This window comes from Streptomyces sp. NPDC050528 (assembly GCF_044457795.1).
Taxonomy (GTDB): domain Bacteria; phylum Actinomycetota; class Actinomycetes; order Streptomycetales; family Streptomycetaceae; genus Streptomyces.
Genome location: NZ_JBITHH010000013.1, coordinates 168,144 through 224,142 on the forward strand (window position 1 = coordinate 168,144; position 55,999 = coordinate 224,142).

General features: G+C 71.3%; 55 protein-coding genes (2 of these 55 only partly in view). 26 read left to right on the forward strand and 29 right to left on the reverse strand.

Features of this window, described 5'->3' with window-relative positions:
- The 4 genes from crcB (ACIBK4_RS38080) to ACIBK4_RS38095 all read right to left on the reverse strand — a co-directional run.
- Positions 1-306: the 5' portion of a fluoride efflux transporter CrcB gene (gene crcB, locus ACIBK4_RS38080; RefSeq protein WP_399002511.1), read on the reverse strand. 69 nt of this gene lie to the left of the window's left edge; only the first 306 of its 375 coding nucleotides appear in the window; it begins with the start codon at positions 304-306; its stop codon lies off the left edge, out of view.
- Positions 303-683, reverse strand: a complete 381-nt coding sequence (locus ACIBK4_RS38085) for a DUF190 domain-containing protein (protein WP_399002513.1) — start codon at positions 681-683, stop codon at positions 303-305. The genes crcB (ACIBK4_RS38080) and ACIBK4_RS38085 overlap by 4 nt, the downstream gene beginning before the upstream one ends.
- The gene (crcB, locus tag ACIBK4_RS38090; RefSeq protein WP_399002515.1) at positions 680-1,141 is read right to left on the reverse strand and encodes a fluoride efflux transporter CrcB; all 462 of its coding nucleotides are present in this window, start codon (positions 1,139-1,141) and stop codon (positions 680-682) included. The genes ACIBK4_RS38085 and crcB (ACIBK4_RS38090) overlap by 4 nt, the downstream gene beginning before the upstream one ends.
- A gap of 165 nt (positions 1,142-1,306) precedes the next feature.
- Entirely contained in the window at positions 1,307-2,281 is a 975-nt protein-coding gene (locus ACIBK4_RS38095) for an SMP-30/gluconolactonase/LRE family protein (RefSeq protein WP_399002517.1), read from the reverse strand.
- A 191-nt stretch (positions 2,282-2,472) separates the two neighbouring features.
- On the opposite strand from ACIBK4_RS38095, the gene ACIBK4_RS38100 reads away from it, so the two are divergent.
- Positions 2,473-3,336, forward strand: a complete 864-nt coding sequence (locus ACIBK4_RS38100) for a ribonuclease BN (RefSeq protein WP_399002519.1) — start codon at positions 2,473-2,475, stop codon at positions 3,334-3,336.
- A 35-nt stretch (positions 3,337-3,371) separates the two neighbouring features.
- Here ACIBK4_RS38100 and ACIBK4_RS38105 read toward each other — a convergent pair whose 3' ends face one another.
- Together ACIBK4_RS38105 and ACIBK4_RS38110 are read right to left on the reverse strand one after the other, a co-directional pair.
- Positions 3,372-3,653, reverse strand: coding sequence for an ArsR family transcriptional regulator (locus tag ACIBK4_RS38105; protein ID WP_399002521.1), 282 nt, complete (start codon positions 3,651-3,653; stop codon positions 3,372-3,374).
- 308 nt (positions 3,654-3,961) lie between these two features.
- Positions 3,962-5,983, reverse strand: coding sequence for a beta-galactosidase (locus ACIBK4_RS38110; protein WP_399002523.1), 2,022 nt, complete (start codon positions 5,981-5,983; stop codon positions 3,962-3,964).
- Positions 5,984-6,150: 167 nt separating this feature from the next.
- Between ACIBK4_RS38110 and ACIBK4_RS38115 the strand changes: the two genes are divergently transcribed.
- Entirely contained in the window at positions 6,151-7,182 is a 1,032-nt protein-coding gene (locus ACIBK4_RS38115) for a LacI family DNA-binding transcriptional regulator (RefSeq protein WP_399002937.1), read from the forward strand.
- Positions 7,183-7,272: 90 nt separating this feature from the next.
- Here ACIBK4_RS38115 and ACIBK4_RS38120 read toward each other — a convergent pair whose 3' ends face one another.
- A complete protein-coding gene (locus ACIBK4_RS38120) occupies positions 7,273-8,616 on the reverse strand; it encodes a hypothetical protein (protein ID WP_399002525.1) in 1,344 nt (447 codons plus the stop codon).
- A gap of 150 nt (positions 8,617-8,766) precedes the next feature.
- Positions 8,767-9,396, reverse strand: coding sequence for a CGNR zinc finger domain-containing protein (locus ACIBK4_RS38125; RefSeq protein ID WP_399002527.1), 630 nt, complete (start codon positions 9,394-9,396; stop codon positions 8,767-8,769).
- Between the two features lie 121 nt (positions 9,397-9,517).
- Between ACIBK4_RS38125 and ACIBK4_RS38130 the strand changes: the two genes are divergently transcribed.
- The 4 genes from ACIBK4_RS38130 to ACIBK4_RS38145 all read left to right on the forward strand — a co-directional run bounded on the left by ACIBK4_RS38130 (position 9,518) and on the right by ACIBK4_RS38145 (position 11,891).
- On the forward strand, positions 9,518-10,258 hold the full coding sequence (locus ACIBK4_RS38130) for a metallophosphoesterase (RefSeq protein ID WP_399002529.1): 741 nt from the start codon (positions 9,518-9,520) through the stop codon (positions 10,256-10,258).
- Positions 10,259-10,286: 28 nt separating this feature from the next.
- Complete coding sequence (locus ACIBK4_RS38135; protein WP_399002531.1) at positions 10,287-10,910, forward strand: LysE family translocator; 624 nt, start codon at positions 10,287-10,289, stop codon at positions 10,908-10,910.
- Between the two features lie 109 nt (positions 10,911-11,019).
- Positions 11,020-11,370, forward strand: coding sequence for a VOC family protein (locus ACIBK4_RS38140; RefSeq protein WP_327406061.1), 351 nt, complete (start codon positions 11,020-11,022; stop codon positions 11,368-11,370).
- A 119-nt stretch (positions 11,371-11,489) separates the two neighbouring features.
- On the forward strand, positions 11,490-11,891 hold the full coding sequence (locus tag ACIBK4_RS38145; protein ID WP_399002534.1) for a MarR family winged helix-turn-helix transcriptional regulator: 402 nt from the start codon (positions 11,490-11,492) through the stop codon (positions 11,889-11,891).
- 9 nt (positions 11,892-11,900) lie between these two features.
- Here the strand turns inward: ACIBK4_RS38145 and pqqB are convergent, their stop codons facing one another.
- Positions 11,901-12,782, reverse strand: coding sequence for a pyrroloquinoline quinone biosynthesis protein PqqB (pqqB, locus tag ACIBK4_RS38150; protein ID WP_399002536.1), 882 nt, complete (start codon positions 12,780-12,782; stop codon positions 11,901-11,903).
- A 169-nt stretch (positions 12,783-12,951) separates the two neighbouring features.
- Positions 12,952-13,800, reverse strand: coding sequence for a LysR family transcriptional regulator (locus ACIBK4_RS38155; RefSeq protein ID WP_399002538.1), 849 nt, complete (start codon positions 13,798-13,800; stop codon positions 12,952-12,954).
- Between the two features lie 336 nt (positions 13,801-14,136).
- Between ACIBK4_RS38155 and ACIBK4_RS38160 the strand changes: the two genes are divergently transcribed.
- From ACIBK4_RS38160 to ACIBK4_RS38205, 10 genes are all read left to right on the forward strand, one after another.
- Entirely contained in the window at positions 14,137-14,874 is a 738-nt protein-coding gene (locus ACIBK4_RS38160) for an alpha/beta hydrolase (protein ID WP_399002540.1), read from the forward strand.
- Complete coding sequence (locus ACIBK4_RS38165) at positions 14,871-15,716, forward strand: sulfurtransferase (protein ID WP_399002542.1); 846 nt, start codon at positions 14,871-14,873, stop codon at positions 15,714-15,716. Before ACIBK4_RS38160 ends, ACIBK4_RS38165 begins: the two co-directional genes overlap by 4 nt.
- Positions 15,713-16,594: an ABC transporter permease gene (locus ACIBK4_RS38170; protein WP_399002544.1), complete on the forward strand. Its 882-nt coding sequence runs from the start codon at positions 15,713-15,715 to the stop codon at positions 16,592-16,594. The genes ACIBK4_RS38165 and ACIBK4_RS38170 overlap by 4 nt, the downstream gene beginning before the upstream one ends.
- A gap of 2 nt (positions 16,595-16,596) precedes the next feature.
- Positions 16,597-17,313, forward strand: coding sequence for an ABC transporter ATP-binding protein (locus ACIBK4_RS38175; RefSeq protein WP_033278595.1), 717 nt, complete (start codon positions 16,597-16,599; stop codon positions 17,311-17,313).
- Positions 17,310-18,278, forward strand: coding sequence for an ABC transporter substrate-binding protein (locus tag ACIBK4_RS38180; protein ID WP_399002547.1), 969 nt, complete (start codon positions 17,310-17,312; stop codon positions 18,276-18,278). Before ACIBK4_RS38175 ends, ACIBK4_RS38180 begins: the two co-directional genes overlap by 4 nt.
- Positions 18,279-18,302: 24 nt before the next feature.
- A complete protein-coding gene (locus ACIBK4_RS38185; RefSeq protein WP_399002549.1) occupies positions 18,303-19,403 on the forward strand; it encodes an LLM class flavin-dependent oxidoreductase in 1,101 nt (366 codons plus the stop codon).
- Between the two features lie 44 nt (positions 19,404-19,447).
- Positions 19,448-20,455 carry an ABC transporter substrate-binding protein gene (locus tag ACIBK4_RS38190; RefSeq protein WP_399002551.1) on the forward strand — a complete coding sequence of 336 codons (1,008 nt, stop codon included), beginning with the start codon at positions 19,448-19,450 and terminating at the stop codon, positions 20,453-20,455.
- A complete protein-coding gene (locus ACIBK4_RS38195; RefSeq protein ID WP_399002553.1) occupies positions 20,452-21,558 on the forward strand; it encodes an acyl-CoA dehydrogenase family protein in 1,107 nt (368 codons plus the stop codon). Before ACIBK4_RS38190 ends, ACIBK4_RS38195 begins: the two co-directional genes overlap by 4 nt.
- 28 nt (positions 21,559-21,586) lie before the next feature.
- The gene (locus tag ACIBK4_RS38200; RefSeq protein ID WP_399002555.1) at positions 21,587-22,969 is read left to right on the forward strand and encodes an FAD-binding oxidoreductase; all 1,383 of its coding nucleotides are present in this window, start codon (positions 21,587-21,589) and stop codon (positions 22,967-22,969) included.
- A gap of 215 nt (positions 22,970-23,184) precedes the next feature.
- On the forward strand, positions 23,185-24,606 hold the full coding sequence (locus ACIBK4_RS38205) for a family 2B encapsulin nanocompartment shell protein (protein WP_399002557.1): 1,422 nt from the start codon (positions 23,185-23,187) through the stop codon (positions 24,604-24,606).
- A gap of 13 nt (positions 24,607-24,619) precedes the next feature.
- Here the strand turns inward: ACIBK4_RS38205 and ACIBK4_RS38210 are convergent, their stop codons facing one another.
- The 6 genes from ACIBK4_RS38210 to ACIBK4_RS38235 all read right to left on the reverse strand — a co-directional run bounded on the left by ACIBK4_RS38210 (position 24,620) and on the right by ACIBK4_RS38235 (position 30,176).
- Positions 24,620-25,537 (reverse strand): PfkB family carbohydrate kinase, encoded by a 918-nt coding sequence (locus tag ACIBK4_RS38210; protein ID WP_399002559.1) that lies wholly within the window; start codon positions 25,535-25,537, stop codon positions 24,620-24,622.
- Entirely contained in the window at positions 25,534-26,538 is a 1,005-nt protein-coding gene (locus ACIBK4_RS38215; RefSeq protein WP_399002561.1) for an ADP-ribosylglycohydrolase family protein, read from the reverse strand. The genes ACIBK4_RS38210 and ACIBK4_RS38215 overlap by 4 nt, the downstream gene beginning before the upstream one ends.
- Before the next feature lie 40 nt (positions 26,539-26,578).
- Positions 26,579-27,286 carry a GntR family transcriptional regulator gene (locus ACIBK4_RS38220; RefSeq protein WP_399002562.1) on the reverse strand — a complete coding sequence of 236 codons (708 nt, stop codon included), beginning with the start codon at positions 27,284-27,286 and terminating at the stop codon, positions 26,579-26,581.
- Positions 27,283-27,837: a cysteine hydrolase family protein gene (locus ACIBK4_RS38225; RefSeq protein ID WP_399002564.1), complete on the reverse strand. Its 555-nt coding sequence runs from the start codon at positions 27,835-27,837 to the stop codon at positions 27,283-27,285. The genes ACIBK4_RS38220 and ACIBK4_RS38225 overlap by 4 nt, the downstream gene beginning before the upstream one ends.
- The gene (locus tag ACIBK4_RS38230; RefSeq protein ID WP_399002566.1) at positions 27,834-29,315 is read right to left on the reverse strand and encodes a purine-cytosine permease family protein; all 1,482 of its coding nucleotides are present in this window, start codon (positions 29,313-29,315) and stop codon (positions 27,834-27,836) included. Before ACIBK4_RS38230 ends, ACIBK4_RS38225 begins: the two co-directional genes overlap by 4 nt.
- 78 nt (positions 29,316-29,393) lie before the next feature.
- Positions 29,394-30,176, reverse strand: a complete 783-nt coding sequence (locus ACIBK4_RS38235; RefSeq protein ID WP_399002568.1) for a DUF899 family protein — start codon at positions 30,174-30,176, stop codon at positions 29,394-29,396.
- Between the two features lie 237 nt (positions 30,177-30,413).
- Between ACIBK4_RS38235 and ACIBK4_RS38240 the strand changes: the two genes are divergently transcribed.
- The 4 genes from ACIBK4_RS38240 to ACIBK4_RS38255 all read left to right on the forward strand — a co-directional run bounded on the left by ACIBK4_RS38240 (position 30,414) and on the right by ACIBK4_RS38255 (position 34,763).
- Positions 30,414-31,610, forward strand: coding sequence for a cytochrome P450 (locus tag ACIBK4_RS38240; RefSeq protein ID WP_399002570.1), 1,197 nt, complete (start codon positions 30,414-30,416; stop codon positions 31,608-31,610).
- Positions 31,611-31,766: 156 nt separating this feature from the next.
- A complete protein-coding gene (locus tag ACIBK4_RS38245) occupies positions 31,767-32,990 on the forward strand; it encodes a cytochrome P450 (protein ID WP_399002572.1) in 1,224 nt (407 codons plus the stop codon).
- A gap of 149 nt (positions 32,991-33,139) precedes the next feature.
- A complete protein-coding gene (locus ACIBK4_RS38250) occupies positions 33,140-33,916 on the forward strand; it encodes a polysaccharide deacetylase family protein (RefSeq protein WP_399002574.1) in 777 nt (258 codons plus the stop codon).
- Positions 33,917-34,100: 184 nt separating this feature from the next.
- Complete coding sequence (locus ACIBK4_RS38255) at positions 34,101-34,763, forward strand: YceI family protein (RefSeq protein ID WP_366430288.1); 663 nt, start codon at positions 34,101-34,103, stop codon at positions 34,761-34,763.
- A gap of 103 nt (positions 34,764-34,866) precedes the next feature.
- On the opposite strand, the gene ACIBK4_RS38260 is transcribed toward ACIBK4_RS38255, so the two are convergent.
- The gene (locus ACIBK4_RS38260; RefSeq protein ID WP_399002577.1) at positions 34,867-36,474 is read right to left on the reverse strand and encodes an amidohydrolase; all 1,608 of its coding nucleotides are present in this window, start codon (positions 36,472-36,474) and stop codon (positions 34,867-34,869) included.
- Between the two features lie 369 nt (positions 36,475-36,843).
- Here ACIBK4_RS38260 and ACIBK4_RS38265 point away from each other — a divergent pair, with 369 nt between their 5' ends.
- Together ACIBK4_RS38265 and ACIBK4_RS38270 are read left to right on the forward strand one after the other, a co-directional pair.
- Positions 36,844-39,720 carry an AAA family ATPase gene (locus tag ACIBK4_RS38265; protein WP_399002579.1) on the forward strand — a complete coding sequence of 959 codons (2,877 nt, stop codon included), beginning with the start codon at positions 36,844-36,846 and terminating at the stop codon, positions 39,718-39,720.
- A 141-nt stretch (positions 39,721-39,861) separates the two neighbouring features.
- Positions 39,862-41,484 (forward strand): protease pro-enzyme activation domain-containing protein, encoded by a 1,623-nt coding sequence (locus ACIBK4_RS38270; protein WP_399002581.1) that lies wholly within the window; start codon positions 39,862-39,864, stop codon positions 41,482-41,484.
- 64 nt (positions 41,485-41,548) lie between these two features.
- Here ACIBK4_RS38270 and ACIBK4_RS38275 read toward each other — a convergent pair whose 3' ends face one another.
- From ACIBK4_RS38275 to paaN, 11 genes are all read right to left on the reverse strand, one after another.
- On the reverse strand, positions 41,549-42,316 hold the full coding sequence (locus ACIBK4_RS38275; RefSeq protein WP_399002583.1) for an enoyl-CoA hydratase/isomerase family protein: 768 nt from the start codon (positions 42,314-42,316) through the stop codon (positions 41,549-41,551).
- 8 nt (positions 42,317-42,324) lie between these two features.
- Positions 42,325-43,428 (reverse strand): 1,2-phenylacetyl-CoA epoxidase subunit PaaE, encoded by a 1,104-nt coding sequence (gene paaE / locus ACIBK4_RS38280; RefSeq protein WP_399002585.1) that lies wholly within the window; start codon positions 43,426-43,428, stop codon positions 42,325-42,327.
- Positions 43,429-43,501: 73 nt separating this feature from the next.
- Positions 43,502-44,008, reverse strand: coding sequence for a 1,2-phenylacetyl-CoA epoxidase subunit PaaD (gene paaD / locus ACIBK4_RS38285; protein ID WP_399002587.1), 507 nt, complete (start codon positions 44,006-44,008; stop codon positions 43,502-43,504).
- Entirely contained in the window at positions 44,002-44,838 is an 837-nt protein-coding gene (gene paaC, locus ACIBK4_RS38290; RefSeq protein ID WP_399002589.1) for a 1,2-phenylacetyl-CoA epoxidase subunit PaaC, read from the reverse strand. Before paaC ends, paaD begins: the two co-directional genes overlap by 7 nt.
- A gap of 9 nt (positions 44,839-44,847) precedes the next feature.
- Positions 44,848-45,132 carry a 1,2-phenylacetyl-CoA epoxidase subunit PaaB gene (gene paaB, locus ACIBK4_RS38295; protein WP_033278572.1) on the reverse strand — a complete coding sequence of 95 codons (285 nt, stop codon included), beginning with the start codon at positions 45,130-45,132 and terminating at the stop codon, positions 44,848-44,850.
- Positions 45,129-46,139, reverse strand: a complete 1,011-nt coding sequence (gene paaA, locus ACIBK4_RS38300; protein ID WP_399002591.1) for a 1,2-phenylacetyl-CoA epoxidase subunit PaaA — start codon at positions 46,137-46,139, stop codon at positions 45,129-45,131. Before paaA ends, paaB begins: the two co-directional genes overlap by 4 nt.
- Before the next feature lie 103 nt (positions 46,140-46,242).
- Entirely contained in the window at positions 46,243-47,031 is a 789-nt protein-coding gene (locus tag ACIBK4_RS38305; RefSeq protein ID WP_399002593.1) for an enoyl-CoA hydratase/isomerase family protein, read from the reverse strand.
- Positions 47,028-47,894 carry a 3-hydroxyacyl-CoA dehydrogenase family protein gene (locus ACIBK4_RS38310; protein WP_399002595.1) on the reverse strand — a complete coding sequence of 289 codons (867 nt, stop codon included), beginning with the start codon at positions 47,892-47,894 and terminating at the stop codon, positions 47,028-47,030. The genes ACIBK4_RS38305 and ACIBK4_RS38310 overlap by 4 nt, the downstream gene beginning before the upstream one ends.
- The gene (locus ACIBK4_RS38315) at positions 47,891-48,655 is read right to left on the reverse strand and encodes an enoyl-CoA hydratase/isomerase family protein (protein ID WP_399002597.1); all 765 of its coding nucleotides are present in this window, start codon (positions 48,653-48,655) and stop codon (positions 47,891-47,893) included. The genes ACIBK4_RS38310 and ACIBK4_RS38315 overlap by 4 nt, the downstream gene beginning before the upstream one ends.
- A complete protein-coding gene (locus ACIBK4_RS38320; protein WP_399002599.1) occupies positions 48,652-49,845 on the reverse strand; it encodes a thiolase family protein in 1,194 nt (397 codons plus the stop codon). The genes ACIBK4_RS38315 and ACIBK4_RS38320 overlap by 4 nt, the downstream gene beginning before the upstream one ends.
- Positions 49,838-51,550, reverse strand: coding sequence for a phenylacetic acid degradation protein PaaN (gene paaN, locus ACIBK4_RS38325; protein ID WP_399002601.1), 1,713 nt, complete (start codon positions 51,548-51,550; stop codon positions 49,838-49,840). The genes ACIBK4_RS38320 and paaN overlap by 8 nt, the downstream gene beginning before the upstream one ends.
- A 95-nt stretch (positions 51,551-51,645) precedes the next feature.
- On the opposite strand from paaN, the gene paaI reads away from it, so the two are divergent.
- The 4 genes from paaI (at position 51,646) to ACIBK4_RS38345 (ending at position 55,042) form a co-directional block, all read left to right on the forward strand.
- Entirely contained in the window at positions 51,646-52,077 is a 432-nt protein-coding gene (gene paaI / locus ACIBK4_RS38330; protein ID WP_399002939.1) for a hydroxyphenylacetyl-CoA thioesterase PaaI, read from the forward strand.
- The gene (gene paaK, locus ACIBK4_RS38335) at positions 52,074-53,438 is read left to right on the forward strand and encodes a phenylacetate--CoA ligase PaaK (RefSeq protein ID WP_399002603.1); all 1,365 of its coding nucleotides are present in this window, start codon (positions 52,074-52,076) and stop codon (positions 53,436-53,438) included. The genes paaI and paaK overlap by 4 nt, the downstream gene beginning before the upstream one ends.
- Positions 53,439-53,490: 52 nt before the next feature.
- Positions 53,491-54,132, forward strand: a complete 642-nt coding sequence (locus ACIBK4_RS38340) for a TetR/AcrR family transcriptional regulator (RefSeq protein ID WP_399002605.1) — start codon at positions 53,491-53,493, stop codon at positions 54,130-54,132.
- Between the two features lie 121 nt (positions 54,133-54,253).
- Positions 54,254-55,042, forward strand: a complete 789-nt coding sequence (locus tag ACIBK4_RS38345) for an SAM-dependent methyltransferase (protein WP_399002607.1) — start codon at positions 54,254-54,256, stop codon at positions 55,040-55,042.
- A 76-nt stretch (positions 55,043-55,118) separates the two neighbouring features.
- On the opposite strand, the gene ACIBK4_RS38350 is transcribed toward ACIBK4_RS38345, so the two are convergent.
- Positions 55,119-55,999 carry the 3' portion of a protein kinase gene (locus ACIBK4_RS38350; RefSeq protein ID WP_399002609.1) on the reverse strand. It continues 796 nt past the right edge of the window, so 881 of the gene's 1,677 nt are visible here — the last part of the coding sequence; the start codon falls outside the window, past its right edge; its stop codon occupies positions 55,119-55,121.

Below are 55,999 nucleotides of genomic sequence, written 5' to 3' on the forward strand. Positions count from 1 at the left end.
GACGACATTGGCGGCAGCGTAGAGCCCCGCGCCCGTCTCGGTCAGCCGCAGTGTCTCGTACGAGAAGGTCGAGTACGTCGTCAGGGCCCCGCACAGGCCTGTCCCGACGAGGAGTTGGAGCTGCGAACCCGCCGCGCCGGCGGACACCGCACCGGTCAGCACACCGAGAATCAGACAGCCGGTGACGTTCACCGCGAAGGTGCCCCAGGGAAAAACGGAGTCGTGTCTCATCTGCACAACACGGTCGGTGAGATAGCGGAGCGGGGCACCGACCATGGCGCCCGCGACGACCAACACCCAGTTCACAACGACCTCTTACCCTTCGCGCCCGTTTCGCCGGGCCCGTCCGCGCGGCCCACGTACCGGATGACCTCGCAGTCGTCCAGGATCACGAGTCCCTCGGTGACCAGTTCGTCGAGCTGCGGCAGAAAGGCCCGTACGAGTTCCTCGGTGTCCACGATCACGATCGCCACCGGCAGGTCCTCGCTCAGCGACAGCAGCCGTGTGGTGTGGATCAGGGAGGAGGCGCCGAAGCCCTCGATGCCCCGGAAAACGCTGGCACCGGCAAGACCGGCGGCGTGCGCCCGGTGGACGATCTCCGTGTAGAGGGGCTTGTGGTGCCAGGTGTCGTTCTCGCCGATGAAGATCGTCACCCGCAGGGCACTGCCGGTCAGCCTGGTCATCGCTGCCTCCGCTTCAGGACACGCCGGGCCGCCGTCACTCCGAGCCAGACCGCCGCGAGGGCCGCGAGCAGGGTCGCGGCGAGATAGGCCAGCGCGGTGCGGGCATGGCCCGCGTCGACCAGTTTCTGGATGTCGACGGCGTACGTGGAGAAGGTCGTGAACCCGCCGAGCACCCCGGTACCGAAGAACGGCCGCACCAGCCGGTGCGCGGCCCACACCTCGGTGATGACGACCATGAACACGCCTATCACGGCGCACCCGACGACATTGATCCCGAAGGTGGCCCACGGGAAGCCACCGCTCTGCGCGGGCCACCACAGCGAGGCCGCGTACCGCGCTACGGCCCCGATCGCGCCGCCGACCGCGACCACCGCGACGACGGGTCCCTGACCGCGCCAGACGGACGGGCGCGGGACCTCGGTCCGGGCACGCAGGCTCTCGGCTTCGGGAGCTGTCATGGGCCGTACGTCTCCTACTCGTCGGGGGCCCTGGGGGCGCACGCCACTACAAGTAGGGACCGTTGGCGGCACCTCTGCCGCGGTTCGGGTACGGCGGGCCCCACCGCCGCGCCGCGAGAGCTGATCACGGCCGGGCATCAGGGTAACGCCGGGGACTCGCCGGGGTCACTTCGGGACGGGCGGCTCGCACAACGCGATCCCGCGCTCCCACACACTGCCCAGCACCAGGTGCCCGGCGGCCTCGCACACGCTGGTGGCCATCCGGTACGACGAGCCGCGCGCGGCGAGGTGATGGACGACGGTTCCGTCGTCGTCGAACGCCATGGCTCCGATCGTGCCGGTGGGGCGGAAGGGCATGTGCACGGCGACACGGGCCGCGGCCTGCCGTACGGCGGGTGGGGCCTGGTGGAGGAGTTCGAGCGGCGCGACGCGCGGGCCCGCCAGCGCCACCCAGATCGGCCCGTCCGGGCCGGCGCGCCAGAGGTTGTCGGGCATTCCGGGGAGGTCCTCGACGAAGGGCTCACTCCGGCCCGCCTTCGGTCCGGTGAGCCAGTAGCGGGTCAGACGGCGGACGCCGGTTTCCACGACGACCAGAAAGGACTCGTCGGCGCTCGGGGCGAGCCCGTTGGCGAACTGGAGTCCGTCCAGGAGGACTTCGGGGCTGTCGGCGCCGGGTGCGAGGCGCAACAGCCGTCCCGTGCCGGTGTGTTCGACGATGTCGCCGATCCACCGCTCGATCGGGTAACGGAGGCTGAAGACGGTGAAGTACACACTGCCGTCCGACAGCGCGACCACGTTGCTGCCGCCCCGCAGCGGCTCACCCGCCACCGAGTCGGCGAGGACGCGTACGGTTCCGTCCGTCAAGTCGACGCGCAGCAGCCCCCGTTCCGCGTCGCACACCAACAGGCCGTCGTCCGGGAGGAGTTCGAGGCCGAGCGGCCTGCCGCCGGTGTCGGCGAGGGTCTCCACCCGGACCGCCTCGGGGTCGAGCAGTCCGTCGAGGCGGAGGATGCGGCCGTCCTCGACGCCGGTCAGCACCCGGCCGCGGGCGTCGGCGACCACGTCCTCCGGGCCGCTGCCGCCGATCGCGATGTAACGACGGGCGAGCAGGGCGTCGGGACGGTCATCGGGTCGGTCCATGAAAGCCTCCACGGTTCGAGCAGGCGCGCGTACGCTTGCTCTTCTTCCCGGTCATCTGCTGCGCATCCCGGTCGTCGCGGCACCCGGCCACGTTTGCCGAGCGTATTGCTGGTGACCCGATTCCCGCTGCCGGTCGGCGAGAAGGGGGCCCTCATGTCACGGTCGGCCACCCACCGTGCGGGACGTCCGCGGTGAGACGCGTGCGCGCGGTGTGGCAAGGGCTGGGGCTCGCCGAACTCAACCGGCGCGGGCGGGAGTTGGAGCTGCTGCACCGGGCCATGGGGTTCGCGACACTCGCCCTGGTCACCCTCGCGCCCCTGCTGATCGTGGTCGCCGCGGCCGATCCGCTCGGGCACGGCGGGTTCGCGCTGTGGCTCGTGGACGGCATGGATCTGTCCGGCCGGTCCGCCCGCGCGCTCACGGATGTCTTCACCCCGCCCCGCAAGGTCATCGGCACCACGAGTGCGTGGAGCGTGGCGCTGCTCGCACTGTTCGGCCTGTCCTTCGCGTCGAGTGTGCAGAGCGGTTACGAGCACGTGTGGCTTCCGACCGGCGCCCCCTGGCACCGCATCTGGCGTCAACTCGTCTGGCTGGTCATGCTGATGGGCTACCTGTACGCGCAGGTGCAGACCCGCAACGTCCTGGAGGGCACACCGCGCATCCTGCTCAGCATGGCGGCCGGCCTGTTGTTCTTCTGGTGGGGCCCGCACTTCCTGCTCAATCACCGCGTGCCCTGGCGCTATCTCCTCCCGGGCGCCCTCGCCACGATGGCGGGCCTGGTCGGCCTGCGCTGGTTCTCGTACCTGGTGTTCACCCCGCTCCTGGTCACCAACGCGGTCAGCTACGGCCCGGTCGGCACAGTCCTGGTCGTGGAGTCCTGGCTGGTCGGCGTGGGCTTCGTGCTCTACGGCGGCGCGCTGGTGGGCAGGCTGCTGTGCGAGCGGTTCGGAGACCCGGACGCGGCGGCGTTCCGCACGGAACCGGAAGCGCCACAGGACCCGGTGACCACCGAACCGGAGGAACCGCCGACGCGCTCCGAGCAGGACAAGGTGTGAGACCCCGCTCGCCGGAGACCACCGGAAAGGCAGGGCTACCAGCCCTTCTCGAACATCCGGGCCACCTCGGCGATACGGACCTCGTCGCGCCGGTAGTAGGTGCGCAGCCGGACCCGCCGAGCACGCAACAGCCCCAGGGACACAAGGAGTTCGAGGTGCGTGTCGGCGACCTGGCGGGACACGCCCAGCTTGGCCGCCACCGCCTCCGAGGTGATTCCGGCCTCGGGGACGTACCGATGGCCCGGGAAGTGGGTGGCCGGATCTCTCAGCCACTCCAGGATGTCCAACCGTCGCTGGCCTGTCGGAGTCCTCAGCATGGCGTGACCCTCCGTTCTGCGCGCCGCTTGCCGCGTCCTCCCACTCTCCCGCAGCACGGTCCGCCACGTCCCGGACTCGGTGGCCCTTGTCCGGGACCGAACGGTCCTGTTCGAGGGGGCCGAACGGCCCTGGGGCGTGGGGCGACGGGCGAGGCACGATCGCACCGCTGGGACGGAACACCGGCTCCCGGGACCGGTGTTGACCGAACCACACCGCCGTAGCCGAACAGAACCGCACGCGCGGCAGGCGACGAAGGAGATCCCCTCCACCCGCGGCTCACGGCTCGCGCGGGCGGAGGGGGGTCGGGTCAGCCGTCGAGTCGCACGACCCGCACGGCTCCGGCGGGGACCGCGAGGCCGCCCGCGGCACGTTCGCCGGTCAGCAACTCCGTCCCGTCGGCGCCGAGTTGCACCTTGACGTCCGAGGCGCTGTGGTTGATCGCGAAGAGGAAACTGCCGAACTCGCCTTCCCTGCGCACGACTTCGACGTCGTACGGCAGGTCGGCGCGCGGGGTGATCCGGGCGTCCTCGGTCGCCCAGCCGAGCAGGGCGTCCAGGCCGTGGGCGTCGAGGCGGGTCGACACGTACCAGGCGGTGCCCTCGCCGAGGCGGTGCCGGGTGACGGCCGTGTGGTCGGCAGTGAGGCCCTCGGCGTACGTCCACACGGTCTCGGCGCCGTCCGGGACGACGAACTCGGTCCAGACGTCGCCGGTGAGTTCGGAGCCGTCGGGTCCGGTGATGCGCACCCGCTGGTCGGCCAGGAGCGGCGAGAACTCCTCGACGGTCAGGCCGAGTACGTCCCGCAGCGCGCCGGGGTAAGGGCCCTCGTGGACGGCGTCGTGCTCGTCGACGATGCCGGAGAAGTACGAGACGACGAGGGTGCCGCCGTTCTCGACGTACTGCTTCAGGTTGCGGCCGGCCGCCTCCGTCATCAGATACAGCGCCGGTACGACGACAAGGGGATAGGCCGACAAGTCGGCTTCCGGATGAGCGAAGTCGACCGTCAAGTGGCGGTCGTACAGGGCCTCGTAGAACGCGTCGGCGCGCTCGCGGGCGTCGTGGTCCTCACTCGGGCGCCACGCCAGTTTCTGCGCCCACCACGAGTGCCAGTCCCATACGACGGCCACGTCGGCCTGCGTGCGGGTGCCGCGTATTTCGCCCAACTCCTCGACGGACGCGCCGAGTTCGACGACCTCGCGCCAGACCCGGGTCTCGGTGCCGCCGTGCGGGAGCATCGCGGAGTGGAACTTCTCGGCGCCGCGCCGGGACTGGCGCCACTGGAAGAACATCGCGCCGTCCGAGCCGCGCGCCACGTGGGAGAGGGCGTTGCGGGCCATCTGGCCGGGGGCCTTGGCGGGGTTGCGGGGCTGCCAGTTGACACCCGAGGTGGAGTGTTCGAGGAGCAGCCAGGGGGCGCCGCCCGCGACGGAGCGGGTGAGGTCGGCGGCCATCGCGAGGTTGACGTGGGTGCGGCGGCCGTCGGTGATGAGGTAGTGGTCGTTGGTGACGAGGTCGACCTCGCGGCCCCAGGCCCAGTAGTCGACGGACTCGCACTGGCTGAGGGCGGCCATGAAGTTGGTGGTCACCGGGATGCCGGGCGAGAGGCGGTGGAGGATGTCCCGTTCCGCGACGAAGTTCTCGCGCATCGTGGCGTCGGCGAACCGCGTGTAGTCCAGCGCCTGGGCCGGGTTGACGGCGGTCGGGGTGAGGCGCGGCGGGTTGATCTGGCTGAGGTCTCCGTAGCGCTGGCCCCAAAAGGCCGTTCCCCAGGCCTCGTTGACGCCGTCGACGGTCTGGTATGTCGTGGTCAGCCAGCGGCGGAAGTGGGCGGCGCAGGAGTCGCAGTAGCAGGCGGAGACGGGGACGCCGTACTCGTTGAAGACGTGCCACAGCGCGAGGGCGGGGTGGTCGCCGTAGCGCTCGGCGAGCTGGGTGGTGATGTTCGCGGCGGCGGCGCGGTAGTCGGCGTTGCTGTGGCAGATCGCGCCGCGGGAGCCGAACTCGTAGCGGGTGCCGTCGGCGGTGACGGGCAGGGCCTCGGGGTGGGCGCGGTAGAACCAGGCGGGCGGCGAGACGGTGGGCGTGCCGAGATCGACGCGGATGCCGTTCTCGTGCAGCAGGCCGATGATCCGGTCCAGCCAGCCGAAGTCGTACACACCCTGCTCGGGTTCCAGCAGCGCCCAGGAGAAGATCCCGACGCTCACCATGGTGACGCCGGCCTCGCGCATCAGCCGGACGTCCTCCTGCCAGACGCTCTCCGGCCACTGCTCGGGGTTGTAGTCCCCACCGAAGGCGAGCCTGGTGAGGCCCGCAGGGGTGGTCTCCGGCATGGATCTCTCCCGTAGTCGATCATTTGGGAACGTGCACACAGCACGCCCTAGGGCGCCGCCCCAACATAACCGCATGCCCATGACCGGTGACAAGTGTCCTTGATGTTTCTCTGCTGTGAACGCTCCCAGCACGGTGCTTCTGGCTGCGGGCCCGGGAGCCGTAGAGTCTGACCATGAGCAATACGGGGGGTCGGCGCAGACCACCGACGATCCATGACGTGGCACGCGAGGCGGGCGTCTCCCGGGGCACGGTGTCGCGCGTTCTCAACGGCGGGCACTATGTGAGCCCGGCCGCGCAGGAGGCCGTCAACGCGGCCATTCGCAAGACGGGTTACGTCGTGAACCGGCACGCCCGTTCGCTGATTACCGGGCGTTCGGACTCGGTCGGCTTCCTGCTGACGGAGCCGCAGGAGAAGTTCTTCGAGGACCCGAACTTCAACATCCTGCTGCGCGGTTGCACCCAGGCGCTGGCCGCGCACGACATCCCGCTGCTGCTGATGCTGGCCGGCACCGAGGACGAGCGGCGGCGCATCACGCGGTACATCACCTCCGGGCACGTCGACGGGGTGCTGCTGGTCTCCAGTCACTCCGGGAACCCGGTGGCGGAGGAGCTGAGCGAGGCGGGCGTACCGCTGGTCGCGTGCGGCAAGCCGATCGGGCTCGGGTCCAAGGTGAGTTATGTCGCCGCCGACGACCGGGACGGCGCCCGTGACATGACCCGGCATCTGCTCTCCCTCGGCCGCCGCCGCATCGGCACGGTCACCGGTCCGCTGGACACGCCCGGCGGTGTCGAGCGGCTCGCCGGTTACAAGGAGGTGCTCGCGGAGTCGGACATCGAGGTGGACGACGACCTCATCGTCTCCGGTGACTACAGCCGGCTCAGCGGCGAGCGGGGCGCCGAGCGGCTGCTCGCCCAAGTCCCGGACCTGGACGCCGTGTTCGTCGCCTCGGACCTGATGGCTCGGGGCGTGCTGACCACGCTGGAGCGGGCCGGGCGTCGCGTGCCGGAGGACGTGGCGGTCGGCGGGTTCGACGACTCCCCCGCCGCGTTGGCGTCCAGCCCCGAACTCACCACGATGCGGCAGCCGTTCGACCGGATCAGCGCGGAGATGGTGCGGGTGCTGCTGGCCCAGATCGGGGGCGAGGACACGGCGGCGGTGATACTGCCGACGGAGCTGGTGAAGCGGGAGTCGACGTGAACGGGCGTTTTCTCGCCGGGAGTTGAGTAACAGCTCGGTGGGCGCCGGGAGTTGAGGGGGCGAGCTGCGGGCTCGCCCCCAACATCACTGTCAGGTGGACGGGTTGACGATCACCTCGGCCGTGTTGTTCTCGGTGTTCGTGTCGAAGGCGAGGGGCGTGCCGTTGTAGGCGTGGGTCGTGACGTGGCCCGTCGCGTCGGGGACGACCTGGACGATGCGGAGCTGGAACGGGAAACTGACGTCCAGGCCGGGCTTGGCCCAGGTCGGCAGGGTGCAGGCGTAGTGGGCGATGGACGAGTCGTCGCCGGGCGTATGGGCCCCTTGGCAGGTCTTGGGCACGGAGGTGGCGACCGTGCCCTCCGGTGCGTAGAAGTCGATCGTGGTGATCGGGTCGCCTGCGCTGACGTCGCCGGCCCAGGCGGGCCCGTGGTTGACGAAGCGGAAGCCGGAGGTGACGGTGTCGCCGGCCGCGCCGCTCGCCGAGGTGCCGTAGACGGCGAAGTCGGCGGTGTTGTCGGCGTTGATGTGCCAGGCGCCGCCGTTGTCCGAGGTGTCGAGGTCGGGGGTGTCGCCGAGGGGCTCGACGTCGTAGTCGAACCGGTCGTACAACGCGCGTTCGGTGACGGCGAGTTGCAGCGGCTCCGGCAGGTCGACGGTGGCGCCGGGGGCGATGTCGGTGTCGAAGGAACAGGTCACCACCGTCGTGCCGGTGCCGTCGACGTCCGGCCCGGTGTAGGCGCACTGCGGGTAGCGGGTGGTGACGTCGAGACCGTACGTCGCCCACAGGCTCAGGCTGAAGCCGTGGGCGGTCTCGTTGCCGGTGTTGGTGATCGAGCGCAGCGCGGTGAGGCTGGTGCCGGGCTCGACGCCGGAGACGTCCTTCGGGGTGCTGATGGCGAGGTCCGCGCCGGAGGCGACGGTGACGGTCGTCTGCGCGGAGCCCTCCTGGGCGACGAGCGTGCCGTCGGGTCCGCCGGTGGCCTCGGCGGAGTACGCGATCACGCCCTGCGCTCCCACGGCGGCGCCGGCGACGGCCCGCGTCTTCAGCTGCACCTGCGCGCTGTAGCGGGTCGGCACGTCCCCGGTGTCGCACACGGCGACGGTGCCGGCGTCGTTCGGGGTGCAGTTGTCGGGCCAGGCCACCTCGGCGACCCCGGCGAGTCCGGAGGCGTCGACGGTCAGCCGGCCGTCGGTCACGGTGAAGGTGTCGTTGTAGTGGTAGATGCCGACCGACAGCGGCCGGTACTGCGCCGCGCCGCCGTCCGGGGCGACGGTGACCGCCTGGTCGCTCGGCGCGTGCATCCACAGGTAGTCGGTCTGCGACGCGTCGTCGCCGAAGGCGGCTCCGCTCCCGAGACCGGCGACGAGCAACGCCCCCACGGCTCCGGCACAGGCCCCGCGACGCAGCACGCGTCCGACGGAGACAGAACTCATGACATCCCCCAGCTGGGCAGAAGAAAGCCCGGCAAGTGACGTGCACCGGGCGGGAGTTGGACGGGGTGCCGGGGCGGATGGTTGTAGGTGGGGAGCGTGGGGCGGGAGGTTCTTACCGTTTTCTTGATCGGCGGGGTCGGTGTCCGGCGATCAGGACGGGGCCGGACCGCCATCGGCCGCCGCGCGCTGACGGCTGTAGTGGCGAGCCGCTCGGGCACGGTTTCCGCATGACGGCTTGCACCACTCCTGCCGCCCATGGCTCTTGACGAAATAGCGCACGCAGCGGGGCGCGGTGCACGAGCGCAGCAGTGGGCGCTGCGGACCGCTGAGGAAGTCGATGGCGGCTCGGGCCAGGGCCGCGACGAGCCGGATGTGCGGGTCGCTCTCCTCCGACATCAGCCGGGCGACGGGGACTCCGTCGGCGGGCCAGTCGAGCTGCGGGGTGACCGGCTCCCGCGCGGCGGCCGTGTTGAGGCGGGTCATGGCCTCATCGGCGGTCATCAGGCGATGGGCGTCCGCCGGGCTGGGGGGAGCGGGGCTGACCGCGCGGGCGAACAGTGCTCGGACCGCCTGGCGCAGCTCGATGATCGCGAGCCGGAGGTCTTCGTCCACCGCGAGGCCCTCGGCGAGTTCCCCGGCCGGAACGGAGCCGATCAGCAGGTCCCGCCGCTCCTGGATCCAGCGCGTCGTTCCCTGGACGGTGGCCAGGTCGTCGGCGACGCCGCCGTCCCCGTCGTGACGGATCGTGCTCGCCAGTTCCAATGCCGGCCAGCGCTCCACAGGGCATCCCCTTCCATCCCGTATCCGGTCGTCGACCACTTGATCACATCCCTGTGCACACCCTAAAGTCCCTAACGGAAAATGAAAAACTTCCGTTAGAAGTGCTGGAGGGGATCCCGGAATGACACTGCTCGCGCAGATCAGCGACCTGCACCTGGACGGGAGTGAGAGGGCGACCCGGCGTGCCACTCGCGTCATGGACTACCTGCGAGCCCTGCCCCACCCGGTCGACGCGCTCCTGGTCACCGGGGACATCGCCGATCACGGCGCGGAGGCCGAGTACGAGGAGGCGGCCGAGATCCTGACCGCCCCGTTTCCCGTCCTCACCTGCCCCGGCAACCACGACGCGCGACCGGCCTACCGCAAAGCCCTGCTCGGCGAGGCGCCCGACGACGGCCCCGTCAACCAGGCCCACCACATCACCGGCACCACCGTCCTGATGTGCGACTCCACCATCCCCGGCCGCGACGAGGGACGCCTCGACGCCCACACCCTCGACTGGATCGACACCACGCTCACCGCGCTGCCGCGGGACACCCCGGCGCTGATCGCCTTCCACCAGCCGCCGGTCCAACTGCACCACCCGCTGCCCGACTCCGGCATGCTCGAAAACCCCGGACAGCTGGCCGGCCTGCTCGAAGCGCACCCGCAGGTCGCCGCCGTCCTCACCGGCCACGCCCACACCGCGGCCGCCTCGACGTTCGCCGCGCGTCCACTGATCGTCGGACCGGCCGTCACCTGGACCCTGCGCATGCCCTGGGAGGGCGATCGGCCCGCGGACCGCGACCAGCCGCCCGGCCTCGCCTTCCACGTCCTGGACGACGACCGGCGCCTGACCACCCACTACCGCGTCGTGCTCTGAACCCCCGCTCGCGTGATCCGGAGGCATCGTGGTCCATCCGTACGCCGTCGCCGGGTTCCTGGTGGCGATCCTTCCGCTGATCGCCACCCCCGGGGCCAGCCTGACCCTGCTGATCCAACACGTCACCGACGGCGGCCGGCGTCGGGCCCTTCCCGTCATCCTGGGCACGGTCACCGGCCTGTACGTCCACGCCACACTCGCCATCGCCGGTCTCTCGGCCCTGGTCATGCACTCCAGCGTGGCCTTCAGCGTCGTCAAGTTCGTCGGTGCCGCCTACCTCGTCGGCCTGGGCATCTGGACCTGGCGTTCCGCCGCACCGAGCACGGTCCCGGCCCCGAACCGCCAACGCCCGCCGAGGCGTTCGGACTCCGTCTACGTACAAGCGTTGCTCGCCAACGTCCTCAACCCGAAGGCGGCGGCCATCTACTTGACCCTGGTCCCCCAGTTCATCGCGCCCCGTCAGTCCTTCGGCGGCCAGATCCTCACGCTGGCCACCGCTCAGGCGCTGCTGATCGTGCTCTGGCTCGCCGCCTGGACCGTCCTGATCCGGCGCGCCGCTCACGTCCTGCGGAATTCCCGGTTCAAGTACAGGGCCGCCAGGACCACCTCCGTGGTGCTCCTCGCCCTCGGCATCCGCAGCGCCGCGACGTAGGCCCGTCGGTGCCATCCGGTCAGGATTGAAGAAGCCCTCACGCCTCCCCCGCCCTAGCCTGAATTCACCGGCGAAATCCGTCGGACCACGCTTCACGGAGGAGCTCGTCATGACCGACGGACTGAACACGATCATCTACCCCGTCAAGGACCTGGACGGCGCGAAGGCCCTGTTCGGCGCGCTGCTCGGGGTCGAGCCGTACGCGGACGAGCCGTACTACGTCGGGTACAAGGCCGCCGGGCAGGACGTCGGTCTCGACCCGAACGGGCACGCCAAGGGCATGACCGGACCGGTCCCGTACTGGACCGTGGACGACATCCGGACCCGGCTCGCGGCGATGGTGGAGGCGGGCGCGGAGCTGGTCCAGGACGTCCAGGACGTCGGCGGCGGCAAGCTCATCGCGTTCGTGAAGGACGCGGACGGCAACTTCGTCGGGCTCACCCAGAATCCGGCCGCGTGACACCGGACCCGACACCAGACCCGACACCGGGCCCGATACCGGAGCGGGGCCCGGCCGGTTACTTGCACGCGCACTAGTTGCGTACTCAATAATTGGCCGGATCGGTGTACCGTGCGGGTATGGCAGTGAAGTCGGCCGGTGCCCGGCAGCTTGAGGAACAGTGGCGGGACATCCTGTCCGTGCACGCGCGCACGATGTGCGAGATCGACCGTGTACTGCACCCGCACGGCCTGGGCGCGAGCGACTTCGAGGTGCTCGACATGCTCGCGGCCGAGGCGCCCGAGGAGGGCGACCAGTGCCGGGTGCAGAACCTGGTCGGCCGGGTCCATCTCAGCCAGAGCGCCCTCTCCCGTCTCATCGGGCGGCTGGAGAAGGACGGCCTCGTGGAACGCTCCGTGTGCGTCGAGGACCGACGCGGAGTGTGGGTCACGCTCACACGCAAGGGCCGTGACCTGCACGCGGAGGCGCTCCCGCTCCAACGGGGCGTCCTGGCACGGATGTTGGACGACACCGACAGCTGACGGCCCGCCTCACACCACGAACTCGGCCCCGTCCATGAGCACTTCGCCCCCCGCTCCACTCACCTGCGCCCGCGCCGCCGAGGCCGCGTCGAGCAACGGGTTCGTGTGGTCGAGGTGGGTGTAGATCCGGCGGACCCCGGGGTGACGGGCGAGCGCGGCGAGGCTGCCGTGCGGGCCGGAGACGGGCAGGTGTCCCCTGGTCGGACGGCCGGTGCCGGCGCGTTTCGTCGTCGTACGCGCCCCGTCGGCGGTGAAGTACGTGCCGTCCAGCACCGCGCAGTCCGCCGTCGTCAGCAGTTCGTCGAGGCTGTCCGTCCAGGCGGTGACGCGGGGTGCGTAGACGAGTGCCCCGCCGGTCGCCAGGTCCTCGATGCGGTACGCCGTCGCCCAGCGGTCGTCCGACGGGCGCGGCGGCAGGTACGTCGGGGGCTCGGCGCCCATCGGATGGGCCGTGACGACGAGCCCGCCGGCCAGGACGAACCCGTCCTCGGCGAGGCTGTCGAACCACTCCCAGGGTGCGTAGCGATCCAGGACGGTCCGGGCCGGGGTGAGCGCGACGAGGACGGGTCGCGGGGCGTAGACCTTGAGGCCCGTCGCCCCGCGGAGCGTGGCCAGACCCGTGACGTGGTCGGCCTCGGCGTCGGTGAGGAGCACGCCGCGCACCGGAGTGTCGCGTGGTCCCGGCCAGAGGGCGGGCGTGGCGGTGAGCTGGGTGCGGATGTCGGGTGAGGCGTTGAGCAGCCACCAGTCGCGCGCGTTGCCGGTGACGGCCACGCACTCCTGCGTGCGCGAGGGCAGTTTCCCGTCGCGGGCGGCGGCGCACAGCGCGCAGGCGCAGTTCCACCGCGGGAAACCGCCCCCGGCGGCGGTACCGAGCAGGACGACCCTCACGACGATCGCGCCCCCTTGCGGACTCGAAGAACTCGCGGACTCGCCCCACGCGCGGGCTCACCAAACGTGCGGACTCACCGCATCTCCCCGAGGGATCTTTCCTCCAAAACCGTCCGGACTACCGCACCACAGGGGGCAGTTCCGGCCGATCTCCGTCCGCGCCCCCGCCTCAGCGCAACAGATCCCGTACGGCCGCGAAGGCCGCGTCGACCGTCGCCGGGTCGGCGCCCGGGCGGGCCAGCGCGCTCATCGGGATCGGAGTGACGGAGGGCAACCCGTCGTAGGGAGTCAGCCCGTCCGGAGCCGACCCGACCGCCGCGAGCAGCGCCACGCCCTGTCCGGTGCGGGCGATGTCGAGCACGCCCGCGAGATACCCGGCGTCGCCGACGACCGCCGCCGGCACCCCGTGCGCGGCGAGCGTCGAGATCGCCCGGCGGCGGATGGCGCACGGGTCCTCGATGGCGACCAGTGGGACGGGCGCGGGCGCGGCCGGTGGCTGCCAGCCGGGCGTCGCGTGCCAGGTGAGCGGGAGGCCGCCGACCGGTGTGCCCTCGGTGGCGGCGGCCTCGGTGACGTACACCGCGACATCGACGCTCCCGCGTTCCACGGCCTCGACGAGGCGGGCCGAGCGGTCGATGCGGAAGCGGACCCGGCAGCCGGGCCGCACCTCCTGGACGGCCGCGGTCAGCCGTGGCAGGAACTGGTCGGCCGCGTGTTCGGTGGAGCCGATCGTGACCGTGTCGCCGTCCACGTCGAGCAATGTGCGTACGGCCTCGTCGTGCACGGCGAGGATGCGGCGGGCCTGTTCCAGGAGCAGCCGCCCCTGGGGCGTGAACCGGGTGCCCCGCCCCTCGCGCTCGACGATCGGCAGGCCCAGCGTCTTCTCCAGCCTGCGCACATGCTGGCTGACCGCGGACTGGCTCAGGGCGAGGGCCCGCGCCGCGCGATGGAAGCCGCCGCAGTCGGCGATCGCGGTCAGGCTGCGCAGGGCCACGATGTCGAGGACAGGTTGGGGCATGCCGGTGACGGTAGTCGTTCCGTGCATCGATCGCGATAACTGATCGATTTCGATGCGGAATCATCGTTGGACGCGATCGGTCGCGGCCGGTCATGATGGGCGCATGCTGCACACGACCGCTTTCGCTGCCCTTCTGACGCAGCGCCGAGTCATCGACTTCGGCGTGGCGTGCAGCGCGCGCTGTCGTTGACCCACCGCCTCTCCGCGGCACCCCTCCCGAGTTCTCGCTGATCACGTCCGCCCTGCGCACTGACACGTGACGGCTGCTCCGGCCTGCTCACTTCTCCCCCACTCTCGATTCCCCTCCCCTTTCCCCTCGTTGGGAGCTGTCACCCCATGCCCTCTTCCTCCGTCTCGTCCTGGGACGAACCCGAAGGCCTCGCCGCGCGCGGCACGTTGATCGTGCTGGCCGGGCGGGGCGAACACGGCGGTGTCTACGAGCGGTTCGGCCGCCGGCTCGGCTTCGACGCCTACCGCGTCCGCGCCCTCGGCGACCCGACCACCGACCCCGCCGTCCTGGAGCAGGCCGCCAAGCTGCTCGCCGACGAGTCGCTGCCCGGCCCGAAGGTCCTGGTCGGTTCCGACACGGGCGCGCTCCACGCCCTTCGGCTCGCCGCCGAGCAGACCGCGGGCGTCGACGCGCTGATCCTGGCCGGGCTGCCCACCGGCGCCTGGACGGCGGGCAGTTGGGAGGAGGAGGCCGCCGCCCGCACCACCTGCCCGACCCACCAGGGACGCCTCACCAACGACCCCGACTTCCGCCGGGGCGCCATCGACGCCACCCCCGACCTGCCCGCACCGCGCCTGGACCTGGTGCACGTGCCGGTCCTGGCGCTGCACGGCAAGGAGGACACGATCAGCCCGCTCGACCGGGCACTGAGCGTCTACGACGGTCACCCGGGCGTCCACACCGTCGTCTTCCACGGCGGCCGGCACGACGTCCTCAACGACGCCCTGCACCGCACCGCCGCCGCGACGGTCGTCCTGTTCCTCGAACGGCTCCGGCTGGCACCCGAGGCTCCGGGGACCTCCGAAGTCCGTGAACTGCCGCTGATCGCCGCGGAGTTGACATGACCGGCCGCGTGACGACCACGGTCGCCGAACTGACCGAACTCCTCGGCTCCGAGCAACCGCCCGTCCTCCTCGACGTCCGCTGGGCCCTCGGCGATCCCCACGGCCGCGACCACTACGCCGAGGGTCACATCCCCGGCGCGGTCTACGTCGACCTGGACACGGAGCTGGCCGCACCGGCGAGCCCAGAAGGCGGCCGGCATCCGCTCCCCGACTTCGCCGAACTCCAGGAATCCGCCCGCCGTTGGGGCATCGGCGACGGCCGCCCCGTCGTCGTCTACGACGACCTGGGCAACACGGCCGCCGCCCGCGCCTGGTGGCTGCTGCGCTACGCGGGCGTCACCGAAGTGACCCTGCTGGACGGGGCGTTGGGCGCCTGGCGCACGGCGGGGCTGCCGCTGGAGTCCGGGACTCCCGCCGATCCGACACCCGGTGACGTCGTACTCCGCCCGGGTGCGCTGCCGACCACCGATGCCGACGGAGCCGCCGAACTCGCCGTGTCCGGGCTGCTGTTGGACGCCCGCGCCGGTGAGCGTTACCGGGGCGAGGTCGAGCCCGTGGACCCGCGTGCCGGGCACATCCCGGGAGCCGTGTCCGCGCCGACCGGGGAGAACCTGGCGGCGGACGGGACCTTCCTGGCACCGGAGTTGCTGCGCAAGCGGTTCGAGGAGCGCGGGGCCGACACAGCGGAGCGTATCGGCGTCTACTGCGGCTCCGGGGTCACCGCCGCCCATCAGATCGCGGCGCTGGAGATCGCCGGGTTCGAGGCGACGCTGTTCCCCGGCTCCTGGTCCGCCTGGTCCGCCGACCCCGCGCGCCCGGCATCGACGGGAGACCGGCCATGACGACGAAGCCCCTGAACGCGGCGGTTCTCCCCGCCCAGCCGGCGCCCGCGGACACCCCTCAGCCGGCCGCGCGGGTCACCATCCGGGGCACGGCGAAGACCTCCCGTCGCTTCACCGTGCCCCGTTCGGTGCGGCGGGCCGCCGGACCGGTCGGCCTCGTCCTGCTGTGGTTCCTGACCTCCGCCACCGGGGTGCTCCCCGAGTCCGTGCTGGCCTCCCCCATCGACGTCATCCGGCAGGCGGTGGACCTGACGAAGGACGGCGAACTCCCGCACGCCATCGCCGCGTCGGGCCGCCGTGCCGCCATCGGCTTCCTGATCGGCGCGACCGTCGCGCTGGTCCTGTCGCTGCTGGCCGGGCTGTTCCGGCTCGGCGAGGACGTCATCGACTCCTCGATGGGCATGTTCCGGGCGATTCCCTGGGTGGGTCTGATCCCGCTGTTCATCGTCTGGTTCGGCATCGAGGAGACCCCGAAGATCGCCCTGGTCGCACTCGGGGTGACGTATCCGCTGTACTTCAACATCTACGGCGGTATCCGCTCTACCGACGCCCAACTCGTCGAGGCCGCACGGATGATGGGGCTCGGCCGGTTCGGGCTGATCAAGTACGTGATCCTGCCGAGCGCGCTGCCCGGGGCACTCGTGGGCCTGCGGTACGCGCTGTCCACCGCGTGGCTGGCGCTGGTCTTCGCCGAGCAGGTCAACGCGGACGCCGGGCTCGGCTATCTGATGAGCAACGCCCAGCAGTACTTCCGTACGGACGTCATCGTGCTGTGCCTGGTCGTGTACGCGCTGCTCGGGCTGGCCTGCGACTTCGCCGTACGGATCCTGTCGCGCCGGCTGCTGACCTGGCGGGCCAACTTCGAGGGTGAGGCGTAGAGATGGCCAACTCCGTTGAGATACGCGGGCTTTCGCGGGCCTTCGACGGCAACACCGTGCTGCACGACCTCGATCTGGACATCCGCGAGGGCGAGTTCGTGGCCCTGCTCGGGCACAGCGGCTGCGGCAAGTCGACGCTGCTGCGGATCCTCGCCGGGCTGGACGACGAGATCGGCGGCGAGGTGACCGTGCCCGCGCGGCGCAGCGCGGCCTTCCAATCGCCGCGGCTGCTCCCGTGGTTGAAGGTGTGGCGCAATGTCGTGCTCGGGCTGCCCGGGCGTCCGGACCGGGCGCTCGCGCTCAAGGCGCTCGACGAGGTCGGTATCGCGGAGCGCGCGACCGTCTGGCCCAAGACGCTGTCCGGCGGCCAGGCCCAGCGGGTCTCGCTGGCCCGTGCTCTCGTCCGTGAGCCCGAACTCCTGTTGCTGGACGAGCCGTTCGGCGCGCTGGACGCGCTGACCCGGGGCAAGGTGCAGGCGCTCGTCGCCGAGCTGTGGCGGCTGCACGGGTGCGCGATCCTCCTGGTCACCCATGACGTGGAGGAGGCGCTGCTGCTCGCCGACCGGGTCCTGGTGATGGACGAGGGCCGTATCGCCCACGAGGTGACCGTCGACCTGCCCCGCCCGCGTGATCTGACCGCCCCCGAGTTCGTGACCCTGCGCGCCCGCCTCCTGAACTGGCTCGGCGTGACCCGCACTTTGGAAGGAACCCCCTCGTGATCCGCAGAATCGCCGCCGCCACCCTGAGCACGACCGCCCTGCTGGCGCTGAGCGCCTGCGGTGCCGACTCCTCGGCGGACACCTCCGCCGGCGGGCAGGTCACCCTCACCATCGGCGACCAGGCCAAGACGCTCCAGACGATCATCGCCGCGTCGGACGCGCTCAAGGGCGCCAAGTACAAGGTGAAGTGGGCCGAGTTCCAGGGTGCGGCCCCGCTCTACCAGGCCGTGCAGGCGGACGCCGCCGACACCGGGTACTCCGCCGACCTGCCCGCGCTCCAGGCGCTCAGCGGCGGCGTCAAGATCAAGAACGTCGCCGCCCTCAAGAACGACGGCACGCACGTCGGGATCGTCGTCCGCAAGGACTCCGGCATCGACAGCGTGAAGGACCTCAAGGGCCAGAAGGTCGTGGTGTCCTCCGCGAAGGGCAGCATCTCGGAGTATCTGCTCGCCAACGTCCTCAAGCAGAACGGGCTCAACTACAAGGACGTCAAGGTGCAGTACCTGCTGCCGACCGACGCGCAGGCCGCCTTCGCCTCCGGGAAGGTCAAGATCTGGGCGACGTTCGGCGTCTACCAGGCCGTCGGCCTGGAGCAGGGCGGCAAGCTCCTCGTCGACGGCGCGGACGGCCGGGTCAGCGGCTACGGCTTCATCAACGCCTCCGAGAAGACCCTCGCCAACTCGGCCAAGAAAACGGCCCTTTCGGACTTCCTCCAGCGTCTGAGCACGGCGCTGAAGTGGACCAGCACCCACCAGGACGCGTACGCGAAGGCCATCGAGCAGCGCAACGGTGCCGACGCCACGGTCGCCAAGACGCTCGCCTCGGCCGCCTACAGCCAGGTGCTGCCGATCACGTCGGACGTCAACACGACCGTCCAGCAGGTCGCCGACCTCATGAACAGCATCGGGGTCCTCGACCCGAACGTCGACGTGGCCAAGTCCGCCGACACCTCCCTGCTCAAGTGACCTTTCCTGCTTAGGAGTTCGCACATGCCTGTCGAGTTCATCAGCGCCGTCCACACCGACTCCGGGGCCTCGGGTCCCGCCGCGTCGAGCCGCACCGGCCTGGACGTCGACCATCTGCGCAAGTACGCCCGGGCGTTGGACGACGGCGGCTTCGACCACACCCTGGTCGCCTACCACTCGGCCTCGCCCGACGCCTTCCAGATCGCCCAGTTCGTCGCCACCCACACCGAGCGCGTCCGCCCGATCCTCGCGCACCGGCCCGGCGTCGTCTTCCCCACGCACGCGGCCCGCGCCCTGGCCACCCTCGACCAGATCAGCGGCGGCCGGCTGACGCTGCACATCATCTCCGGCGGCAGCGACGAGGAGCAGCGCCGGGAGGGCGACTACCTCAACAAGGCCGAGCGGTACGAGCGTTCGGACGAGTACATCCAGATCCTGCGCAAGGTCTGGCAGGCCGAGGGACCCGTCTCGCACGAGGGCAAGTACTTCACGTTCGAGGGCTACTACTCCGACGTGAAGCCGGTGAACGGCCTCGTCCCGATCTCGGTCGGCGGCTCGTCCCAGGACGCGTACCGGGTGGGCGGGCAGCAGGGCGACATCTTCGGGCTGTGGGGCGAGCCGCTCAAGGAGACGGCGGAGCAGATCGCCTCCGTCAACGCGGTCGCGGATGCCGCCGGGCGCCCGCATCCCCGTATCTGGGTGTCGTTCCGGCCGATCATCGCGCCCACCGAGGAACTGGCCTGGGAGAAGGCGCACCGCACCCTCGGTGTCCTCAAGGACCAGGCGAAGAACACCGAGTTGCTCCGCCACTACCGCACCACCGGCCGCCCCGCGAACGTCGGTTCGCAGCGCCTCCTCGACATCGCCGAGCGCGGCGAGGTCCAGGACCGCTGCCTGTGGACGGCGCCCGCCGTCGCCACCAACGCGGCCGGCGCGTCAACTGCCCTTGTGGGCACGCCCGAGACGGTCGCCCAGGCACTCCTCGACTACGTCGACATCGGCTGCGACCTGCTGTCGATCCGCGGCTACGACCCGCTCAACGACGCGATCGACTACGCCCGTCACGTGCTCCCGCTGGTCCGCCAGGAACTCGCCCACCGGGCCAGCGCCTCGCACGCCGCCTGACCCGCCCGTCACCGTCTGATTGCGAACACCCTTATGGAGACCCCGTGTTGTTGCGCCACACCCTGCGCGCGTCCGCCGCCGCCCTCGTCCTGCTCCTGCCCTTCGCCTCGGCCTGCGGCGGCAGCGCGACGGCCGACTCCTCGTCCGACGTCTCCTCCGTCACTCTGCGGGTCGGCGACACCGGCTGGAAGGTCGGCGAGGCCGTCCTCAAGTACGCCCACCTCGACGACACCCCGTACAAAGTGAAGTGGAGCCTGTTCCAGGGCGGCGACCAGCAGCTCCAGGCGATCCGCGCCGGAGCGCTCGACGTGGCCTCCTCCAGCGAGATCCCGCCCCTCTTCTCGGCCGCCGACGGCAAGCCCAACTTCAAGGTCGTGGCCGTACAGCGCGGTTCGACCCTCAATCAGGAAGTCGTCGTCCCCAAGGGCTCGAAGGTGACCGACATCGCCGGCCTGAAGGGCAAGAAGGTCGGCTACGTCCAGAACACCACCGCCCACTACTTCCTCTACGAGCTGCTGAAGCAGGCCGGGTTGAAGTGGTCCGACATCGACGCCAAGCCGCTGCTCCCCAACGACGGCCTCGCGGCCCTGAACGGCGGCTCGATCGACGCCTTCGCCTCCTACGGCACGTCGATCATCACCGCCCACCAGCAGGGCGCGACGACGGTCGGCTCCGGCGCGGACATCCTCTCCGGCAACTTCCTCTGGTCCGCCCGCGACAGCGTCCTCAAGAGCCCCGCGCAACGGGCCGCCACGGCCGACCTGATCGCCCGGATCACCAAGGCGTACGCCTACGTCCGCGACGGCCACGAGACCGGCTTCGCCAAGGTCACCGCCGACGCCACCCACCAGCCGCTCGCCCAGGCCGAGTCGGACCTGATCGCCGCGCAGAAGCAACGTCCCACCCAGGCCAGGACAGTCGGCGCCGACACCATCGCCTCCCAGCAGAAGGTGGCCGACGCCTTCACCGAACTCGGCACGCTCAAGAAGCACTTGGACGTGAAGTCCTTCTGGACCACCGAACTCAACTCCGACCTGAAGAAGGCCCTGTGACCGCCCGCATCGCCGAACTGGCCGCCGGCTACGACCAGTCGGGCGCCTTCCCCACCGACTCCCTCCGCATCGCCCACGAGGCCGGCCTCCTCACCGCGACCATCGGCGAGTCCTACGGCGGCCGGGGCGCCCGGGTCGAGGAGAGCGCACGCATCCTCCACCGGATCGGGCAGGGCGACCCGTCGGTGGCCCTGATCGCGGCGATGACCCTCAACACGCACGCACGGCAGGCCGTACAGCCGCACTGGCCCGAAGAGCTGTACGCGCGGGTGGTCAAGGAGTCGTTCGAGCGGCCGGTACTCGTCAACCACGCACGCGTGGAACCCGAGTTGGGCTCCCCCGCACGCGGTGGCCTCCCCTCCACCCTCGCCCGGCGCACCCCGGACGGCTGGTCGCTGAGCGGCACCAAACGCTTCGTGACCGGCGCGGAGGGCCTGGACTGGTTCCTGGTGTGGGCCACGACCGACGAACCGGAACCGCGCGTCGGTACCTTCCTGGTGCCGGGTGGCTCCCCCGGCATCGACATCACCGGCCGCTGGGACCAGTTGGGGCTGCGGGCCAGCGGCAGTCACGACGTGACGTTCCGGGACGTGGAGATCCCGTACGAGCACGTCATCGGCATCGGCCCGTACGGCGCGTCGGCCGAACAGGACAACCGGGCCGGCGCCTCCCTCCATCTCCCGCTCGCCGCCCTCTACTTGGGGGTGGCACGTGCGGCCCAGTCCTTCTTCCACACGTTCGCCCACGAGCGCGTGCCCGCCAACCTCGGTCACCCGGTGGCCCGGACCGAACGCTTCCGCAGGACCGCCGGGGAGATCGAGGTACTGCTAGCCGGTGCCGAGCAACTGGTGTTCGGCGGAGCCGCCCGGGTGGACTCCGGCGACTCCACCTACACCCCCGAACAGGCCCTGGGGGCAAGGGTGTTGGCCGACCGACACGGTGTGCGGGCCGTAGAACTCGCCGTACGACTGATCGGCAATCCCGGGCTCGCGCGCGGCAATCCGCTGGAGCGGCACTTCCGGGACATCCAGTGCGCGCCCGTGCACGCGCCCCAGGAGGACATCTCCCTGCTCGCGATCGGAACGAAGGCGTTGAATCCGTGAAGGCACGCACAGTGAAGGTACGGAACCCGTGACCACAGCTCCCCCCACCGCCCCCACCGCCGCCGCCCGGCTGCTCGGTCTGCTCGCCCGGGATCTGCCGCCCGACCAACTGGCCACGGATCCGCGCACGTTGGGCGGGTACACCACGGACCGTTCGGGCACCCGCCCGGACGGTGTTCCGCTCGCCGTGGTGCACGCGCGGCGGACCGAGGACGTGACCGTCACACTTCGGCACGCCAACGCGCTGCGCGTGCCGGTGGTGCCGCGAGGCGCCGGCACCGGACTGTCGGGCGGGGCGTCGGCCGGTGAGGGGGTGCTCGTGCTGGACCTGTCCGGGATGAACCGCATCCTCGAACTGTCGGCCGACGATCAGCTCGCGGTGGTCGAACCGGGCGTGATCACCGCCGAGTTGGACCGGGCGGCGGCCGAGCACGGGCTGCGGTACGCGCCCGATCCGGCGAGTGCGGCGATCTCGACGATCGGCGGGAACATCGCGACCAACGCGGGCGGGCTGCGGTGCGCGAAGTACGGGGTGACGCGGGACAGCGTGCTCGGTCTGGAGGCCGTCCTCGCCGACGGCACGGTGGTCACGACCGGCCGTCGTACCGTCAAGGGGGTCACCGGGTACGACCTCACCGCGCTGCTGACCGGCTCCGAGGGCACCCTCGCCGTCATCACGTCGGCGACGCTGCGGCTGCGCCCGGTGCCGGTGGCGACCGCGACACTGGCCGCGTACTTCGACTCGTTCGAGGCGGCGGCCGAGGCGTCGTACGCGATCGGGCGGGCCGGGGTCGTACCGGCGCTCGCGGAGCTGCTCGACGGGCCGGTGCTGCGGGCCGTCGATCCGGCGCTCGGCGAGCGCGGGGCGGCGCTGCTGCTGGTGCAGTGCGACGGGGCGGGGGCGGCGATCGAGGCGGAGCAGGTCGCGCGGGTGCTGGCGCCGCTCGCCACGAGCGTGGAGACCACGGCGGACCCGATCGAGGCGGAGGCCCTGCTCGCGGCCCGGCGGCTCGCGCTGCCCGCACTGGAGCGCCTGGGGCGGCCGCTGATCGAGGACATCGCCGTGCCGCGCTCGCGGCTCGCGGAGGCGGTCCGTGAGATCCGCGCGATCTCGGCCCGGCACGACGTGCCGGTCTACACGCTCGCGCACGCGGCGGACGGCAACCTCCACCCGATCATCGTGGTCGATCCGGCCCTGGACCGACTCCCGGACGCGGCCTGGGAGGCGGCCGGCGAGATCTTCGCGCTGGCGCTGCGGCTCGGCGGGACGCTGACCGGTGAGCACGGTGTCGGTGTGCTCAAGCGGCAGTGGGTGGCGGACGAACTCGGGCCCACCGCCCACGCGTTGCAGCGCCGGCTGAAGGAGGCGTTCGACCCCAGGGGCATCCTCAACCCCGGCAAGACCTTGTGAGGCGCCGCGGATCGGATACCGCCGAACGGGTGAGGGCGAGTGATCCGAGGGTGGTGCGGGAGCACGTGCGATTGGCATGTGCCTCGACCGCCGTCCGAAGTCATCACTCGTCGTGACCGACGAGGGGTAGCTCTACGCACGGAATGTGACGGACGCATTCGTCCTGTCAACGGACACCGCCGTCCCGTCACCCGTGCGACAGGAGAGAAGGCACCATGTCGGTCGACACCGGTACCGCGCCCGAGGCGGGCGCCGAGGAGCGGGAACAGCAGAGCCTCGGTACCGCCGCGGCACGCACTCTGGCGACCACGACCAAGTCCGAACCCCAGATGCAGGGCATCAGTTCACGCTGGCTGACCCGCATGCTGCCCTGGGTGAACGTGCCCGGCGGCACCTACCGCGTGAACCGCCGGCTGTCGTACACGCGGGGCGACGGACGGGTGACGTTCGTCCAGACCGGCGCGCAAGTGCGGGTCGTCCCGGCCGAGTTGAGCGAACTGCCGCTGCTGCGCGGCTTCGCGGACGCCGACGCGCTCGACGCGCTGGCCGAGCGGTTCGAGCAACGGGAGTTCGCCCCGGGCCAGTTGATCGTGGAGGCGGGCCGCCCCGCCGACCAGGTGTACCTGATCGCGCACGGCAAGGTGGAGCAGCTCGGGGAGGGTCCCTACGGCGACGAGGCGGTCGCCGGTCTGCTGGCCGACGGCGACACCTTCGGCGGCCAGGTCCTCGCCGACCCCGACAGCACCTGGGAGTTCACGGCCCGCGCGGCGACGGCGACCACGGTGCTGGCGCTGCCGCACTCGGCGTACCAGGCCGTCGCGGAACGGCACCCGGAACTGAGCGCGCACGTCGACTCGGTCGGCGCTGACGAGCACGGCCCGGTCAACCCGTTCGGCGAGGCGGCGATCAACCTCAGCGCCGGGCACGTCGGCGAGCCGGACCTCCCGGGCACGTTCGTCGACTACGACCTCGCCCCGCGCGAGTACGAACTCAGCGTCGCCCAGACCGTGTTGAAGGTGCACAGCCGCGTCACCGACCTCTACAACCAGCCGATGAACCAGACCCAGCAGCAACTCCGGCTCACGATCGAGGCGTTGCGCGAGCGACAGGAGAACGAGCTGGTCAACAACCGGGACTTCGGCCTGCTGCACAACGCCGACTACGACCAGCGGATCTCCACCCACTCCGGCCCGCCGACCCCCGACGATCTGGACGAACTCCTCAGCATGCGGCGCGACACCCGCTACCTGTTCGCCCACCCGAAGGCGATCGCCGCGTTCGGCCGCGAGTGCAACAAGCGGGGCGTCTACTTCAGCGGCATCGACGTCGGCGGCCACCACCTGCCCGCCTGGCGCGGGGTGCCGCTGCTGCCGTGCGGCAAGATCCCGGTCAGCGAGTCCCGTACCTCGTCGATCATCGCCATGCGCACCGGCGAGGACGACCAGGGCGTGATCGGCCTCTACCAGACGGGCATCCCGGACGAGCTCGAACCGGGCCTCAACGTACGGTTCATGGGCATCAACGAGCAGGCGATCATCTCCTACCTGGTGAGCACCTACTTCTCGGCGGCGGTCCTGGTGCCGGACGCGATCGGCATCCTGGAGAACGTGGAAGTCGCCCGCCGGGACGGCAACTGACCGATCCCCAGGGCTAATTCTGAAGAAACGCGTCCAGTCGTGCCGCGTCCGGCGCCGTCGCCGGTCCCGACGCGGTGACGGCCAGGGCGGCGCCCGCATTGGCCCGGTGAGCGGCGGCCACCGGGTCGAGGCCCCGAGCCAGGGCGGCCATGAACACCCCGGTGTGCGCGTCGCCGGCGCCGTTGAGATCGACGGCGTCGACGGCGAACCCGGGGACGGCGACGAGGCGTTCGCCGTGGTGCAGGAGACACCCCTCGGGCCCGGTACGGACGAGCACCGAGCCGCGCCCCAGCCGGGATTGGAGCGCACGGGCAGCCTCGGCCGGATCGTCGGTCCCCGTGAGCAGCGCGGCCTCGCGGGCGTTGCAGCTCCACCAGTCCGAGCGGGCGAGCAGCAACTCCACGGCCCCGGCGGGGATTTCGCGGACCAGCGGTCCCGGGTCGGTGACCAGCGTGACCGCCGGGTCGAGTCGGGGCAGGAAGTCGAGCAGGGCGGTGCGGTTGCTGTCGTAGAGCAGGCTGTATCCGGTGACGTAGACGAAGTCGCCTGCGTGGGGCCGGAGTTCGGCCAGGTCGGCGCTGGTCAGCGTGGCCTCGGCGCCGGGGCTGGTGACGAAGGTGCGCTCGCCGTCCGCGTCGACCAGGCAGACGACGAAGCCGGTGTCCTGCTGCGGGCGCGGTGCGAGCAGGACCTCGATGCCCTCAGCGTGCAGTGCGGCGCGGGCCCGGTCGCCGAAGGAGCCGGTGCCGTGCGCTCCGGCGTAGGTCACCGGGAGTCCCTGGCGGGCGGCGGCGGCCATGACGTTGAAGCCGCCGCCCGGGGTGTGCTCGGTGCGGGTGGCGAGGACGTCGCCGCCGCGCTCGGGAAGGGCGGGGACATCGAGGACCAGGTCGACGACGACGTTGCCGAGGTGCCACAGCCTGGTGCTCACGGCCGGGCCCGGAGTTCGAGCAAGGCGGCCGCCGTCGCGTCGAGTTGAAGCTTCGGGTTGACGCGTGCGAGCGTCTCCCGCGCGTCGGCCGGGAAGGCGTCCACTCCATGGCAGGCGCCGCCGACCGCGCCCGCGATCGCGGCGATGGTGTCACAGTCACCGCCGACGGACGCGGCCAACAACGCGGCCCGCCAGGGGTCGTCGGGACAGGCGGCCAGGACGGCGAAGGCGGCGGGCACGGACTCCTGGGTGGCGAGGCTCGTCCCGACCAACGCGTAGACACGCTCGCAGACTTGAGCCTCCGCCAGACCTCGCACCAGCCCTGTCGCCCAGACGATCCGCTCGGCGACATCGGCGGCGGCCACCCAGTGTCCGCGCCCCGCCGCCAACCGGGCCGCCGACACGGCCACTTCGACCGCCTCCGGAACCGACGCCCCGTCAACTCCCGCGCTCACAGCGGCGGCCACGGCGGCGGCACCGGCGAGGGCGACCCCGGTGTTGTGGGTGAGGTTGCTGGCCTCCACCACCCGGTCCACCAACACCGCCGGGTCCGCGACCGACACGGCGATACCCACGGGCGCGATCCGCATCGCCGCGCCGTTGGTGGTGCCGTAGCGCCCCACCTCGTCGACCGGGGTGCCCGCGAGGACGAGTTCCACCGCGCGCTTCGTGGACGGTCCGAGGAGGTCGAGCGAGCCCCGGGCCCGCATGTCGTCCTCCCAGGCGACCAGGCGCCGGGCGAGTTCCGCCGGGTCGACGCGGCCCTTGCCGTCGAGGAGCAACTCGGCCAGGAGCAGGGCCTGTTCGGTGTCGTCGGTGACGGCTCCGGCCGGCATTCCGGCGGCGAGGGGATGGTCGGGGGCGGCCGGTTGGAAGCCGGTCAGGAACGGGCCGTAGCGCGAGGTGATGTCCGGGCGGGACAGCATCTGGGTGGGCATGCCGAGGGCGTCGCCGAGGGCGAGTCCGTGGAGGGCTCCGGTGGCGCGGCTCTGGAGGGTCATGGGAACTTTCCGGGGCAGGGGTCGGCTTCCGACGTGTGGGTCAGCCGAATTCGAGGGTGAGTTGGAAGTGGTCGGGGTCGAGGAGGCTCACGACATGTTCGACGAAGGATCCGTCGGCGGCCCGGCTGGTGCGCCGCGTGTCGAGGAACCAGTCACCCGGTTCGCGGCGCAGCAGCTCCGCCTCCCGCCCGTCGATCCGCCGCCCGCTGACCCGCTGTTCGCCGTGGTCGGGCCGCAGCCCGGCCCGCAGCATCACCTCGGTCAGGGACTCCTGGCCCAATCCCCGGGAGGGCAGGTCGCGGACCCCGGGCACGGGCGGCAGGAAGCTGCGTTCGTACGACACGACGACCGCGTCCGCGGCCAGTTCCCGTATCCGCTCCACGCACACGAACTCGGTGGTGTTCAGGGTGAGTTGACGGGCGAGGCGCTCGTCCCGTCGGGCATCCACCGCGAGGGTTCGTACCCGGGTGTCGATGCCCTGGGTGGCCAGTGCGTGGGCCCAGCCGAGGCGGTCGTCGAGGGGGCGGCCGTCGAAGAGGACGTAGGAGCCCTTGCCGGTGTGGGTGGCGATCAGGCCGGCCTCGGAGAGTTCGGCGAGGGCCGCGCGGACGGTCGTACGGCTGACGCCGAAGCGTTGGGCCAGGGCGTGTTCGCCGGGGAGTTGTTCGCCGGCGGGGCGGTGGCCGCTGCGGATCTCCTTGGCGAGGGTCTCGGTGATGCGCTGGTGTTTGAGGCGGACGGCGGTCATGACGGTTCCCCGACCACCTCGGCGACGGTGACCACCCGGATCAGGGGTTGGTAGAGGTCCATGACGTGCAACGCCTTGGCGTGGGAGTCGTCGTCCACGCCCGCGCAGGCGTCGGCGACGACCAGTACCTCGACTCCGGCGTCGGCGGCGGCGAGTGCCGTGGACAGGACGCAGCAGTCGGTGCTGACGCCGGCGAGGACGAGGCGGCCGGTGGGTCCGACGCGTTCGGCGAGTTCCGGGGTCCACTTGCCGAACGTGGGTGCGTCCACGAACTGCCGTGCCCGTACGGCGAATTCGTCGGTCAGCCGCCAGAGCGGGGCGTCCGGTGGCTGGAGCGCGAAGGGCCACTGGTCGTAGTAGGCGCGCCAGGCGCCCTCGGGTTTCTCGGGGGCCAGGAAGCGGGTGAAGGTGACGTGTTCGCCGAAGGCCGGGAGCAGTCGCCGTACGCCTGCCGCCGCCTGGTCGAAGCGGGGGGTGGCCCAGGGGCTGTCGGGGTCGGCGAAGACGCGCTGCATGTCGATGACGGCGAGGTGGCCGGTCGCGGGGGTCATACCGTGGCCACCGCCTCCGGGCTCGCGGCCTGTTCCTCCTGGCGCCGGACGCGGGCGCGGCCCAGCGCGAGGGTGCCGAGGAAGCCGAGGGCGAGGGCGATCAGGACCCCGAGGTTGGCGTAGGCCCAGGCGCCGGACTTGCCGCCGAGGCCGAGCGGGTCGAGCAGATAGCCCTGCCAACTCAGCCAGCTGGCGGCCGTGTTGGTGACCAGGCCCCAGCCGATCGCGGTGGCGGCGAGGGTGAGGATGAGGGGTGTGGGCTGGACGTCGCCGTAGCGGCCGTTCGGGCGGAAGAGGTCGCCCTCGTCGTAGTCGCGGCGGCGGAGCAGGAGGTCGGCGAGCATGATGCCGGACCAGGCGGCGATGGGGACGCCGAGGGTGGTGAGGAAGCCCATGAACTGACCGAGGAAGTCGTCGGCGAAGAACACGATGTAGACGGAGCCCGCGATCATCAGGACGCCGTCGACGAGCGCGGCGAGGTAGCGCGGGATCCGGAGGCCGGCCGACAGCAGGGCCAGGCCGGAGGAGTAGATGTCGAGGACCGCGCCGCCGACCAGGCCGAGGACGGCGACCACGGCGAACGGGACCAGGAACCAGGTCGGCAGGATCGTCGTGAGCGCGCCGATCGGGTCGGCGGCGACCGCCTTGTTGAGCGTGCTGGAGGAACCGGCGAGCAGCAGACCGAAGACCAGCAGGAGCAGCGGGGCCACGGAGGCGCCGAAGGTCGTCCAGCCGATGACGCCTCTGCTGGACGAACTCCGGGGCAGGTAACGGGAGTAGTCGGCGGCGGCGTTGACCCAGCCGAGGCCGAAGCCGGTCATCATGAACACCAGCGCGCCGATGAACTCCTGGGCGGAGCCCGCCGGTACGGCACTCACCGTGCTCCAGTGGATGTGGTCGGCGACGAGCGCGATGTAGACGATCGTGAGCACGCCGGTGACGACGGTGATGACCGTCTGGAGCCGCATGATCAGGTCGAAGCCCATGACTCCGCCGACGACGGTGAGCGCGCCGACCAGGATCAGCGCGACCACCTTGGTCTCGGTGCCGCCGCCCCAGCCGAGCCTGCTGAAGACGGTCGCGGTGGCCATCGTCGCGAGCGCGGTGAGGACGGTCTCCCATCCGACGGTGAGGACCCAGGAGATCACCGACGGCAGCCGGTTGCCGCGCACGCCGTAGGCGGCGCGGCTGAGGACCATCGTCGGCGCGGAGCCGCGCTTGCCGGCGACCGCGATGAAGCCGCAGAGCAGGAAGGAGAAGACGATCCCGATGACACCGGCGACGAGCGCCTGCCAGAAGGAGATCCCGAAGCCGAGCGCGAAGGCGCCGTAGCTCAGTCCGAGGATGGAGACGTTCGCTCCGAACCAGGGCCAGAACAGGGTACTTGGGGTGCCTTTGCGCTCGGCGTCGCCGATCACGTCGAGGCCGTGCGTCTCGACCTGGAGCTGCCGGGACTGGGAAGTCTGGGGGTCCGCCATCGTCGACCTACCTGTCTAGACGTGTTCAGTCGAGGCTAGGTGGGGTGATGAGGGGCGTCAAGAGCGGACCGCTCCGCGTCAGTGGCAGTCGCCGTGGCGGCCCAGGGTCTCGACGGGGGTCGCGCCGGGGCGGGTCCACTGCGGCACGGGACGGCTGGTCCCGCCCCAAGTGGCGTTCCCGTCGGCGTCCGAGCGCCAGTACCAGCAGGCGTCGCGCCCTGCCGGGTAGCCCTCGGGGTTGTCCTGCCAGGCCTCGCCGCGGCCGTAGGGGCTCATGTCGAGCAGCGCGAGGGAGCCGTTGACGGGCTCGTTGCCGCGGCCCGTCGTGGAGTACGTGAGGAAGACCCGGTCGCCGTCGCGCAGGAAGGCGAGGATGTGCCCCATCCCGCCGCCGATCGGGGCGTCCAGACCCCGCACCGAGTACCAGGGCTCGGTGTAGCCCATGAACGCGACGTACGGAGCGACCTCGTCCCACGCGCCCTCGGTCAGGACGGCGTACGAGACGCCCCGGGCGTTGAGGTAGACGGCGTCCTTCATGTGCCAGGCCGTGGTGGTGCAGCCCTCGCACTGCCCCTGGTGCGGGGCGCCGTCGTGCCACATGTGCTGGTACACCACGAGTTCGTCGCGCCCCTGGAACAGGTCGAGGAACGGCACCGGGCCGTCCGCCCCGACGACCTCGACCTTCCCGTCGAGCTCGACCATCGGCAGCCGCCGCCGGGCCGCGGCGATCGCGTCGCCCTCACGGGTGTGCGCCTTCTCGCGAACCAGCAGTTCGTCGCGCGCCGCGTTCCAGGTGGCGATGTCCACGACGGGCGGCTTGCCGGGGAGATCGCCGCTCGCGGTGCCGGGTGTGGTCGTCATGGGGTCCTCCGTAGTGTGTCGTTCCGGGCAGCGTCGCACGAAGCGCTACGACGCTCACCGGATCAGACTCCCGGGCCGACCGAAACTCATCGCGGCGCCCTGCTCCGTCCGGCTGTTCCGCTCACCGGCACAGCACGCGACACGGCGGCGAACCGTGCGCAGGCTGTTCCCATCGGTCGGGCGTCACACGTACCGCACCACGGGTGTCGCGCTCGCGTGATCTCGAAGGGGGCCGCCATGGAGTCGTCCGGGACGCGTCAGGGGCACGGCCAGACCGCCCGCACTCCCCGCGGAGTCCGTCCCCGCGCCCGCGACCCGTTGGCCCTGCTGATCGCGGAGTTCGACGGGGTGCACGACGTGTGGCGCTCGGCCGCGGGCACGGTGTGCGTGGCCGGTCCGGAGTCCGCCCGGGCGGTGCTCGGCAACCGGGACGCCGTGGTCGCCGAGGCGTCCGACTTCTACCGGACCCGGCACGGGGACTTCGGACCGCGTGCGGCGCAGATCCGGATCGGGCGCTCGGCGCGAGCCCTGATGCGTCGTCATCTGGACGCGCGGCGGGCGGAGTTGCCCGGTCTGGTCGCCGACCTCCTCGCTCCCAGCGCCGTCTGGCCCGACGCGGGCAACCTGCTCGTCCTGCGCCATCTGCGAGACGTCCTGCTGCACCGGGACGCGCCGCCCCAACTGCACGCCACCGTAGGGCAGATCGTCCACCGGGCGGTCCTGGCGGGCGCCCGGCACCGGCACTCGCCGCCGTCCCGACTGTTCTTCCGGCGCCGCGCGCTGAACTTCCTGCACGCCGAAATACGCGACCGGCAGCGGCAGTCGGACCCCAGTCTCGTTCCACGCGACCTGCTCGACGTCGTCGTGGGCGAGAGCGAGCGCGGGGCGGACCCGAAGGATCTCGCCGAGGTGTACCTCTCCTTCCTGTTCGCCGCCGTCGGCTCGGTGGGCTTCGCGCTCGGCTGGTCGGTGTATCTGCTGGGCACGCATCCCGACTCCCTTGCGGCGGAGCCGAGTTGGACGGTGCGGGAGGCGCTGCGGCTGTGGCCGGTGGCGTGGCTGTTCGCGCGGACACCGAGCCATGCGCAGACACTCGGCGGAGCGGAGGTGACCCCGCGCGACCTCCTCGCCGTCTGCACCTATCTGGTGCACCGGCACCCCGAGTACTGGGAGCGGCCGGACGAGTTCGTGCCCGAGCGGTGGGCTGGGGCGGTGCCGGACGGGGCGTATCTGCCGTTCGGGCACGGGCCGCACACCTGCGCCGGAGCGACCGTCACCATGCGGCTCCTCGAAGACCTCGTCGAACTGATCACCCGTGACTGGCAGTTGTCGGTCACCCATGACGGCGCCGGCCCCCAGGTGGGCCCGGCGCTCGCTCCACCGCGTTTCACCGCGGTGCTGAGCGCCCGCACCGACGGTCCCGGAAGGAGGTGAACGCGCATGCACGCCCTGTATCTCAAGGCGAAGTCCGTCCTCAACATCCGAGGAACGTACGGGCAGTTCTGGTACCTGTACCACCACATCTGACCGGCCCGGCGCGGGGAACCACCGAGCGGCCGGCTCCCCGCGCCCCACGAGGGGACGCTCATCATGACCACCCCGCAGCACCCCGAGGACTTCCTGCACGCCATCCGTACGCGCAGCGCCGCCGAGGACGGGATCTTCTGGGTCGACGACACCCGGCTCGGTGTGTTCGAGCCGGAGGCGGCGCGCCACGTGAGCGCCACCAACTGGCACCGGTTCGTCCTCAACGACCGGCTGATCGACATGCTGCGGCGGCGGCACAGCACCGAGGTGCGGTGGAGCCGGATCCGTTCCGCGTGGCTCACCCAACTGCACACGCTGGCCACGGCGGAGCACCAGGGCGCGTTGATCGACCGCATGGAGCGGGTCGTCGACGAGCGGCTCGGCGAGGACGTCGACCTGGTGATGCTGACCCAGGACGTGGCGCTGCGGTCCATGCTGCCGGTCGCGCTGTCCGGTCTCACCTCCGCCGAGGCCGAACTGGTGCGCCGGGACCTGGAGATGAAGCTGCTGCGGCTCGTGGCGCCCGAGCCCGCCGGGATCTGGCACCACCTGCGGTTCATCGGCGTACAGCTGCGGTCCGGGCTCGTGGTGCGCCGGGTGCTGCGGCAGCGCGCGCACGGCAAGCGGCGGCGGGAGCTGGATCTCGCCGATCCGTTCGTCGATCTGTTGCCCCAACTCGGCATGGACCGCGCCCTGGACGTGGTGACCACGGTCCTCACCGCGATCGGCGGCCCGCCGGGCACCGCCGCCGCGAGTCTGCTGTACGAGTTCGTCCGGCATCCCGAGTGGCAGGAGCGGCTCGGCGAGGAACTGCGCGCCGTGGACCCGGTGGAGTTCCGTACCGCTCCGGCGCACGCGGCGCCGGTGACGCACCGGTTCGTGAAGGAGGTGCTGCGGCTGTGGAGCCCGCCGCTGCTGCTGGTCCGGCGCAACCAGTTCGCCTTCGACTTCGGCAAGACCCGTCTGGAGCCCGGCGATTGGTATCTCCTGAGCCCGCATCTCATCCACCGTGACGAACGGGTCTGGAAGCAGCCCGATGTCTTCGACCCGGACCGTTTCCTGCCGGGCGCGCCGCACGGACCGGCGGACCGTACCTGTTATGTGCCGTTCGGCTGGGCGCCGAAGAAGTGCGTGGGCGCCGGCATCGGGACCGTCCAACTGATGGGCCTGTGCCACCTGTTGTGCACGCGCTACCGGTTGACCGTCGAGCACCCCGAGAACGTGACGATGGCCCTGCGCTTCGCCCCGGTCCCGGAGGACTTCCGCGGGCGTCTCACCCGGCGGTAGCGAAACCTCCTGGACGTCCGCTCGTTGAGCCTGCGTCTCGGAACTCCCGCGAAATTGTCCGTGATCCGTAACAGGCGGATCCTTCCCCGCCTTTACGCCGTCCTGACGAGTGCACGGAGTCGATCAAACAGGACAAGGGCAGGGCTGACATGGCGCGGCACGGTGGGCGGGGCTGGTACGGGCGGGTACTCGCGGCGGCGGTCGGGGTGACCGCGGTGGCGGCGGCCACCTCGGTATGGACCGCGCAGGCCGGTGTCGTCGACAGGCAGGGCGCCGGGAACTCGCGTCCCTCCGCCGCCGGTTCGGCCCCCGCCCGGGCGACCGTGTCGGAGGAGATCGTGCACGCCTCCGACAAGGGCGCGCAGGGCGTCAACATCACCATCGACGACGGGCCGGACCCGACCTGGACCCCGCAGGTGCTCCAAGTCCTCAAGGAGTACGGGGTGAAGGCCACCTTCTGCATGATCGGTCCCGAAGCCGAGGCCCACCCCGACCTGGTCAAGGCGGTCGTGGCGGCCGGTCACCGGCTGTGCGACCACACCGTCTCGCACGACACCACGATGGACAAGAAGTCCGAGTCGTACCAGTCGCAGGAGATCCTGAACGCCGCGAACATGATCACCAAGGCGTCCGGCGGTGTCCGGCCCCTGTACTACCGTGCGCCGGGCGGTGCCTTCACGCCGTACAGCCGGCATCTCGCCGCCTCGCAGGGGATGCGCCCGCTGGGCTGGAACGTCGACTCCAAGGACTTCGAACTCCCGGGCACGGACGCCATCATCACCACCGTCAAGAGCGAACTCCCGAACGGGCCGACCATCCTGTTCCACGACGCCGGCGGCGACCGCTCGGAGACCGTGGCCGCGCTGCGCGAGATCCTGCCGTGGCTGAAGCAGCAGGGTTATTCCTTCGGATTCCCGGTGCGCTGAACGGTGGGGTACCGAACAGCGCACTGAATTGGCGTCAGCCGTATTTCGGGTGACGAATATGTGTGGGAAATGTGTAATGGCCCGCGAGGTGACGGTATTTAAGCGTGTCAGTGCCGATTCGCGGTGCTGTCGGTTCCCCATGAAGGCTTGCGGCGCTATCAGGTGTGCAGTAACTACGTGATACATGAACCTGTTCAACCGTGCTGCGCCCCTCCGCCGCTCGGCACCCCCCGCAGCCCCGCAACGCCCCGCCGCCCCACCGGCCTTCACCTCCTCTTCCGGCCTGCCCGATCCCGCCCTGGCGGAGCTGACCGGAGAGTGGATGATCGACCCCGCGCACAGCCGCATCGGCTTCTCCGTCCGGCACGCGATGGTGACGACCGTGCGCGGGTCTTTTCCCGATTACAAAAGCCGGCTCTACTTCGACGGCCGCAACCCCGCCCGTTCGCAGGCCGAGATCGTGGTGGAGACCGGCAGTGTCGACACCGGTGTGGAACAACGCGACGGCCACTTGGTCGGCCGTGACTTCCTGGACTCCGCCACCTTCCCGCGGATGCGCTTCGCGAGTACCGCCGTGCAAATGGCGGGCAACGATGTCTACCGCATGCTCGGCGACCTCACCATCAAGGACGTCACCCGTCCCGTCGTCCTGGAACTCACGTACATCGGCCATGTCACCGACCCGTTCGGATACGAGCGCGTCGGTTTCGACGGCACCACCACCATCGACCGTTCCGACTGGGGTCTGACCTACAACTCCCGGCTGGCGGAAGGCGGTGCGATGGTGAGCGAGAAGGTGCGCCTTCAGTTCGACATCGCGGCGATCCGTACGATGCCGGCCGCCTGACGGAACGTTCACTCGCCCGGACGGCGTGTCGCTGCGTGCCGGGCGAGTCGTGTGTTGCCGGTTGTTTCTCTTGGCCTCCACCTGCTTCCGGTCGCGCGGGTCCCTACCGGGTGACGAGCCGGCCGCCGACGATCGTGTGGACGGGGTTCAGGTCGCGCAGGGCGTCGCTCGGGCAGTCGGCGGGGTCCCGGTCCCAGACGGTGAGGTCGGCGAGGCGGCCCGGTGCGAGCGTGCCGCGCAGGTCCTGATCGCCGCACAGGCGGGCCGCGTTGAGCGTGTGCAGGGTGACGGCCTCGTCGTAGGTGATCGCGTGTTCGGGACCCTTGACGCCGATGACGGTCTGGCGGGTGGTCATGCCGTAGACGGACCGCATCGCGCCGAACTGGCCGACAGGGAAGTCGGATCCGGCGCTGACCTCGGCACCCAGGTCGATCCAGCCGCGGGCCGGGAAGAGCCGGGCGACGCGTTCCGGGCCCCAGAAGCCCTCCTCCACCTCGGCGGTGTCGTGCAGCAGGGGCTGCTGGATGGTGACGGGGATGCCCAACTCGACGGCGCGGGCGCGCTGTTCGGGTCCGGCGAGGCCGCCGTGCTCCATCACCAGCGTGCCGGCGGGCAGGCCGGGGTTGCGGGCGAGGACGCGCTCGTAGACGTCCAGGAGGGTGCGGACAGCGCGGTCGCCGTAGGCGTGGGTGCCGACCCGCCAGCCGCGCCGGACCACCGCCTCGACGGCCTCGACCAGTGCGTCCGGCTCCCAGATCAGGGTTCCGGAGAAGGCGTGGTCACAGGCGTACGGCTCCTCGGTCGCCCCGGCTTCGAGGCCGCCGTCGAGCCCGAACTTCACGCCCCACACCCGCAGCCACGGGTCGGAGCCGTCACGCCAGTCCTCCATGACGTCGAGCAGGTCCTCCACCTGGGCCGCGCTGGTCATGCCGAGGGCCGAAATCAGCGCGCGGACACGGGTGTTGAGCGCGCCGGCCTCGCGGGCGGCGAGAAGGACGGCATAGTCCTCGGGCGTGACCGCGCAGTCCCGGACGGTGCCGATGCCGGTGGCCGCGTACTGGGCGGACGCCAGGCGCAGTCCGTCGATCCGCTGGGCCCGGTCCGGGGCCGGGACCAGACGCTCCACCAGGCCCAGCGCGTTGTCGATCAGCCGCCCGTTGAGCCGGCCGTCGGCGTCGCGGCCGATGACACCGCCAGGCGGTGCGGGGGTGTCCTCGGTGATGCCCGCGAGGCGCAGCGCGTAGCTGTTGACGATGTCGTTGTGGCCGCCGCGCTTGACGAGGACGGGGTGCCGGTCGGTGGCCCGGTCGAGTTCGGCCGCGGTGGGCATGCGGCGCTCGGCGAGGTTGAGTTCCTGCCAGTTGGTGGTGGTACGGATCCACTCGCCCTCGGGGGTCACCTTCGCGCGTTGCCGGATCAGGTCCAGGAACTCAGCGATGTCGTGGGCCTGGTGGACGGGCACGTCGTGCGCGCCGAGCGCGGCGAAGATCAGGTGCGTGTGGGTGTCGTCGAACGCGGGCAGCACGGTGGCGCCGGGCAGGTCGCGCACCGTCGTGCGCTCGCTCACGAGGTGGTCGAGTCCGTTCAGGTCGGGCGAGAGGGCCACGATGCGGTCACCCCGCACGGCCAGCGCCCGCTGCGGCGCCTGGCCGGGCACCAGTGTGTGGATCGCTTCGGCCCGGATCACCAAATCGGCTCCGTGATCAGTCATCGTTCTCTCCCGCCTGCTGTTCTCTGCGACATCCGCTGACCAGGCTTTTGTACGGTCGGTCGACTGGTTCCCGCACATATCGCGCCGCCAGCCGCAGGAAACACGCCATGTATGCGGCATACAGTCGAGATCATGCGCCAATCAATCAACAGGTCGAGCCGTCGGATCACGGCCATCGCGTTCGGCGCGCACCGCGCGGCGGCACCGGAGAGCCACTGACACACGACCGTCATTGACAAGGCGATTCCGCAACGGTTGTCATGAACACATGCGGAAATATCCAGAGACCCACGACCACCACCGATCCGACTGCCCCGCCTTCGGCTCCGGTTGTGGTCCGTCCCTGGACTCGCCGTGGAAGTACGGTCATTGACCAGCCGCCGCGAGCTGCTCGACACCGCCCAGGCCGAGTTGACGCTGCGTCACGGAGTGCTGCTGTACGGCCCCGCCGGGATCGGCAAGTCCGTGGCGCTGGCCGCCCTCGTGACGTCCTCGGCCGCGCAAGTCCGGCCGCCCGTAACGGTGTTGCACTGCTCCCCCGCCGAGGAGGACGCCAGGCTCCCCTTCGCCGGTCTCGTCGACCTGTTCGCCCGGGTGCCGGAGAGCTGCCTGGAGGCCCTGGCGCCGGAGCCCCAAGTGGCGTTGCGGGCGGCCCTGTTGCGCGGTGAGGCCCCGGACGGCGACCGCGACCGGCTCGCGCTCCGCGTCGCCGTTCTCGACGTACTGCGTGCCCTCGCCGCGACGGGACCTGTGCTGCTGGTTCTGGACGGCCTCCAGTGGCTGGACGAACCGACCGCCGAGGTACTCGCCTTCGTCGTACGGCGTATCGAGGGCCTCGGCATACGCGTGGTGGCCGCCGAGCGAGTGACGGACGGCGAGCAGCCCGAGCGGCCGCGCTGCTGCCCGCCCGGCACCGCCGAACTCCCCGTGCCACCCCTGACGGACGACGAGGTGGCGCGGCTCCTGGACGCCGAGCTGCCACCGGCGGCGGTACGGGCCGTGCAGGACACCGCCGCCGGAAACCCTTGGTACGCAGTGGAGTTGGGGCGGACGGCGCCGCGCGACGGAGCGGCCGTCGGCCTCGGGCGGACCCTGCCCGTACCGCAGCGACTGCGCGCCCTGCTCCTGGGCCAGGTGCGCGCGCTGCCGGAGACCGCGCGCCGCGCCCTGCTCGTCTCAAGTGCCGCCGGCCGCCCCACACTTACGTTGCTGCGGGCCGCCGGGTTCCACGACCCCGCCGCCGACCTCGCGGAGGCGGAACGGCTCGGTGTCGCGACGGCCGACGCCGACGGGACCGTACGTTTCCGGCATCCGCTGCTCAAGGCCGCCGTGTACGCGGATGCTCCGGAGCACGACCGCCGGAAGGCGCACGCGCTGTTGGCCGGCGCGGTCACCGAACTCGTCGAGCAGGCACGGCACTTGGCGCTCGCCCACCCCTACGAGGACGAGACCACCGCCCGCACGCTGATGTCGGCGGCCGAGTCCGCGCGGCGCGACGGTGCGCCCGACGCCGCCTTCGAACTGGCCGCCCTCGCGGCCCGGCGCACTCCCGGCGACCGTCCGGCGGAGCGGGCCGACCGGTTGTTGGCGGCGGCCGAATACGCGTGTGACGCAGGGCAGTTGGAAGAGGCGGGGCAGGCGGCCGAAACCGTGCTCGCCGGGTCGGGTTCCGCACGGCAGCGGGTGCGGGCACGGCTGGTCCTGCTGCGCAACGCCGGGCAGGCGTTGCGGGGCGCCCATGCCCTGATCGAGGAGGGGTTGCGGGACGCCGACGGCGATCCGGAGGCCGAGGCATGGCTCCACTACTGGGCCGCCGTACGGGGCCTGCTGTGCGGGGAGTTGGAGGACGCGGCCCGGCATGCCCGGCGCGCCGCGCGGCAGGCGGCCGTGGTCGGGGACACGGAGACCCGGATCGGGGCGCTCGCCACGCTCGCCCGGGTGCGTTCCCTGGGCGGTGAACCGGTCGCCGCCGACGTCGCGTTGGAGGAGGCGCTCGCGCTGGCCGGTGGTGCCGGTGCCGGGCCGGAGAGCTGGGGGCTGATCCGGATGCGGGCGATCCTCGCGCTGGACTCCGACAAGGTGCCCGAGGCTCAGCGGCGGGTCACCGAACTCCTCGCGGAGATCGGGGAGTTCGCCGGTGTCGAGGAGGTCATGGCGACCCTCGTCGCACTCACCCGCATCCAAGTACGCGCCGGACACTGCCGGGAGGCCCTGCGCACCGCCGCCCGCTGCACACGTGCCGTGGCCGACACCGGCGTACAGACCGCTCCGGCGCTGTACGCGGCCGCGCTCGCGGCGACCGCCGGCGGGACCGCCGACGAGGCGCGGCAGCTGGCCGAGCAGGCGGTGCGGGCCTCGGAGGCGGACGGTGACCGACTGTTCCTGCTGCGGGCGTTGGCGGTGCTGGGGCAGGCCGAGTTGCTGGTCGGTGACCCGCGTGGGGCTGCCGCCGCGGTCGAGGCGCTGCAACGCGTGAAGGAACTCGGCGCGGCCATGTCCGCCGCCGATCCGCCGCTGTTGCACTGGTACAGCGATCTGGCCGAGGCCCTGGTCGTGCTGGGTGAGACGGACGCGGCCGGGGCCGTGATCGCCGAGGCTCGGAAGCGGGTGTCGGTCGACGCGCCCGGCAGCGTACTGGCGGCGCTGGAACGGGCCGAGGGGCTGCGCGAGGCGGGGCTCGGCCGGGCGAAGGAGGGGGCGGTACGGCTGCGGGCCGCCGTGGACCGGTTGCGTCAACTCCCGTTGCCCGTGGACCTGGTACGCACGCTCATCGCGCTCGGCGCGGTCGAGCGCCGGGCTCGTCACCGGAACGCGGCACGCACCGCTCTCGGTGAGGCATGGGAGACGGCGACGCGGATCGGCGCCGTTCCGCTGGCGGCGCGGGCCGGGGACGAACTGGCCCGGCTGGAGGCCGGCGACCGGGACGGTGAGGGGCGGCCCGAACTCACGCCCACGGAGGCGCGGGTGGCCGAGCTGGTCGGCGGTGGAGCCACCAACAGGGAAGTCGCGGCGGAGTTGTTCATCAGCGTGAAGACAGTGGAGGGCACCCTCTCCCGGGTCTACCGCAAGGTCGGGGTCCGCTCGCGCACCGCGCTCGCCCACGCCATGGCGGTCGCCGTCATCGCGTCCGGCGCGGCGACCGTGAGCGTCGGCGACGACGACCAACAGCAGCTCACGGCACAGGCGGTGACGGTCAGTCAGCCTGGCCGGGTTCGCACGCCCCGGACGCTCGACAATCGCCGCTGACCTGTCATTCGCGGTTCACATGACATCCGCAGTTAACACGCGACGCAAGGGTTCCCCCGCTTATGCGGGTGGGGTCGATGTTCCTACGGTGAAGCCGTTCCGCTTCCGGGACAGCAACCCCCCACTCCTCGGAGGACCTCAGTGACGTCACGACTGAAACTGGTCGGTCTGGTCGCCGTACCGGCTCTGCTCGCCGCCGCCGTCCCCAGCGCCTACGCCGCCGCCCAGCCGCACACAACTCGCGCCGCCATCGCGGGAGATGTCCTCACGGGCCTGAACCACGACGCGGCCCGCACCGGCGCCGTCTCCGCCGCCAAGCGCATATCGGTGGCCATCAGCCTGACCCCGAGAAACGACAGGTCGCTCGACACGTTCGTCGCCGACGTCAGTAATCCGCGGTCGAGTTCGTACGGCCACTATCTGACGAAAGCTCAGTTCGCGGCCCGGTTCGGCCGGACGGACGCCGAGGTGAAGCAGGTCAAGGACTTCCTGCGCGCCCAGGGTCTCACCGTCGGCAAGGTCCACTCGGGGAACCTGCTGGTCGACGCCAGCGGCACCGCCGCGCAGTTGGAGAAGGCGTTCGGCACCAAGCTGTCGACGTGGAAGGACGCCAAGTCGGGCCGCGCGTTCTACGCCAACGAGACCGCGCCGACCCTGCCGACCGGCATCGCCGGCCTGGTCAGCGACGTGACCGGCCTCAACAACCGCGCCCAGCTGCACCACCAGGGTTCCGCCAAGGTCAACCCGCACAACGGCCCCGGCGGCGGCTACACCCCGGCCCAGATCAAGGGCGGCTACAACGTCTCCGGCACGTACACCGGCAGCGGCCAGAAGATCGCGCTGCTGGAGTTCGACGGCTTCGCGCAGTCCAACATCACCAAGTACGACACCAACTACAGCCTGGGCTCCCCCACTCCGACCGTGTCGAAGGTGGACGGCGGTTCCGGCGCGCTCGGTGACGGCCAGGTCGAGGTCGAGCTGGACATCGAGGTCCTGCACGCGATCGCCCCCAAGGCGAACGTCACCGTCTTCGAGGGTCCCAACTCCGACGCCGGTGAGGTCGACACCTACCAGGCCATCGTCGACAGCGGCATCCCGACCACCTCGATCAGCTGGGGTGCCTCCGAGAGCCAGCGCACCACCTCCAACATCAACGCCGTGGACGCCGTCTTCAAGGCGGGCGCGGCCGAGGGCCTCGGCTTCTACGCGGCCTCCGGCGACGACGGCTCGGACGACGCGGGCGACGGCACGACCACGGTCGACTACCCGGCCGCCGACCCGTACGTCACCGGCGTCGGCGGCACGACGCTGACCGTGACCTCCGCCAACGCGTGGAGCAAGGAGACGGCCTGGTCGGGCGGTGGCGGCGGCAAGTCCTCCGTCTTCAAGATCCCGAGCTGGCAGACCGCGGTGCAGAAGAGCGCCGGCGGCGGCTACCGGCAGGTCCCCGACGTGTCGGCGCTCGCGAACCCGAGCCCCGGTGTCTCGATCTACTCGCAGGGCAGCTGGGGCACGGTCGGCGGCACCAGCGCCGCCGCGCCCGAGTGGGCGGCCTTCGGCGCGCTCTACAACCAGCAGGCCGCGGCGGCCGGCAAGGCCAACCTCGGCTTCGCCAACCCCGCCCTCTACACGGCGAGCGGCACCGGCTTCCACGACATCACCAGTGGCAGCAACGGCGCCTACTCCGCCGCCAGCGGCTGGGACTTCACCACCGGCTGGGGTTCGTACAACGCGGCGACCCTGGCGACCAAGCTGCTCGGCTGACCCACAGCAGCAATGAGAGAGCGGGCCGGGACTCACTCCCGGCCCGCTCTTCACGTCCCCCGAATCACCTGAACTCGGCTTTGCCGGGGCCCTCTTCGACGAAGCTCCGCATCCCACGCTCACGGTCCTCGGTCGCGAACAGCCCCGCGAACCACGTGCGTTCGACCGCGAGCCCGGTCTCGATGTCCGTCTCCAACCCGGTGTCGATCGCTTCCTTCGCCGCACGCAACGCGATCGCCGGACCCTGCGCGAGCCTCGCCGCCCACGCATGCGCCTCACTGAACACCTCGGCGGCGGGGACGAGTCGATCGACGAGCCCCAGCGCCAAAGCCTCATCAGCCTTGACCATCCGACCCGTGAAGATCAGATCCTTCGCCTTCGACGGACCGATCAACCGCGCCAGCCGCTGCGTACCACCCGCCCCCGGAATCAACCCGAGCAGAATCTCCGGCTGCCCCAACTTCGCGTTGTCAGCGGCAATACGGAAGTCGGCACACAACGCCAACTCACAACCCCCGCCCAGCGCATAGCCGGTAATGGCCGCGACCACCGGCTTCGGAATACGCGCCACCGCCGTGAACGACTCCTGCAACGCCCGCGACCGTACGACCATCGCCGCATGGTCCATCCGCTGCATCTCCTTGATGTCCGCACCCGCCGCGAACACCTTCTCCCCGCCGTAGATCACCACGGCCCGCACATCGTCGCGACGCGAAGCCTCCTCGGCGAGTTCCTTGAGGCGGTCCTGGGTGGCGACGTCCAGCGCGTTCATGGGCGGGCGGTCGAGGCGGATCGTGCCGACGCCCTTGGCGACCTCGAAGTGAAGTGTCATCGCCGGCCTCAGCTGTCGTAGTCGACGGCGAGAGTGTCGGACACGGGGAACGTCTGGCAGGTCAGGACGTAACCGGCGTCGACCTCGGCGGGTTCGAGGGCGTAGTTGCGCCGCATGTCCGCGGTGCCATCGGTGACCAGCGCACGGCAGGTGCCGCAGACGCCGCCCTTGCAGGCGAAGGGCAGGTCGGGGCGGGTCTTCTGGGCGCCGTCGAGGATCGAAGTGTCCCTGGGGAGCGCGGAGTTGGTGGTGCGGCCGTCGAGGGTGACGGTGACCTGGCTGACGGGACCGTCGTAGACCTTGTCGACGTGTTCGTTGGTCCGTACGGGCTCGTCGTCGGCGTAGAACAGCTCCTGGTGGACGCGTTCGACGGGGACGCCGAGGCCGGTGAGCACCTGCTGGGCGTCACGGACCATGCCGTGCGGGCCGCACAGCCACCAGTGGTCGGCGGTGTCCACGTCGACGAGGGCGTCCACGAGCGCGGTGAGCCGGTCGGCGTCGAGGCGGCCGGAGAGGATCTCGGCCTCGCGGGGTTCGCGGGACAGGATGTGCGCGAGCTGGAAACGGCCCGGGTACAGGTCCTTCAGGTCGGCGAGGTCGTCGGCGAACATCACGGTGTCGCTGCGCCGGTTGCCGTAGAAGAGCGTGACGCGGGAGCGGGTGTCGGCGGCGAGGACGGATTCCGCGATGGAGAGCATCGGGGTGATGCCGGAGCCGGCGGCGATCAGGACGTGGTGGCCGGGGCTGGTCAGGTCGGGGGTGAAGGCGCCGGTGGGGGCCATCACCTCGACGGTGTCTCCGGGACGTACGTCGTTGACCAGCCAGGAGGAGAACAGGCCACCGGGGACGACCCGTACACCGATACGCGGACGCGCTCCGGCCGGGGAGCAGATGGAGTACGAGCGCCGCTCGTCACGCCCCTCGACCTCACGGCGAAGGGTGAGCGACTGACCGGGCCGGTACGCGAACTCCTCGGCGAGGTGCTCGGGAATGTCGAAGCTGATGGCGGCGGCGTCCTCGCACAGCACCTCGACGGCGGCGACCCGCAGCGCGTGGAAGGCCGGGCGCCGGCGCGCCGAACGGGCGGGGGTGGCGGGGGCCGGGGCGGTCACTGGTCCACCGTCCTTTCCACGGGCGGGAGTTGGGGGCTCACGGCGAGCGCGAGCAGGCGTTGGGGGCTCGCCATCAGATCTCCTTGACGTACTCGAACGGCTCGCGGCAGGCGCGGCACCGCCACAGGGCTTTGCAGGAGGTCGCGGCGAAGTGCGAGGTCTCCTCGGTGTCCGCCGAGCCGCAGCGGGGGCAGGGCACCGTGCGGCGGGTCGGCGACAGCGTGAGCTTGATCGGGCCCCGGGGGGCCGCGCCGGGCGGGGCGATGCCGTGCTCGGCGAGGCTGCGGCGGCCCTCGGGGGTGATCCAGTCGGTGGTCCACGGCGGGTCGAGGACCGTACGGATCTCCACGCGCGCGAAGCCCGCCTCCCGCAGCCGCGCCGCCACTTCGGCGCGCATCTCGGCCATCGCGGGGCAGCCGGAGTACGTGGGCGTGAGGCTCGCGACGACGCCGCCGTCCGCGTCGATCTCGACCCCGCGCAGCACCCCGAGATCGGCGAGGGTGAGCATGGGCATCTCGGGGTCCGGGACCTGCGCGGCAATGTTCCAGGCGCGCCGTGAGTCGATCAGGGTGGTCACCATGTCGCCTCCGGGTGGGCGCGAGCCACGCTCTGGAGTTCGGCCAGCAGCGGGGCGAGTTCGTCGGTGTGGTCGCCGTCGCGGCCGTGGCCGGGGATCGGTGCCACCTCGGGCCACCCGAGCCCGGCCGCGTCGGTGACCTGGCGGAGCACGGCCAGGACCTCGGTCCTCAACTCACCGTCCCCTGCGAAGAGTTCGTCCACGTAGGGCGCGACGGCGGTCAGCGCGTCCCGCATCCGGCGCTGCGATTCCTCGGTGCCGTCGCCCAGTCGGACGGCCCACTCCGCCGCGTACTGGCGGTGGTACGCCAGCTCCTTGACGCCCTTGGCGGCGATCGCGGCCAGCACCGGGTCCGAGGTCGTCCCCGCGAGTCGCTCGAAGAGAGCGAGCCGCCACGAGGACAGCACCAGCAGCCGGGTGATGGAGAACGCGAAGTCTCCGTTGGGGAGTTCGGCCAGCCGTACGTTGCGGAAGGCGTCGGCGTCGCGGAAGTAGGCGTACGCGTCCTCGTCGCGGCCCGTGCCGTCGACCTGGCCGGCGCGGGCGTAGAGCAGGCGGGTCTGGCCGAGGAGGTCGAGGCCGATGTTGGCCAGCGCGACCTCCTCCTCCAACTCCGGTGCGGCGGTGCACCATTGGGCCAGCCGCTGCGCGCTCACGAGGGCGTCATCGCCAAGTGCCAGGCACAACGCGGCCAGTTGAGCGGAGTCCGTGCCCTCCGGCACGGTCTGGTCGACGCCGTGCAGCGGGTCCTCGAAGCCGGTGCCGAACGCCCAGCGGGCGTCGCTGTCGTCGTGCCCCTCGGCCAGGGACAGATAGACGTGGTCGTCACTCATTCCCTGCTCCTAGATGTGGGGGACGTCTTCGGGGATGTCGTAGAAGGTCGGGTGGCGGTAGACCTTGTCGGCGCTCGGCGCGAAGAACGGGTCCTTCTCGTCGCGGGTCGAGGCGGCGATGTGCTCGGAGCGCACGACCCAGATGGACACGCCCTCGTTGCGCCGCGTGTAGAGGTCGCGGGCGTGGGTGAGCGCCATGGCGTCGTCGGCGGCGTGCAACGAGCCGACGTGGACGTGGTTCAGGCCGCGCTTGCCGCGGACGAACACCTCGTACAGGGGCCAGTCCTGCGTCATGCCGCCGCTCCTTCGGTTTTCTGTGTGCGGGCGGTTGCCTGCGTACGGGCGGCCTGCTTGGCCGCGTGGGCGGTGGCCGCCTCCCGGACCCAGGCGCCCTCCTCGTGGGCGGCCCGGCGGCGGGAGACCCGCTCGGCGTTGCGCGGTCCGTCGCCGCTGATCACGCGCTGCAACTCGGACCAGTCCGGGGTGCCGAAGTCGTGGTGACCGCGCTCCTCGTTCCAGCTCAACTCCGGGTCGGGCAGGGTGACTCCGAGCTTCTCCGCCTGCGGAACCGTCATGTCGACGAAGCGCTGACGCAGTTCGTCGTTGCTGTGCCGCTTGATCTTCCAGGCCATGGAACGCGCCGAGTTGGGCGAGTCGTCGTCGGGCGGCCCGAACATCATCAGCGACGGCCACCACCAACGGTCCACCGCGTCCTGCACCATGGCCCGCTGAGCCTCGGTGCCGCGCATCATCGTGAGCAGCAACTCGTAGCCCTGACGCTGGTGGAAGGACTCCTCCTTGCACACCCGCACCATGGCCCGCGCGTACGGCCCGTACGAACAGCGGCACAGCGGCACCTGGTTGCAGATCGCCGCGCCGTCCACGAACCAGCCGATCACGCCGACGTCGGCGAAGGTCGGCGTCGGGTAGTTGAAGATCGACGAGTACTTCTGCCGGCCCTCGATCAGCGCCTCGGTCAGCTCCGCGCGGTCCGCGCCCAGGGTCTCGGCGGCCGAGTACAGATACAGTCCGTGTCCGGCCTCGTCCTGCACCTTCGCGAAGAGGATCGCCTTGCGGCGCAGGGAGGGCGCGCGGGTGATCCAGTCGCCCTCCGGCTGCATCCCGATGATCTCGGAGTGCGCGTGCTGCGCGATCTGCCGGATCAGGGTCTTGCGATAGCCGTCGGGCATCCAGTCGCGGGGCTCGATCCGCTGGTCCTTCGCGATCGTGGCATCGAACTGCTCCGCGAGCCGCGCTTCGTCCCAGCCGGCGGCTGACGCCTCCGTGCCTGTGCTGGTCATCGACACACCAACTTCCCTACCGACCATTCGTTCGGTACCTAGTCTGATGGGTTTCCCCCGGCGAGGCAAGACCTCCCGGGTGAATGGCTGGTCACCAGCCCTCTCACCGGCCCTCGAACGACGGCTCGGCCCGCGCCAGAAACGCCTCTACGGCCGCCCGATGGTCCCGAGTCGCCCCCAGCCGCTCCTGCGCCGCCGCCTCCCGCTCCAGCACGGTGGCAAGGCTCGCGCCGGGCGCGTCCCGCAGCAGCGCCTTGACCTCCGCGTAGGCGGCGGTGGGCCCGGCGGCCAGCCGCGCGGCCAGGGCAAGCCCCTCCGCAGCGGCTTCGCCGTCGGGCACGACCCGGTGCACCAGCCCCCACCGCAGCGCCTCCTCCGCCCCGAACCGATCCCCGAGCAGCATCAGCCCGGCGGCCCGCGACGGACCCACCGCCCGCGCCAGCGAGCCGCTCAGCCCGCTGTCGGCGGCCAGCCCGATCCCGGTGAACGCGGTCGCGAACCGCGCTCCCTCGGCCGCGACCCGCACATCCGCGCAGAGCGCAAGACCGAGCCCGGCCCCGACACACGCGCCTTCGACGGCCACGACCACCGGCTGCGTCAGCGCGTGCAGCGCCTCCACGAGGGGGTTGTACTCGTCCCGTACGCAGGCGAAGGCGGACTCGGGTTCGGTCTCCAGCGCGCGGCCGTGCTCCTTGAGGTCCTGGCCCACGCAGAAGTGCTTGCCCTGCGCGGTGAGCAACACGGCACGGACCGCCGTCCCATCGCTGCCCACCTGGCGTACGGCAGCCAACAGCCCACCCCGCAGGCCGACATCGAGCGCGGGCCCGCGCAACTCGATGGTGGCGACACCGGCGTCCAGGCGATAACCGACGCCGTCCGGGGATGCGCTCACTTCCACTCGTAGAACCCCTGTCCCGTCTTTCGGCCCAGCTCACCGCGTGCGACCTTGTCGCGCAACAGCTGGGGCGGGGCGAAGCGCTCGCCGAGGGTGGCGTGCAGGTATTCGGCGATGGCCAGGCGTACGTCGAGGCCGACCAGGTCGGTGAGGCGCAGCGGGCCCATGGGGTGCTTGTAGCCGAGGCTCATCGCGTCGTCGATGGCCTCCGGCTCGGCGACGCCCTCCTCGACCATCCGGATCGCCTCCAGGCCGAGCGCCAGTCCGAGGCGGCTGCTGGCGAAGCCGGGCGAGTCCTTGACGGTGACGTCCTTCTTGCCGAGGGCGTGCGTCCAGTCGAGGGCGGCGCTGACGGCCGCGGGTTCGGTGTGCGGGGCTACGACGATCTCGACCAGGGCGGAGGCGGGCACCGGGTTGAAGAAGTGCATGCCGAGGAAGCGGCCGGGGCGGGTGAGTGCGGCGGCGAGTTCGGTGACCGAGAGGGAGCTGGTGTTGGTGGCCAGCACGGTCGTCGCGCCCACCGCCCGTTCGGCCGCCGCGAGCACGCGGGCCTTGAGCCCGGCGTCCTCGGGGACGGCCTCGACGACGAGGTCGGCGTCGGCGGGCAGTCCCTCGACCGAGTCGGCCATGGTGACGCGGGCGAGGATCTGCTCTGCGGGTTCGCTGAGCAGCCCGCGCTCGGCGGCTCGCTTGAGGCCGGTGGCGACCCGGTCCAGCGCGGCGGCCGAGGCGGCCTCGCCACTCTCCACGACGGTCACGGACGAACCGGCCGCCGCGAAGGACTGCGCGATACCGGCGCCCATCCGGCCGCCGCCGATCACACCGACAACTACCGGTGCGGAGTGGGGTGTTGGGCTCATGCTCGGCTGCTCCTCTTCTCCAAGAACCGTGTCATGCGGTCCCGCTTGTCCTGCCCCTCGAAGAGCACGGCCTGCGCGAGGTCGTCGGCGATCGGGTGCGCGCCGGGTGAGTCGACGACGAGCTTCGTGAGCCTCAGGGCCGTGGCCGACGAGCGGGCCATGCGGTCGAGCAGCGCGTGCGCCTCGTCCAGCAGCTTCTCCGCCGGTACGACGTCGATGACCAGCCCGGCGGCCAGGGCGGCGGGCGCGTCGAGATTCCGTCCGGCGAGCAGCACCTGCTTGGCGACGGACTCGCCGACCAACTCGGGCAGCCGCCAGCAGGCACCGGCCGCGGCGAGGATGCCGAGGCCGGGCTCCGGGTTGCCGAAGACGGCGTCCGGTCCGGCGATACGCAGGTCGCAGGCGTACGACAGTTCCGCGCCGCCGCCGAGCGCCCAACCGTCCACCGCGGCGAGGGTCGGCATCGGCAGCCGGCGTACGCGCTCGAAGAGGCGGCTGTTGATGCCCTGGAGCGCCTCGTCCCGCCCGCGTGCCAGCAGCTCCGCGATGTCGGCACCGCCCGCGAAGACACCGCCGTGTCCGGTGAGGAGCAGCAGCTTGGGGTTCTGCTCCAACTGGTCGCAGACGGAGTGCAGTTCGCGGATCATCCGGCCGCTGATGGCGTTACGGGATTCGGGGCGGTGCAGGGTGACGACGACCCGGTCCTCGCGCTCCTCGACGAGGAGGGTCTCGTACGGGCCGGTCTCGGTGGGGGCGCTCATACCCGCTCCACGAGCATCGCGACGCCCTGCCCGACCCCGACGCACAGCGTGGCCAGCCCCCGGCTGCCGTTCTCGCGCTCCAAGCGGCCGAGCAGGGTGAGGAGGATACGGGCGCCCGAGCACCCCAGAGGATGGCCGAGGGCGATCGCCCCGCCGTCCGCGTTGACCTTCTCCTCGTCCAGCTTCAGCCGGCGCGTGACCGCGAGGGCCTGCGCGGCGAAGGCCTCGTTGAGTTCTACGGCGTCCAGGTCACCGGTCTCCCAACCGGCGCGGTCGAGGGCCTTCTCGGTGGCGGGGACCGGGCCTAGGCCCATGATGTGCGGCTGCACGCCGGCCGAGGCCGCGGTGACGATCCGGGCCCTCGGGGTGAGCCCGTGGCGTCGGACGGCCGCGCCGCTCGCGACCACCAGGGCGGCGGCGCCGTCGGACAGCGGCGAGGAGGAACCGGCGGTCACGATGCCGCCCTCACGGAAGATGGTGCGCAGGGAGCCGAGCTTCTCCAGCGTGGTGCCGGGACGCGGGCCCTCGTCGCGGGTCACCTCGCCGTCCTTCACCGGGACCGGCACGATCTCCTGGTCGAAGTGACCCAACTCCTGGGCGGCGACGGCCCGTTGATGGCTGCGCAGCGCGAACGCGTCGGACTCGGCGCGGGTGATGCCGTCGAGCGCGGCGACCTCCTCGGCGGTCTCCCCCATCGACAGGGTCTGCTGGGCGGCGAAGCGCGGATTGGTGAAGCGCCAGCCGAGCGAGGTGTCGTGCACCTCCCCCGGCTTGGCCCACGGGGTGCCGGGCTTGGCCATCACCCAGGGGGCGCGGGTCATGGACTCCACACCGCCCGCGATGACGAGGTCGGCCTCTCCGGCGCGGATCGCCTGGGCGGCGGAGGCCACGGCGGTCAGGCCGGAGGCGCAGAGCCGGTTGACCGTGTAGCCGGGCACGGTGTGCGGCAGCCCGGCCAGCAGGACGGCCATCCGGGCCACGTCGCGATTGTCCTCACCGGCCTGGTTCGCGGCGCCGAGGATCACCTCGTCCACCTGCTCGGCCGGGATTCCGGCGCGCCGTACCGCCTCGCCGACCACCAGGGCCGCGAGGTCGTCGGGCCGTACGGAGGCGAGGGCACCGCCGTAGCGGCCCTGCGGGGTGCGGGCCCCGTCGATCAGATAGACCTCGTCGGAGGACAGCTCAGGCATCGGGGGTCTCCTCGGCGGGTGCGGGCCGGCGTGACTGGAGGGTCGCGAAGCGGCCGGTGACGAACGCGGGGTCGGACAGGGTGGTGCTGGCGGCCGGGTTGGCGGCGCTGCCGTGGAAGTCGCTGAACGCGGCGGACTGGTTGACGAAGACGCCGCCGGTGAGGTTCTCGGAGAGATGCACGCCCGCGTCGAGAGCGGCCAACTCGGCCGCTTCCAGCACCAGTTCGCTGGTGGAGTGGACGGCGGCGGTCAGCGCGCCGTGTGCCCGCACGGTCTCGCGCAGGATCCGCAGGCTGTGCTCGGTCGAGTCGGTGCCGATGACGAACGACACCGGCCCGAACCATTCCCGCGTGTACGTCTCCCGGTCGTCCTCTGCGTCGAGGCGGGCGATCAGCGGCGTACGGACGACGGCCTTCGGGTGCTCGGGGTGGTCGACGGCCGCCGACGCCACTACCGTACGACCGACCGTCGCGGCCTCCTCCAAACGCTCCCGCACGCCGTCGTTGACGATCGCGCCGAGGGTGCCTGCGGCGCGGGCCGGGTCGCCGAGCAGTTTGTCGAGCGCCGCGCCGAGGTCGGCGGCGAACTCGTCGGCGGTGCGCGGGCCTTGGTCGGTGGTGATGCCGTCGCGCGGGATCAGGAGGTTCTGCGGGGTGGTGCACATCTGGCCGCTGTAGAGGGACAGCGAGAAGGCGAGGTTGCCGAGCAGACCGCGGTAGTCGTCGGTGGAGTCGAGGACGACGGTGTTGAGGCCGGCCTTCTCCGTGTACACGAGGGCCTGGCGGGCGTTGGTCTCCAGCCAGTCGCCGAATTCCGTGGAGCCGGTGAAGTCGACGATCCGGACGTCGCGGTGCAGCGCGAGGACGGCGGCGCTACGGCCACCGGACTCCTCGGCGGCGAGGATCACGAGGTTCGGGTCGAAGCCCGCCTCGGCCAGTACCTCGCGGGCGATCCGTACGGTGATCGCGAGCGGGAGGACGGCGCCCGGGTGCGGCTTGACCACGACCGGGTTGCCGGTGACCAGGCTGGCGAACAGGCCCGGGTAGCCGTTCCAGGTCGGGAAGGTGTTGCAGGCGATCAGCAGCGACACCCCGCGGCCGACCGGGGTGAACTTCTTGTCCAGGACCTGCGGGCCGCCCTTGCGCTGCGGCTTGCTCCAGCGGGCCGTGCCCGGGTGCCGCTTCTGCTCGGCCCAGGCGTACGCGACGGCCTCCAGACCGCGGTCCTGCGCGTGCGGGCCGCCCGCCTGGAACGCCATGACGAAGGCCTGCCCGGTGGTGTGCTGCACGGCGTGCGCGATCTCGAAGCTCGCCGCGTTCAGCCGGGCCAGGATCTCGGCGGCGACACCGGCACGGGTGTCGGGGCCCGCGTCGCGCCAGATCCCGGTGGCGGCCAGGGCAGCGGCCACCGCCTCGTCCGGCGCGACGCGGGGGTAGGAGATGCCCAGCTCGAAGCCGTACGGCGAGGTCTCGGCGGCCTGGACGCTCCCGTCTCCGAGGTGCCCCGCCAGCTCGAAGGAACCGCCGAGTTGCTCCTCGAAAGCGGCTTCGCCGGTCTTCGCCGCGTCCTCGCCGTAGACCGACTTGCTGGGTGATTCCGGATACGGCGTCCAGTGCTCACGACTGGCGGTCGCGGCGACCGCCTGTTCCAGCAGGATGCGATGGCGCGAGAAGAAGTCGGGCAGCTCGGAGCTGGTCTGGGGCATGCGTTCCACCTCTTGACAGGCAGTGGTGTTGCTGGATTACTTGGCCGTGCCGCACGCTAACCGAATGTTCGGTCGGTCCACAAGGTGGTGGAATGATGACGCAGGCCATGAACACGGCTTCCAGTCCGACGGAGAAGATGTTCGCCGCGGACGAGGCGTCCCGGGCTCTCGGTATCGAGCTCGTCGAGCACGGCGCAGGGACCGCCGTGCTGCGTATGACCGTGACCCCGGCCATGGTCAACGGACACAAGACCGCCCACGGCGGCTATCTGTTCCTGTTCGCGGACTCCGCCTTCGCCTGTGCCTGCAACAGCCACGGCCCGGTGACCGTGGCCGCCGCGGCCGACATCGACTTCGTCGCCCCGGCGCACGAGGGCGACGTCCTGGTGGCGACCGCGACGGAGCGCACCCGGTTCGGCCGCAGCGGCATCTACGACGTGAGCGTGACGCGCGGCGACCAGGTGATCGCGGAGTTCCGCGGCCGCAGCCGCATGATCAACAGCGCGAAGACGAAGGAGTCTCCATGAGCAGCGACCTGACAGCCCCTGCGGCCTCACCGGTTTCGGCACCCGTGAGTCCGCGCCTGGGGGAACCACTCCCCGATGGGTTGCTGGACGCCGCCGAACGTCTGAGCCGCGAGGAGCTGCGCGAGCACCAACTCGGCCTGCTCCAGGCCACGTTGAGGCATGCCTACGACAACGTGGAGCTGTACCGCAGGAAGTTCGACGAGGCCGGCGTCAAACCGGATGACTGCCGCACCCTCGATGACCTGGCCCGGTTCCCGTTCACCACCAAGGCCGACCTGCGGGACACGTACCCCTTCGGCATGTTCGCCGTCCCCATGGACCAGGTCCGCCGCGTCCACGCCTCCAGCGGCACCACCGGCCGCCCCACGGTCGTCGGCTACACGGAGAACGACCTCTCCATGTGGGCCGACGTCGTCGCCCGCTCCATCCGCGCGGCCGGCGGCCGCCCCGGTCACAAGATCCATGTGTCGTACGGCTACGGGCTGTTCACCGGCGGTCTGGGCGCCCACTACGGCGCCGAGCGCGCGGGCTGCACGGTGATCCCCGCGTCCGGGGGCATGACCGCCCGCCAGGTGCAGATCATCCAGGACTTCAAGCCCGAGATCATCATGGTGACCCCGTCCTACATGCTCACCCTCCTCGACGAGTTCGAGCGCCAGGGCGTCGACCCGCGCACCAGCTCCCTCAAGGTGGGCATCTTCGGTGCCGAGCCGTGGACGGAGGAGATGCGCCGCGAGATCGAGGAGCGCATGGACATCCACGCGGTCGACATCTACGGCCTGTCGGAGGTGATCGGCCCGGGTGTCGCCCAGGAGTGTGTGGAGACCAAGGACGGGCTGCACGTGTGGGAGGACCACTTCTACCCGGAGATCGTCGACCCGATCACCGACGAGGTGCTGCCCGACGGCGACAGCGGCGAACTGACCTTCACCTCCCTCACGAAGGAGGCGCTGCCGATCATCCGGTACCGCACCCGTGACCTGACCCGGCTGCTGCCCGGCACGGCCCGCCCGGCCTTCCGCCGGATCGAGAAGATCACCGGCCGCTGCGACGACATGATCATCCTGCGCGGGGTGAACGTCTTCCCCAGCCAGATCGAGGAGATCCTGCTCCGCACCCCGGCCGTCGCCCCGCACTTCACGATCCAGCTCAGCCGGCGCGGCCGCATGGACCACATGACGGTCCGGGCCGAGGCCCGCCCCGGCACCGGTCCCGAGCAGCGGGCCGCCGCGGCGGCGGCGATCGGCAAGGGCGTCAAGGACGGCGTGGGCGTGACCGTGGACGTCGAGATCGTCGATCCGGAGACCCTGGAGCGCTCGGTGGGCAAGATCCGCCGGGTCAGGGATCTGCGGGACCAGTGACCTCCGAGGCCGTTTTGCCCGGTCCGGTCGTCGGCCGGGTCACAATGGCCCAGTGACCAGGACACCTGTGCAGAGCCCGGCCGGCCGCCACGGCCGTCCCGCCTACGACCGCGACTCGCTGCTGGAGGTCGCCGTCGTGGTCTTCAACGAACGCGGCTACGACGGCACCGGCATGGAGGAACTGGCCAGGCGCCTGGGCCTCAGCAAGTCGAGCATCTACCACCATGTGTCCGGCAAGGAGGAACTCCTCGAACTCGCGGTCAACCGCGCCCTGGACGCCCTCTTCGCCGTACTCGACGAGGAGGAGGCCGGGGACCAGCAGGGCAGGACCTCCGGCACGACCGCGACGGCCGGGATGAAGCGCGTCATCCACCGCAGCGTCGAGGTGCTCGCCGCCGAACTGCCCTACGTCACCCTGCTGTTGCGGCTGCACGGCAACAGCGAGGTGGAGCAGCGGGCGCTGGCCCGACGCCGTGAATTCGACCACCGGGTGGCCGAGTTGATGGCCCGGGCGGCGGCCGAGGGCGGCATACGGGCGGACATCGACCCGCATCTCGCCAGCCGGCTGCTGTTCGGCACCGTCAACTCCCTCGTGGAGTGGTACCGCCCCGACCGCGACCTGACCGTGCAGACACTGGCCGACGCCCTGACGACCATCCTCTTCGACGGCCTGCACGGACGCCCGACGAGCTGACGGGAGACGAAGGCCCCAACTCCCCTCCCCCGCAAGCCGGATGCCCGGCCCGAGTACGATGATCGAGAGCTCGCCCCGCCTCTCCTCACCCGCCCTTCTCACCCGCCGCGATGGAGTTGCCATGACGTCCGACCCCCAGCCGTCACCGCAGATCGATACCGGCAAGGCACATCCCGCGCGGGTCTACGACTGGCTGCTCGGCGGCAAGGACAACTACCCGGTCGACGAGGCCGTGGGCGAGAAGCTGCCGCCCGAGGCGAAGGACGCGGCGCGGCAGAACCGGGAGTTCATGCACCGCGCGGCGACCTGGCTCGCGGGCCAGGGCATCGACCAGTTCCTGGACATCGGCACGGGCATCCCCACCGAGCCCAACCTGCACCAGATCGTCCAGCGGACCGTGCCGACGGCGAAGGTCGTCTACACCGACTACGACCCGATCGTCCTGCGTCACGCCGAGGCGCTGCTGATCAGCCACCCCGACGGGGTCACCGACTACATCCAGGCCGACGTGCGCGAGCCCGAGCTCATCGTCGAACACGCCCGCCACGTCCTGGACTTCAGCCGCCCGATCGCCCTGTCGCTGATCGCGCTGATGCACTTCATCCCGGACGAGCAGGACGCCCACGGCATCGTGCGCAACCTCGTCGCCACCCTGCCCTCCGGCAGCTACCTGGTCCTGTCGCACGCCGCGTCCGACCTCTACCCCGAACTCGCCGCGCAGGTCACCGCCGAGTACGCCAAGGGCGGCATCAAGCTCGGCTTCCGCACCCGCACGGAGGTCGCGCGCTTCTTCGACGGCCTCGACCTGGTGGCACCCGGCCTGGTGACGGCGACGGAGTGGAACCCTCCGACGCCGGAGGAGGCGCCGGAGGGCAGCGGGATCTACTCGGCGGTGGCCCGGATCCCCTGAGTGCGGCGAGTCTCCGGGCAACGCTCTTGTATTTACGGCGAGTTGACCAAGAGGGCAGGTCGACGGCCGCGTGCTGTCACTGCGCGGTGTTGGTCTGCCAGAAGACCTGGCTGTCGGTCGCGATGACCATGTTGCCGTCCTCCAGCACCTTGAGCGAGGCGTCGGTGGCGCCCTGCGTGTTGCTGCTCCACAGGGCCTGGTGCTGGGCGTTGTAGACGACGAGGTTGCCGTCCGCCTGGAACACGGCCGTGTTCCCCTCGCCCTGGGTCTGGCTCGCCCAGTGCGCCGTTCCTGCGGCGTCGTAGAGCACCAGGTTGCCGTCCGGCTGCATGATCAGCTTCGAGCGCACGGTCTGTATGGCCTTCCCCACCTCGAACGTGAAGGGGGACTTCACCACCACGGCGTCGGGCAGGCCGCCGGTGGCCGAGGCGGACGGAGAAGGAGAGGGGGACGTCGTCGCCGCGCTCGCGGACGGGGAGGCCGACACCTGGGCGGCACGGTCGGCCCCGGCGGACGGTGTGACGTGCGGGGAGGCCGTGCCCTTGTCCTGGTCGTCGAAGGCGTGGGACAGGAGCAGCCCGGAGGCGGCGACGACGACCAGCGCGGCCGCGCCGAGGACGATCCACAGTCTGCGGCGACCGCTCTCGCCCCGGGTGCCGCCGCCGTCCGCTTGCGGAGTCGGACCGGTTCCCGCCGGATAGGGGCCGTATCCGTCTGCCGGGTGAAGCCGGGTGGGGGTGGGGTGGCCCGGGTTCGGTGCGAGGAGGGTGGCTGCGTGGGTTTCCCGGGTGCCGTCCAGGATCGCCGTCGCCTGCGGGGCCAGGGCCGTCGGCGCCTCCGAGGCACCGGCCTGCCCGCCGTCTCCGTTGTCGGCGACGGTCGCGGCCCGCTGCCGATCCGTCAACGAGCCCACGGCGAGCGCCCGTTGGTAGGCGGGGTGGTGCACCAGATCGGCCT

Coding starts and splice junctions, on each gene's coding strand:
- ACIBK4_RS38175 (WP_033278595.1), top strand. CDS start 16,597: ATGGCCAACTCCGTTGAGATACGCGGGCTTTCGCGGGCCTTCGACGGC.
- ACIBK4_RS38260 (WP_399002577.1), bottom strand. CDS start 36,474: ATGACTGATCACGGAGCCGATTTGGTGATCCGGGCCGAAGCGATCCAC.
- ACIBK4_RS38220 (WP_399002562.1), bottom strand. CDS start 27,286: ATGACCGCCGTCCGCCTCAAACACCAGCGCATCACCGAGACCCTCGCC.
- paaC (WP_399002589.1), bottom strand. CDS start 44,838: ATGAGTGACGACCACGTCTATCTGTCCCTGGCCGAGGGGCACGACGAC.
- paaA (WP_399002591.1), bottom strand. CDS start 46,139: ATGACCAGCACAGGCACGGAGGCGTCAGCCGCCGGCTGGGACGAAGCG.
- ACIBK4_RS38110 (WP_399002523.1), bottom strand. CDS start 5,983: ATGCCGGAGACCACCCCTGCGGGCCTCACCAGGCTCGCCTTCGGTGGG.
- ACIBK4_RS38320 (WP_399002599.1), bottom strand. CDS start 49,845: ATGCCTGAGCTGTCCTCCGACGAGGTCTATCTGATCGACGGGGCCCGC.
- ACIBK4_RS38140 (WP_327406061.1), top strand. CDS start 11,020: ATGACCGACGGACTGAACACGATCATCTACCCCGTCAAGGACCTGGAC.
- ACIBK4_RS38275 (WP_399002583.1), bottom strand. CDS start 42,316: ATGACACTTCACTTCGAGGTCGCCAAGGGCGTCGGCACGATCCGCCTC.
- ACIBK4_RS38085 (WP_399002513.1), bottom strand. CDS start 683: ATGACCAGGCTGACCGGCAGTGCCCTGCGGGTGACGATCTTCATCGGC.
- ACIBK4_RS38315 (WP_399002597.1), bottom strand. CDS start 48,655: ATGAGCGCCCCCACCGAGACCGGCCCGTACGAGACCCTCCTCGTCGAG.
- paaK (WP_399002603.1), top strand. CDS start 52,074: ATGAGCAGCGACCTGACAGCCCCTGCGGCCTCACCGGTTTCGGCACCC.
- ACIBK4_RS38215 (WP_399002561.1), bottom strand. CDS start 26,538: ATGACCCTCCAGAGCCGCGCCACCGGAGCCCTCCACGGACTCGCCCTC.
- ACIBK4_RS38105 (WP_399002521.1), bottom strand. CDS start 3,653: ATGCTGAGGACTCCGACAGGCCAGCGACGGTTGGACATCCTGGAGTGG.
- ACIBK4_RS38155 (WP_399002538.1), bottom strand. CDS start 13,800: ATGCCCCAACCTGTCCTCGACATCGTGGCCCTGCGCAGCCTGACCGCG.
- ACIBK4_RS38345 (WP_399002607.1), top strand. CDS start 54,254: ATGACGTCCGACCCCCAGCCGTCACCGCAGATCGATACCGGCAAGGCA.
- ACIBK4_RS38095 (WP_399002517.1), bottom strand. CDS start 2,281: ATGGACCGACCCGATGACCGTCCCGACGCCCTGCTCGCCCGTCGTTAC.
- ACIBK4_RS38170 (WP_399002544.1), top strand. CDS start 15,713: ATGACGACGAAGCCCCTGAACGCGGCGGTTCTCCCCGCCCAGCCGGCG.
- ACIBK4_RS38235 (WP_399002568.1), bottom strand. CDS start 30,176: ATGACGACCACACCCGGCACCGCGAGCGGCGATCTCCCCGGCAAGCCG.
- paaD (WP_399002587.1), bottom strand. CDS start 44,008: ATGGTGACCACCCTGATCGACTCACGGCGCGCCTGGAACATTGCCGCG.
- ACIBK4_RS38160 (WP_399002540.1), top strand. CDS start 14,137: ATGCCCTCTTCCTCCGTCTCGTCCTGGGACGAACCCGAAGGCCTCGCC.
- paaN (WP_399002601.1), bottom strand. CDS start 51,550: ATGCCCCAGACCAGCTCCGAGCTGCCCGACTTCTTCTCGCGCCATCGC.
- ACIBK4_RS38145 (WP_399002534.1), top strand. CDS start 11,490: ATGGCAGTGAAGTCGGCCGGTGCCCGGCAGCTTGAGGAACAGTGGCGG.
- ACIBK4_RS38225 (WP_399002564.1), bottom strand. CDS start 27,837: ATGACCCCCGCGACCGGCCACCTCGCCGTCATCGACATGCAGCGCGTC.
- ACIBK4_RS38185 (WP_399002549.1), top strand. CDS start 18,303: ATGCCTGTCGAGTTCATCAGCGCCGTCCACACCGACTCCGGGGCCTCG.
- ACIBK4_RS38310 (WP_399002595.1), bottom strand. CDS start 47,894: ATGAGCCCAACACCCCACTCCGCACCGGTAGTTGTCGGTGTGATCGGC.
- ACIBK4_RS38120 (WP_399002525.1), bottom strand. CDS start 8,616: ATGAGTTCTGTCTCCGTCGGACGCGTGCTGCGTCGCGGGGCCTGTGCC.
- ACIBK4_RS38130 (WP_399002529.1), top strand. CDS start 9,518: ATGACACTGCTCGCGCAGATCAGCGACCTGCACCTGGACGGGAGTGAG.
- paaI (WP_399002939.1), top strand. CDS start 51,646: ATGACGCAGGCCATGAACACGGCTTCCAGTCCGACGGAGAAGATGTTC.
- paaB (WP_033278572.1), bottom strand. CDS start 45,132: ATGACGCAGGACTGGCCCCTGTACGAGGTGTTCGTCCGCGGCAAGCGC.
- crcB (WP_399002515.1), bottom strand. CDS start 1,141: ATGACAGCTCCCGAAGCCGAGAGCCTGCGTGCCCGGACCGAGGTCCCG.
- ACIBK4_RS38245 (WP_399002572.1), top strand. CDS start 31,767: ATGACCACCCCGCAGCACCCCGAGGACTTCCTGCACGCCATCCGTACG.
- ACIBK4_RS38165 (WP_399002542.1), top strand. CDS start 14,871: ATGACCGGCCGCGTGACGACCACGGTCGCCGAACTGACCGAACTCCTC.
- ACIBK4_RS38250 (WP_399002574.1), top strand. CDS start 33,140: ATGGCGCGGCACGGTGGGCGGGGCTGGTACGGGCGGGTACTCGCGGCG.
- ACIBK4_RS38230 (WP_399002566.1), bottom strand. CDS start 29,315: ATGGCGGACCCCCAGACTTCCCAGTCCCGGCAGCTCCAGGTCGAGACG.
- ACIBK4_RS38240 (WP_399002570.1), top strand. CDS start 30,414: ATGGAGTCGTCCGGGACGCGTCAGGGGCACGGCCAGACCGCCCGCACT.
- ACIBK4_RS38255 (WP_366430288.1), top strand. CDS start 34,101: ATGAACCTGTTCAACCGTGCTGCGCCCCTCCGCCGCTCGGCACCCCCC.
- ACIBK4_RS38205 (WP_399002557.1), top strand. CDS start 23,185: ATGTCGGTCGACACCGGTACCGCGCCCGAGGCGGGCGCCGAGGAGCGG.